Source organism: Streptomyces sp. NPDC057963 (assembly GCF_042887155.1).
Taxonomy (GTDB): domain Bacteria; phylum Actinomycetota; class Actinomycetes; order Streptomycetales; family Streptomycetaceae; genus Streptomyces.
Genome location: NZ_JBHVPX010000037.1, coordinates 1 through 44,310 on the forward strand (window position 1 = coordinate 1; position 44,310 = coordinate 44,310).

At 70.0% G+C, this 44,310-nt stretch carries 45 protein-coding genes and 3 pseudogenes; 23 read left to right on the forward strand and 25 right to left on the reverse strand.

Annotated features, from left to right (window positions below):
- Window positions 1-82: 82 nt before the first annotated feature.
- Window positions 83-643 carry a hypothetical protein gene (locus tag ACFVT1_RS38480; protein WP_389804781.1) on the reverse strand — a complete coding sequence of 187 codons (561 nt, stop codon included), beginning with the start codon at window positions 641-643 and terminating at the stop codon, window positions 83-85.
- Window positions 644-963: 320 nt separating this feature from the next.
- On the opposite strand from ACFVT1_RS38480, the gene ACFVT1_RS38485 reads away from it, so the two are divergent.
- The 6 genes from ACFVT1_RS38485 (at window position 964) to ACFVT1_RS38510 (ending at window position 4,396) form a co-directional block, all read left to right on the forward strand.
- Entirely contained in the window at window positions 964-1,713 is a 750-nt protein-coding gene (locus ACFVT1_RS38485; RefSeq protein ID WP_389804784.1) for an IS6 family transposase, read from the forward strand.
- Window positions 1,714-1,795: 82 nt separating this feature from the next.
- Window positions 1,796-1,993, forward strand: coding sequence for a hypothetical protein (locus ACFVT1_RS38490; protein ID WP_389804787.1), 198 nt, complete (start codon window positions 1,796-1,798; stop codon window positions 1,991-1,993).
- Window positions 1,986-2,597, forward strand: coding sequence for a peptidase (locus ACFVT1_RS38495; protein WP_389804790.1), 612 nt, complete (start codon window positions 1,986-1,988; stop codon window positions 2,595-2,597). Before ACFVT1_RS38490 ends, ACFVT1_RS38495 begins: the two co-directional genes overlap by 8 nt.
- Window positions 2,598-2,732: 135 nt before the next feature.
- Window positions 2,733-2,900, forward strand: coding sequence for a hypothetical protein (locus ACFVT1_RS38500; protein ID WP_389804793.1), 168 nt, complete (start codon window positions 2,733-2,735; stop codon window positions 2,898-2,900).
- On the forward strand, window positions 2,897-3,154 hold the full coding sequence (locus ACFVT1_RS38505) for a hypothetical protein (RefSeq protein ID WP_389804796.1): 258 nt from the start codon (window positions 2,897-2,899) through the stop codon (window positions 3,152-3,154). The genes ACFVT1_RS38500 and ACFVT1_RS38505 overlap by 4 nt, the downstream gene beginning before the upstream one ends.
- A 465-nt stretch (window positions 3,155-3,619) precedes the next feature.
- The gene (locus tag ACFVT1_RS38510) at window positions 3,620-4,396 is read left to right on the forward strand and encodes a transposase (protein WP_389804798.1); all 777 of its coding nucleotides are present in this window, start codon (window positions 3,620-3,622) and stop codon (window positions 4,394-4,396) included.
- Window positions 4,397-5,356: 960 nt separating this feature from the next.
- Here ACFVT1_RS38510 and ACFVT1_RS38515 read toward each other — a convergent pair.
- Window positions 5,357-6,916, reverse strand: coding sequence for an MFS transporter (locus ACFVT1_RS38515; RefSeq protein WP_389804801.1), 1,560 nt, complete (start codon window positions 6,914-6,916; stop codon window positions 5,357-5,359).
- A 115-nt stretch (window positions 6,917-7,031) separates the two neighbouring features.
- On the opposite strand from ACFVT1_RS38515, the gene ACFVT1_RS38520 reads away from it, so the two are divergent.
- Window positions 7,032-7,940: a TetR/AcrR family transcriptional regulator C-terminal domain-containing protein gene (locus ACFVT1_RS38520; RefSeq protein WP_389804803.1), complete on the forward strand. Its 909-nt coding sequence runs from the start codon at window positions 7,032-7,034 to the stop codon at window positions 7,938-7,940.
- A 73-nt stretch (window positions 7,941-8,013) separates the two neighbouring features.
- Entirely contained in the window at window positions 8,014-8,538 is a 525-nt protein-coding gene (locus ACFVT1_RS38525) for a GNAT family N-acetyltransferase (RefSeq protein WP_389804806.1), read from the forward strand.
- Window positions 8,539-8,982: 444 nt separating this feature from the next.
- Here ACFVT1_RS38525 and ACFVT1_RS38530 read toward each other — a convergent pair whose 3' ends face one another.
- The 5 genes and pseudogenes from ACFVT1_RS38530 to ACFVT1_RS38550 form a co-directional block, all read right to left on the reverse strand.
- On the reverse strand, window positions 8,983-10,512 hold the full coding sequence (locus ACFVT1_RS38530) for an MFS transporter (RefSeq protein WP_389804809.1): 1,530 nt from the start codon (window positions 10,510-10,512) through the stop codon (window positions 8,983-8,985).
- Window positions 10,505-10,873, reverse strand: a complete 369-nt coding sequence (locus tag ACFVT1_RS38535) for a VOC family protein (RefSeq protein WP_389804811.1) — start codon at window positions 10,871-10,873, stop codon at window positions 10,505-10,507. The genes ACFVT1_RS38530 and ACFVT1_RS38535 overlap by 8 nt, the downstream gene beginning before the upstream one ends.
- A 1-nt stretch (window position 10,874) precedes the next feature.
- Window positions 10,875-11,054, reverse strand: a complete 180-nt coding sequence (locus ACFVT1_RS38540; protein WP_389804814.1) for a CopG family transcriptional regulator — start codon at window positions 11,052-11,054, stop codon at window positions 10,875-10,877.
- Between the two features lie 277 nt (window positions 11,055-11,331).
- Window positions 11,332-11,598: pseudogene (locus tag ACFVT1_RS38545) on the reverse strand (RHS repeat-associated core domain-containing protein); the annotation flags it as partial.
- Between the two features lie 26 nt (window positions 11,599-11,624).
- A complete protein-coding gene (locus ACFVT1_RS38550; RefSeq protein ID WP_389804816.1) occupies window positions 11,625-11,972 on the reverse strand; it encodes a hypothetical protein in 348 nt (115 codons plus the stop codon).
- A gap of 338 nt (window positions 11,973-12,310) precedes the next feature.
- On the opposite strand from ACFVT1_RS38550, the gene ACFVT1_RS38555 reads away from it, so the two are divergent.
- The gene (locus ACFVT1_RS38555) at window positions 12,311-12,634 is read left to right on the forward strand and encodes a hypothetical protein (protein ID WP_389804819.1); all 324 of its coding nucleotides are present in this window, start codon (window positions 12,311-12,313) and stop codon (window positions 12,632-12,634) included.
- A 134-nt stretch (window positions 12,635-12,768) separates the two neighbouring features.
- Window positions 12,769-13,164, forward strand: coding sequence for a hypothetical protein (locus ACFVT1_RS38560; RefSeq protein WP_389804822.1), 396 nt, complete (start codon window positions 12,769-12,771; stop codon window positions 13,162-13,164).
- Here the strand turns inward: ACFVT1_RS38560 and ACFVT1_RS38565 are convergent.
- The 7 genes from ACFVT1_RS38565 to ACFVT1_RS38595 all read right to left on the reverse strand — a co-directional run bounded on the left by ACFVT1_RS38565 (window position 13,161) and on the right by ACFVT1_RS38595 (window position 20,432).
- A complete protein-coding gene (locus ACFVT1_RS38565; protein WP_389804825.1) occupies window positions 13,161-13,757 on the reverse strand; it encodes a GNAT family N-acetyltransferase in 597 nt (198 codons plus the stop codon). The two genes, ACFVT1_RS38560 and ACFVT1_RS38565, sit on opposite strands and share 4 nt — an antisense overlap.
- A 14-nt stretch (window positions 13,758-13,771) precedes the next feature.
- Entirely contained in the window at window positions 13,772-14,698 is a 927-nt protein-coding gene (locus tag ACFVT1_RS38570; protein WP_389804828.1) for a hypothetical protein, read from the reverse strand.
- Window positions 14,699-15,032: 334 nt separating this feature from the next.
- Entirely contained in the window at window positions 15,033-15,962 is a 930-nt protein-coding gene (locus tag ACFVT1_RS38575) for a hypothetical protein (RefSeq protein ID WP_389804829.1), read from the reverse strand.
- Between the two features lie 427 nt (window positions 15,963-16,389).
- The gene (locus ACFVT1_RS38580; protein WP_389804832.1) at window positions 16,390-16,917 is read right to left on the reverse strand and encodes a hypothetical protein; all 528 of its coding nucleotides are present in this window, start codon (window positions 16,915-16,917) and stop codon (window positions 16,390-16,392) included.
- 244 nt (window positions 16,918-17,161) lie between these two features.
- Complete coding sequence (locus ACFVT1_RS38585; RefSeq protein ID WP_389804834.1) at window positions 17,162-17,452, reverse strand: hypothetical protein; 291 nt, start codon at window positions 17,450-17,452, stop codon at window positions 17,162-17,164.
- A 1,443-nt stretch (window positions 17,453-18,895) separates the two neighbouring features.
- Entirely contained in the window at window positions 18,896-19,171 is a 276-nt protein-coding gene (locus tag ACFVT1_RS38590; protein ID WP_389804836.1) for a hypothetical protein, read from the reverse strand.
- Between the two features lie 214 nt (window positions 19,172-19,385).
- Entirely contained in the window at window positions 19,386-20,432 is a 1,047-nt protein-coding gene (locus ACFVT1_RS38595) for a DUF2690 domain-containing protein (RefSeq protein ID WP_389804839.1), read from the reverse strand.
- 121 nt (window positions 20,433-20,553) lie between these two features.
- Here ACFVT1_RS38595 and ACFVT1_RS38600 point away from each other — a divergent pair, with 121 nt between their 5' ends.
- Window positions 20,554-21,069 carry a peptidoglycan-binding protein gene (locus ACFVT1_RS38600; RefSeq protein WP_389804841.1) on the forward strand — a complete coding sequence of 172 codons (516 nt, stop codon included), beginning with the start codon at window positions 20,554-20,556 and terminating at the stop codon, window positions 21,067-21,069.
- Here ACFVT1_RS38600 and ACFVT1_RS38605 read toward each other — a convergent pair.
- Window positions 21,053-21,970, reverse strand: coding sequence for a DUF2690 domain-containing protein (locus ACFVT1_RS38605; RefSeq protein ID WP_389804844.1), 918 nt, complete (start codon window positions 21,968-21,970; stop codon window positions 21,053-21,055). The two genes, ACFVT1_RS38600 and ACFVT1_RS38605, sit on opposite strands and share 17 nt — an antisense overlap.
- 261 nt (window positions 21,971-22,231) lie before the next feature.
- On the opposite strand from ACFVT1_RS38605, the gene ACFVT1_RS38610 reads away from it, so the two are divergent.
- The gene (locus tag ACFVT1_RS38610; protein WP_389804846.1) at window positions 22,232-23,314 is read left to right on the forward strand and encodes an AraC family transcriptional regulator; all 1,083 of its coding nucleotides are present in this window, start codon (window positions 22,232-22,234) and stop codon (window positions 23,312-23,314) included.
- Between the two features lie 135 nt (window positions 23,315-23,449).
- Here the strand turns inward: ACFVT1_RS38610 and ACFVT1_RS38615 are convergent, their stop codons facing one another.
- The 6 genes from ACFVT1_RS38615 to ACFVT1_RS38640 form a co-directional block, all read right to left on the reverse strand.
- On the reverse strand, window positions 23,450-25,018 hold the full coding sequence (locus ACFVT1_RS38615) for a hypothetical protein (protein WP_389804848.1): 1,569 nt from the start codon (window positions 25,016-25,018) through the stop codon (window positions 23,450-23,452).
- Window positions 25,019-25,036: 18 nt separating this feature from the next.
- Window positions 25,037-25,315: a hypothetical protein gene (locus tag ACFVT1_RS38620; RefSeq protein WP_389804851.1), complete on the reverse strand. Its 279-nt coding sequence runs from the start codon at window positions 25,313-25,315 to the stop codon at window positions 25,037-25,039.
- 60 nt (window positions 25,316-25,375) lie between these two features.
- Window positions 25,376-27,052: a protein kinase gene (locus ACFVT1_RS38625; RefSeq protein ID WP_389804852.1), complete on the reverse strand. Its 1,677-nt coding sequence runs from the start codon at window positions 27,050-27,052 to the stop codon at window positions 25,376-25,378.
- 59 nt (window positions 27,053-27,111) lie between these two features.
- Window positions 27,112-27,390, reverse strand: coding sequence for a hypothetical protein (locus ACFVT1_RS38630; RefSeq protein ID WP_389804854.1), 279 nt, complete (start codon window positions 27,388-27,390; stop codon window positions 27,112-27,114).
- A 119-nt stretch (window positions 27,391-27,509) separates the two neighbouring features.
- Window positions 27,510-31,745 (reverse strand): FtsK/SpoIIIE domain-containing protein, encoded by a 4,236-nt coding sequence (locus ACFVT1_RS38635; RefSeq protein WP_389804856.1) that lies wholly within the window; start codon window positions 31,743-31,745, stop codon window positions 27,510-27,512.
- 144 nt (window positions 31,746-31,889) lie between these two features.
- The gene (locus tag ACFVT1_RS38640; RefSeq protein WP_389804858.1) at window positions 31,890-32,318 is read right to left on the reverse strand and encodes a hypothetical protein; all 429 of its coding nucleotides are present in this window, start codon (window positions 32,316-32,318) and stop codon (window positions 31,890-31,892) included.
- Between the two features lie 1,379 nt (window positions 32,319-33,697).
- On the opposite strand from ACFVT1_RS38640, the gene ACFVT1_RS38645 reads away from it, so the two are divergent.
- From ACFVT1_RS38645 to ACFVT1_RS38690, 10 genes and pseudogenes are all read left to right on the forward strand, one after another.
- On the forward strand, window positions 33,698-33,823 hold the full coding sequence (locus ACFVT1_RS38645) for a hypothetical protein (RefSeq protein ID WP_389804861.1): 126 nt from the start codon (window positions 33,698-33,700) through the stop codon (window positions 33,821-33,823).
- Window positions 33,820-34,860: a GNAT family N-acetyltransferase gene (locus ACFVT1_RS38650; protein ID WP_389804864.1), complete on the forward strand. Its 1,041-nt coding sequence runs from the start codon at window positions 33,820-33,822 to the stop codon at window positions 34,858-34,860. Before ACFVT1_RS38645 ends, ACFVT1_RS38650 begins: the two co-directional genes overlap by 4 nt.
- A pseudogene (locus tag ACFVT1_RS38655) lies at window positions 34,857-35,513 on the forward strand (M15 family metallopeptidase). The gene ACFVT1_RS38650 and the pseudogene ACFVT1_RS38655 overlap by 4 nt, the downstream one beginning before the upstream one ends.
- A 29-nt stretch (window positions 35,514-35,542) precedes the next feature.
- The gene (locus ACFVT1_RS38660; RefSeq protein ID WP_389804866.1) at window positions 35,543-36,289 is read left to right on the forward strand and encodes a class I SAM-dependent methyltransferase; all 747 of its coding nucleotides are present in this window, start codon (window positions 35,543-35,545) and stop codon (window positions 36,287-36,289) included.
- A 74-nt stretch (window positions 36,290-36,363) separates the two neighbouring features.
- On the forward strand, window positions 36,364-36,609 hold the full coding sequence (locus ACFVT1_RS38665; protein WP_389804869.1) for a hypothetical protein: 246 nt from the start codon (window positions 36,364-36,366) through the stop codon (window positions 36,607-36,609).
- Complete coding sequence (locus ACFVT1_RS38670) at window positions 36,606-37,682, forward strand: hypothetical protein (RefSeq protein ID WP_389804872.1); 1,077 nt, start codon at window positions 36,606-36,608, stop codon at window positions 37,680-37,682. Before ACFVT1_RS38665 ends, ACFVT1_RS38670 begins: the two co-directional genes overlap by 4 nt.
- 43 nt (window positions 37,683-37,725) lie before the next feature.
- Window positions 37,726-38,742: a phosphotransferase enzyme family protein gene (locus tag ACFVT1_RS38675; protein WP_389804875.1), complete on the forward strand. Its 1,017-nt coding sequence runs from the start codon at window positions 37,726-37,728 to the stop codon at window positions 38,740-38,742.
- Window positions 38,743-38,891: 149 nt separating this feature from the next.
- The gene (locus tag ACFVT1_RS38680) at window positions 38,892-39,677 is read left to right on the forward strand and encodes a PIG-L deacetylase family protein (protein WP_389804877.1); all 786 of its coding nucleotides are present in this window, start codon (window positions 38,892-38,894) and stop codon (window positions 39,675-39,677) included.
- A 104-nt stretch (window positions 39,678-39,781) separates the two neighbouring features.
- Window positions 39,782-40,150 (forward strand): annotated as a pseudogene (locus tag ACFVT1_RS38685) (NUDIX domain-containing protein); the annotation flags it as partial.
- A gap of 238 nt (window positions 40,151-40,388) precedes the next feature.
- The gene (locus ACFVT1_RS38690; protein ID WP_389804880.1) at window positions 40,389-40,835 is read left to right on the forward strand and encodes an NUDIX domain-containing protein; all 447 of its coding nucleotides are present in this window, start codon (window positions 40,389-40,391) and stop codon (window positions 40,833-40,835) included.
- Between the two features lie 416 nt (window positions 40,836-41,251).
- Here the strand turns inward: ACFVT1_RS38690 and ACFVT1_RS38695 are convergent, their stop codons facing one another.
- The 3 genes from ACFVT1_RS38695 to ACFVT1_RS38705 all read right to left on the reverse strand — a co-directional run bounded on the left by ACFVT1_RS38695 (window position 41,252) and on the right by ACFVT1_RS38705 (window position 42,569).
- Window positions 41,252-41,422: a hypothetical protein gene (locus ACFVT1_RS38695; protein ID WP_389804883.1), complete on the reverse strand. Its 171-nt coding sequence runs from the start codon at window positions 41,420-41,422 to the stop codon at window positions 41,252-41,254.
- Between the two features lie 233 nt (window positions 41,423-41,655).
- The gene (locus ACFVT1_RS38700; RefSeq protein WP_389804885.1) at window positions 41,656-41,799 is read right to left on the reverse strand and encodes a hypothetical protein; all 144 of its coding nucleotides are present in this window, start codon (window positions 41,797-41,799) and stop codon (window positions 41,656-41,658) included.
- A gap of 50 nt (window positions 41,800-41,849) precedes the next feature.
- Window positions 41,850-42,569: an SDR family NAD(P)-dependent oxidoreductase gene (locus ACFVT1_RS38705; protein ID WP_389804887.1), complete on the reverse strand. Its 720-nt coding sequence runs from the start codon at window positions 42,567-42,569 to the stop codon at window positions 41,850-41,852.
- Window positions 42,570-42,637: 68 nt separating this feature from the next.
- Between ACFVT1_RS38705 and ACFVT1_RS38710 the strand changes: the two genes are divergently transcribed.
- The gene (locus ACFVT1_RS38710) at window positions 42,638-43,210 is read left to right on the forward strand and encodes a MarR family winged helix-turn-helix transcriptional regulator (RefSeq protein ID WP_389804889.1); all 573 of its coding nucleotides are present in this window, start codon (window positions 42,638-42,640) and stop codon (window positions 43,208-43,210) included.
- Between the two features lie 305 nt (window positions 43,211-43,515).
- Here ACFVT1_RS38710 and ACFVT1_RS38715 read toward each other — a convergent pair.
- The coding region (locus ACFVT1_RS38715) for an NADP-dependent oxidoreductase (protein ID WP_389804891.1) at window positions 43,516-44,310 on the reverse strand (795 nt) is incomplete at its 5' end.

Here is a 44,310-nt window from a genome sequence, read left to right on the forward strand (position 1 = left end):
GGGAGACCCTGCCCGTCACCTACCGGGCCATCGCTGGCCTCGTCTCCGACCGCAACACCACCGGCTGACACAAACCCCCAGCTCAGGCCCTCACGCCTCCAATGCAATCACGCACCAGCTCGTTAGAGAGCTTTGCCGCCCTCTCCTCTTCGGAGGGTTGACGCATGCCCGACAAGTGGCGCACTGCGGGATCGAGGCGGCAGCGGTCCTCGGAGAGCTCGGTGAGGAAGCCCTTCCGCAGGAGGTCGGGCAAGGCGGCCCGGCAGGCGTCGGGAAGGTCGGGCGGAATCTCGCCGAGGAGCTTGGAGGTGCTGTGCGCGGCGAGAAACAGGCCGGCCAGCCGTCCGGCGGGAGGGAGCTTCTTGACCGGCTTGGCGGACAAGGCCCGCGTGGTCCATCCGGACACCCGCGAACGCGTGTTCTTCCCGAAAGGCAGAGGGTGGCCCGCCTCCTGGGCCAGATCCGGCACCGTGACGGGAACCGGTGCTGTCGGATCGCCGCCGAGGAGCTCATCATCCACCTGCCAGCCCAGGCAACGAAGGGCATCAACAGCCCCTTCCCGGCAGGGGCGGCGCTGACATTGCTTGAGCTGGACGCGGTCTTCGACACGGTCGGTCCAACGTCCACCGGCGTCCGGAGTCACCGCCCCTGCTCCGTCTGGAGTAGACAGCCTCCGAAAGGTCTCGCCCAACTGGCCGCAAGCACCTGTAGCAGCACCGGTGCTCCGTTCGCAGCCTTCAGCAGATCCGCCGGAACCGTCGAGCCGCGGCCCTGCCATTCCGGACCGCCAGGCGGTTCACGCAGCCGGGACCCGTTCCTCCTCCAGCGTGCTGAAGTCGATGTCGAGGCGGGTGTCGTAGTCCTCCGGGGGGATGCCGAGCTCGTGTGTGGAGTACACGCCGAACCGGTTGATGTGCTCGGTCAGGGGCGTTGTCAGGTTGAGTGGTGGCCTTCTCAGGCGGCATGATCATCCGTCTGGTCGAATCGCTGGAGGGGCTGTCCGTGGTGACGCCGTCGTACCGGGGTTTCCGCTTCCCTCCGGAGGTCATCTCCCACTGCGTGTGGCTGTATCACCGCTTCAACCTGAGCCTGCGCGACATCGAGGAGCTGATGCTCGAGCGCGGCATTGAGGTCAGCCACGAGACAGTCCACCAGTGGACGCGCCGGTTCGGCCCGGCTTATGCCGCTGCTCTACGTTGGCGCCGTCCGGGGCCTGGTGACAAGTGGCACTTGGACGAGGTGTTCGTCAAAATCAACGGCGTGCAGCGGTACCTGTGGCGGGCCGTGGACCAGTACGGGAACGTGCTCGACATCCTGCTGCAGAACCGGCGGGACGTGGCCGCGGCCAGGCGTTTCTTCCGGAAGCTGATGAAGAAGACCCGGTCGGTGCCCCGGGTGATCGTCACCGACAAGCTCCCCTCCTACCGCGCCGCCCACCGCCACGAGATGCCGTCGGTCGAACACCGCTCGCACAAGGGCCTGAACAACCAGGCCGAGAACTCCCATCAGCCGACGAGGCAACGCGAGCGCGCGATGAAAGGCTTCCGATCGGTGGGTGCCGCACAACGGTTCCTGGCCGCGTTCAGCGGCATCTCACCCCACTTCCGACCCCGCCGTCACCTCCTCACCGCCCCGAACTACCGCGCCGAGATGATCAACCGCTTCGCGATCTGGGACCAGATCACCGGCGCGTCGCCAGCCTGCCCGCCGTAGCCTGAGCCGCTGTCACCACCGAAGCCGAAACGCGTCGAACCGGCTCACACCCTCAAGCACTCGGTCAACCTGACAAAGCCCTATGGCCTTCGCGTTCCGGCACCTGAAGGTCGTCGCCGAACCGAGTGGCGCCTGTGCCCTGGCCGCCGTCCTTGGCAGCCTTATCCCCCACGAGTCGGGGATGATCGGGGTGGTGATCTCCGGCGGCGGCGTGGACCTGCCCACCTTCCACCGGCTGATCAACCAGGCCACCCGCCGGAAGGAACCCGCCCGTGTCTGACGACCACCCGTTCCCCACGATCACGCAGTACGCCAGCCCGGAGCTCATCGCCGCCTTCGCCTACGAGGGACGCGCCCACGACGACGATCCCCGGTGGGAGGAGTCCGGCGCCCCCGACATCGAGACCTACGGCCGGTGGTCCGGCCACATGTGCGGCATCGCCTGCCTGCGCATGGCGCTCCTGGCCCGTACCGGCGAGGCGCCCACCATGTTCGAGCTCCTCGACGGCGCCCGGAAGTACGGGGCGTACACCGAGGACCCGGACACCGCAGCGATCCGCGGCCTGATCTACGCCCCCTTCGTCCAGTACGTGGTGGACGTCCACCCGCTGGGCGCCGAGGTCCACCCAACCCTGACCGTGCCCGGCCTCCTTTGCCTCCTCGACGCCGGCCGGCTGGTGATGGCCTCCGTGCACAAGGAGATCCGCTGCCCGGAGAACCCCGCCCCCGGCAAGGGCGGCCACCTCGTCCTCGTCACCGGCCGCGACGGGGACACGGTGCACTTCCGCAACCCGTCCGGACACACCGGGCAGGCCCGTACCGCGAGTCTGCCCGCAGCCGAGTTCGCCGAGTTCTTCGGTGGCCGAGGCGTGTCCCTGACCTGACACTGCCGACGCCGCTGCCCCATGCCCCGGGCCGGGGACAGGATGTGACGGACCCGGACCGGTTCAACACGCCCCCGGCCGGGGATCGGTGCGGTGAACCAGCCCCGGCCTACGACTGATGACCTGGAACCGCCCGTGATTTATGACGCTGAGTACCGTGCGAAGGGCGCTACCGTGCTCGGGGTCCCCCATGGCACCTCGGGCCCGTTCGGCATTCACCGCCCCGAGGCGGAGACGGACGATCTGCCGCAGGACGCGTACGCGGCTGCTGTTCCCGCCCCACGCGACGGGCGCGGCCGGTGAGCGGGATCTGGCGGCAGGTCCTGGCCGCGTACACCACCGACCAGCATGACGAGCGCGACCGCGAGCAGCTGCTCGCCCTGGGCGCCGCCGAACTCGCGCACGCCCGCAGCGGCGAGGGCAGTCCCGCCACCGCCGAGGGCAGTCCCGCCACCGCCGAGGACGTCCAGCACATCGCTCTCCAGGAATTCGGGCTCCTGATCAGCATCACGCAGGCCCGTACCGCGTTGCGCAAACGCCGTACTCGCCACGGGTGACCGGCGCGGCGGTCGGGCGTTAGAACTGTGTGACCACGACGACGCGGCCCGCCGCTCCGGTCAGCGACCGCGTCGCGCCGGTCCCAGCCCAGCAAGGTGAGCCGATCTCCGCGGCGCTGGCCGCCCACTGGATGGCGGCGGGGCGTGTCGTGCCCGGTCAGGTGGACCGGGAGTGGGCCATGCTGGCAGGCAGTTGCCCGTGGCCCCTGCGATAGAGACCAGCGTGGTGCGGTGTTCGCCCCACGGCCCGCACCCGCTGCACCCGGCCGGCAGCCTCGAAGCCTGCCCGGCCACCGAGGCTGCCGGACCGGCCGGTCTTGTTGGGCCCCCTTCCGGCCCGGCAGCCTCGCTCCCTTGCGAACCCGACCGGAACCGCCCAGACCTAGCGGTGGTTTGTTGACGGCGGGTCAGGGCTGTAGTAGGCCGGTAGCAGAGGAACGTCGCCTCGCCGCCTAGGGGCTTGTGATGACCCGTCGTCTGCCGCGTCCGCCCGCACCGGGCCCACTGGAAGCCTACGCCGTACGCTTCGATGACCTGTTCTCCACACTGGCACAGCGCCGTGGGTTCCGCGAGTACCTGACCGGGCTGCTGCTGCCGCGGGACCGCAACAAGACGCTGACCTGCCTGGCCGGCACCGAACCCGTCGTCGGGGCCCAGCACCCCTCGGTGCAGCGGCTGCAGTTCTTCTTGTCCGAGTCGACGTGGGACCACGAGCGGGTCAACGCCCGCCGGGTCGAACTGCTGCTGGCCGACCCCGCGACCGCGCCGCACCCGGGCGGGGTACTGGTGATCGACGACTCGGGCGACCGCAAGGACGGCAAGGCGACTGCGCACATCGGACGGCAGTGGCTGGGCCGACTGGGCAAGACCGACAACGGCATCGTCACCGTGACTACCTGCTGGGCCGATGAGAACCTCTACTACCCGCTGCACTCCGTGCCCTACAGCCCCGCCCATCACTTCCCCAAGGGCAAGAGCGACCCCGGCTTCCGCACCAAGCTGCAGATCGCCGCAGAGCTGGCCCGCACCGCGAAGGCTGCCGGGGGTGGTCTTCCGGGCGGTGGCCGCCGACTGCGCCTACGGCGACCAGGACGGCTTCCGCAGACAACTCGCCTCGGCAGGACTGCCGTTCGTCATGGCCCTCAAACCGAGCCACGGCACCTGGGCCCACGGCAAGGACGCCTACACCCCCGCCGACGCCGCCCGCGCCCTGACCTGGACGGACCCCGAGCATCCGGGTGACTGGACCGCCATCGAGCGAACCTTCCGTGACGGGCACACCGAGACCTGGTGGGCCGCCGACGCCCGCCTCGGCTGGTGGGGACCCGACGGGAACGTCCGCCTGATCGTGGCCACCACCGACCCGGCCACGCTGCCCCCGCAAGCCACCTGGTACCTGGCCACCGACCTGCCCCGCCCCGGCGGTCCCCGCGAGGCCGACAGCCCCGAACCGGCCGCCGGGCTGCACGAAGTGGTCCGGATCTACGGCATCCGACACTGGATCGAGCAGAGCTACAAACAGGTCAAGGGCGAACTCGGGTGGGCCGACTTCCAAGTCCGTTCCGATACTGCCATCCGCCGCCACCAGACCCTGGTCACCTGCGCGTTCTCGTTCTGCTGGGACACCTGGTTCACTCAGCCTCCGGACCCGGAACCCATCGTCGCCCCAGCGGCCCTGCCGGCTGCCACACCGGCCGAACCGGCTGAGAGGGGGCCCAAGCAAACCCCACCAGCCCCAACCAGCAAGCTGGCCAAAGGCGATTCGCGCCGTCCGGGCCTGGCTCGACCCCTGGACCACCCTCCAACGCTGCTGGCGAGCCTGGAGCAACGCACCCCCGCAACCCGAACTCCAAGCCCTGATCAACGCCGTCGGAGCAGGCCACCCACTTGATCTCTACTCCCCGGTCTAACAAACCACCGCTAGCCCCAACGACATCGACGACCTGGAAGGGTGGACGCTCCACCGCCTCCGCAGTGCGCTGACACACGACGCGGAAGACGGCACCTCAACACCGATGCTGTTGGCCCGCTCCCGCCACGCCTCTGTACGGTCCCTGGAAAGGTACGCACGGCCCGGCGTCGACGCCGTCGCCCAGCATGTCGCCAAGCGCGCCCCTGAGGCCCGCCACCAAAGGTGACTCCGGGAGCTGAGGGCTCTGGTCACCTGCTTTCTGGTATCCGAACCGGGACTACTGGCCATCACTACACGAGTGTTGTGGGCCGTGGGCCGGCAGATGATTCCGTCGGTCGCCTCGTCTTGCCCGCACCCCTCAGCCATGTGAACGAGAAGAGACTGGCACTGGCCATGACGACGGCCGCGCCGGCGGCCGCGATGCTCATCCCGTGTGTGAAGGCGTCTCGCGCGGCCGCCAGTACGACATCTGCAGTCCCGTTCGGCAGCTGGGCCGCGGCGGCCGTGGCGCCGCCCAGCGTTTCGCGCGCGGCTCCGGCCTGCAGTACTCCAGAGGGCAGCGCGCCGGCCATGTCCCGGCTGTACGCCGCTGCCCCGATGGATCCGAGGATCGCCATGCCCAACGCCCCTCCGAACTCCTGACCTGACTCCAGCACGGCCGCGGCTGATCCTGCACGCTCCGGCGGGGCCGCGCCGAGGGCGAGTTCGTTGGCGAGAGTCATGGCGGCGACCAGGCCGCCCGCGTACAGGGAGGCGCCGGCGAGGGTGAACCAGAGTGCCGAGTCGGTTCGTACCTGGGCCAGCCAAAGAAACCCGCAAGCAGAGAGGAGGAAGCCGCCGCCCATGACGTACGCACGGTCCATGCGCTGTGCGAGCGCAGCTCCGGCCGGGGCCATGATAGCCACTCCGGCGGCAGGTACCAGGCTCCACAGCGCGGCGTTGAAGGGGCTCAGGCCGAGGACGGACTGCAGATATTGGGTGAGGAAGACAGCCATCCCGACCGTGGCGAACATCGCGAGGAGATTGGCGAACACCGGGCCGCCGAAGGCGCGCCGGCCAAGCAGGCCGAGGTCGATCATCGGATGCGCGAGGTGCTTTTGTCGGCGTACGAAGACGAAGCCGAGCACGAGCCCCGCGCTGATGGCGAGGGCGGGCAGCGGCTCGTACCCGTGCCGGGCCCATTCCTTGATTCCGTAGATGACCAGGAGCACAGCGCCGAGTGACAGCACCGCGCTCAGCAGGTCGAAGCGCTCGCGCTTCGCTGACTTGAACTCAGGCACCAGGAACGGCACCAACACGAGCAGCAGCAGCATCGCGGGCAGGTTGATCAGGAAGACCGCACCCCACCAGAAGTGCTCCAGCAGCAGGCCGCTGACCACGGGCCCCAGTGAAATGCCCGTCGTCATGACAGCGGTCCACAGGGTCACCGCCTTGCCGCGCTGTTTGTCATCGTGGAAGAGGTTGCGAATCAGGCCGAGAGTCGAGGGCATCAAGGCAGCGCCACCGAGACCCAGCAGCGCGCGTATGGCGATGAGCAGTTCAGGCGTATGTGCGTACGCGGCGGCGACCGAGGCCGCTCCGAAGAGGGCCGCTCCCCCGAGCACCAGCGTGCGTCGGCCGATCCGGTCACCGAACGCACCCATCGGGACGAGTAGCCCGGCGAGGACGAAGCCGTACATGTCGAGGATCCACAACTGCTGCGTGGCGCTGGGTTTCAGGTCCTGACTGATGTAGGGAATCGCGAAGTACAGGACCGAGACGTCCATCGAGACGAGTGCCAGGGGCAGCATCAGGACGCCGAGGGCGGTCCATTCCTTGTGCCCCGCGCGGGGGCCGGGTGTGTTCTCCATGAACGGCAGGGAACCGAGAGGATCGCGTACACCGCAAGCAGATACCTAGTGCACCTCGCATTCCTCGGCTTTGACCAGCCTGAATGTCCTATGAGGGCACTAGTACAGTTCGGTCATGGCTATGGAACCGCCCTATCTCCGTATCGCCGGTGACATCCGTCGGCGTATCGCTTCCGGGGAGCTTGCGCCCGGTGCCCGCGTCCCTTCCACCCGGCGCATCACCCAGGAGTGGGGCGTCGCTATGGCGACCGCAACGAAGGCGCTCGCCACCCTGAACCAGGAGGGTCTCGTGCGGGCCGTGCCCGGTGTCGGCACCGTGGTAGCGGAGTCAGGACGAGAACGGCCGCGGACTCCCCACCATGGACTCACCCGGGATCGCATCATCAGTGCCGCGATCGCTCTCGCCGACATCGAAGGGATCGCCGCACTCTCCATGCGCCGAGTTGCGACCGATTTCGGCGTGTCAACCATGGCGCTCTACCGCCATGTCCCGAGCAAGGGCGAACTCGTACGGCTAATGTCAGAGTCGGTGTTCAACGGCGAACCGCTGGGGCCGCGACTGCCCGGCTGGCGAGCGCAACTGGAACGGGAAGCATGGTGGTTGTGGGGCCTGTACCAACGCCACCCCTGGCTGGCGCGAGCCATGTCTGCTCTCACCCGGCCGATGGCCTCGCCCCACGCGATGCGCTACACCGAGCGGGTCCTCAGCGCCCTGAAGGGCCTGGGGCTGACACCGACCCAGATCATCCACGTCCACCTCGCTCTTCTCGGGTACGCCCAGGGTGTCGCGGCGGCCGTGGAGCTGGAGTCGCAAGCGTGGCAGGAGACCGGCATGACACCTGAAGAGTGGATGGCCTCCAACGAACCGCGGATGGAGACGATCCAGGCCGCTGGATCCTTTCCGACCCTGTCCACTCTCTTCGGCCGGGAGGAGTTCGACCTCGAACTCGACACACTCTTCGAATTCGGACTCGCACGGATGCTGGACGGAGTCGAATCGCTCATCGAGCAATCCAGAGGCTAGAGCTAACAGGACCTACATCTGGAGTTCGAGCTCGGACGCTCGGTTGCATGAACACCTGTGCGAAGATCGCGACGTGAACGCTCTACGCTTCCGTCTCGCTGACGACGCCGAACTTGCCTCTGTCGTGCGTCTACGCGACGACGCTGCTCGCTGGATGCTTGCCCAAGGCGTCACCGGTCAGTGGCGTCCTGGTGAGCTGGGCGTGGATCACTTCCGCCGGGTCATGGAGCACGGGGAGGTATGGCTCGCGGAGGCTGCCGATCGTGTGGTCGGGGCCTGGGAGCTGTGGTGGGAGGACGAGGAGGCATGGGGGCCACAGCCGTCGACAGCCGGCTATGTGCACCGGCTGATGGTGGACCGCAGCAGTGTCCTGCCCGGGACGGGGCGGCAGCTTCTGCGAGTCGCGGAGCGCCGTGTGGCTGAGGCGGGCCGACCGTTGGTACGTCTGGACTGCCTGGCCGACAGCGCACCCCTGCACGCGTACTACCTCAACGCCGGCTATCGGGTTGTCGGACGTAAAAAGGGCAAGCCGCAGCCGGGCGGTACGCCCAAGTCGTTCACGCTCTTCGAAAAGTCCATATGGGACGGAGAAGAATAGGAATCACCTGCGCTCGTCGTGGTCGGACGGGAGCGGCAGGGTGCCCTGGGTGCCTCGGTGCGTGGTCAGCGTCGTCCGGCGAGTAGCGCAGGTGCGCCGTCACATGGTCGGGCTCGCAGCCCAGGTCAGCGATGCCGGGTGTCGACGACCTGAGTGAGTTCAGCGAACGTGCTTCATCACGCGGTTGCCGACCGTGCCTCGAACGTACGCCCAGCCACGATCACAGGGAGCCGCAGTTTCACTATGGGGTGCGCGGGCCAGGCACTGCAACTGCCCGGGCGGTCGGGTCCAGGTCGAGGCGGCTGTTCATGTCCAGCTCGAATCGGCCGTAGATCTACGGCACCTTCCGGCTCGACATGGACAAGCGGCTCGACCTCGGCCTGTCAGCTTCTGTGCCGCGCCCGCGCGGGGCGACGGATGCCGCCGCCCCGGCGACGGGATGAGTTAGTGCCGGGCTGTGGTGGCCGGGGCGGCACCTGCCGGGCGTGTGTCAACCCGGCCGCGGATGGCGGACAGGAGTGCGGCGAGGGCCATGATGCCCGTCATGGCGTAGAAGGCCGCGCTCAAACCGTTGGTGAAGGCGGCGGCGTCCCGCCCGTGCAGGCTGGTGGTGCCGACGAAGATGGCGAAGGCCGTGCTGCGGGGGATGGAGTGTGCTGCGATCAGGATGGCGGTGGTGAAGGAGAACACCATGCCGATACTGGCGGACGTCCTGAGCACGCCGGAAGCGATCCCTAGGCGCTCAGGCGGGGCCGCCTTCATCACCGCGGAGCTGTTGGCCGCATAGAAGAAGCCGCCACCGATCATGATTACCGCGTTGCCGATTGCGGGCAGCCAGAGCGAGCTGGTCGTGGTCATCTGGGCGAAGATGACGAGCGCAATGACCGAGATGCCCAGCCCGGCTGTCGCCGGAATCACTGGCCCCAGCCGGTCGGCGAAGCGCCCCGCGTACGGGCCCACGGCCGCGCCGAGCACGTAGCCCGGGACCATCAGCATGGACGCGGTGATCGGGCTCAGCCCCCGTGGCCCCTGCAAATACATGATCACCAGGAAGAGCACTGCGAAGCTCCCCAGGCCCTGCAAGAGTGAGGCCAGCAGTGAGGGCGACACCTTCGGAATGCGGAACAGCGACAGGTCCAGGGTCGGTTCCTTGTGCCGCAGCTCGATGAGCACGAACGCCACCAGCAGCACCAGGCCCCCTGCCAGGTATGCCAGGTGAGTTGCGTTCAGAGGCTCGGCGGCCAGGCCGGTCATTGCCCACAGCACGCCGAACAGGCCTAGCCCCAGGGTGATCATGCCCAGGGGGTCGAACCGGCGGCGGATCTGCTTGCTGTGGTCTTGCAGCACCCGCGCGGCCAGGACCAGCGCGGTCAGCCCGATCGGCAGGTTGATCCAGAAGATCCAGCGCCAGGAGACGTAGGTCACGATGACGCCGCCGAGCAGGACGCCGAGCACGGAGCCCAGCGAGAAGCCGAGGGCGTTGAAGCCGTAGGCGCGGCCGCGTTCCTCGGGCGGGTAGAGCTCGGAGATGATCGCGCCGCTGTTGGCGGCGATCAGCGCGGCGCCGAGCCCCTGGATGACGCGGAATCCGATGATGGCAGGCGCGTTCCAGGCCAGCGCGCACAGCACCGAACCGAGCACGAAGATGACGAACCCCGCCTCGTACATGCGCACCCGGCCGAACATGTCGCCGAGCCGGCCCAGCTGAGTGGCCAGCACGGTGACGACCAGGAGGTAGCTCACGACCACCCATGTGACCGAGGCCAGCGAGACGTTCAGGTCCTCTTGGATGGCGGGCAGTGCAAGGACCACGATCGTGCTGTCGACCGCCGAGATGAGCACGCCGATCATCACCACGAGCATGCCGAGCCCGCGCCGTGGAGGGCTGGGCGCCGCTAAGACGCGGCCCGGCGCCGTCGCGTCACTCACCACCGCTGTTCGCGCGCTCATCGGTGAGGCCGGTTCGTCACTCATGCGCTTCCTCCTTCCCCGGCTGGTCCTTGGGGGCCTGAAGACTCCACAGCCGCCCGTCCGGGTCGCGCACGGTCATCAACCGAGTCCCGAAGTGCGTGTCCTCAAACGGAGTGACCACCTCGACGGCAGAGTCAAGGCGAAACGCGTCCGCGTCGGCCACCTTCAGCACCAGCTGCATCTGCGGCTGCCGATCTGCGGGCACCTCGGCGATGAACAGCGAGGGGCCATCGCCATTGCGCAACTGGCCGGAGCTGTGGTCCGTCTCGAACTCCAGCTCATAACCCAGCGCCTGGAAGAACCGCGCCGCCTTGCCCCAGTTGTGGGTCTCCATGAACACGGCCTCAATGCCTTCGGTCGTCATCTCAGACCTCCTCCTCATCCGATCGCTCTCGTTCTTCCTTGATGTCGTCGAGGTAGGCACGCAGCGCCTCGGCAACCAACGCCGACAGTGACAGCTCCTTCTCGATGGCACGGTGCTTGACCTGCTTGATCAGCCCGATCGGCAGGTACACGTTGAACTGCTTCACATCCTCGTCGCCCACGGCAAGCATGCTAGCAAACTAAATCACTAGGATGTCGAACGCAATCCCGGCCCGCACAGCGGCCGGCTCGACCCCCTTCACCGAATGACGGCAGGCGCGATGGGCGTCCAATGGACCCTGATATTTCGGGGTGTCGGAGCGGCGTCGATCCTCACTGACCGTGATGTGGGCCGACGTTCCCTGGCGGTGGACGTACCCGCACGATGACATGACGGACACCGATGCCCCGTGCGGCGTGGGCGCCACGGCATCCGCCGCTGCGGTTGTGTCCAAACATGCACCAGCGGCCGTCGAGGTCGAACTTGGCCAGTGGGTCGGCGTAGACGTAGTCGTAGGCGTTGGCGTTGCCTCCCGGGACGGGGTCGATATACAGGAAACGTCCGGTGGCGGGGTTGTAGAGGCGCACGCCCATGAGGGTGAGGTCGGTCGGGGTCTCGCTGGAACGCTGCTTGCCGCCGAGCCACCCGTAGCGGGTGGCGGGCTGGTCGGCGCGCGGGTTGCCGTACTCGTCGTAGTCGAGGACGGTCGGCGCGACGCTGATGTCGGGCGGCTGCTGACTTCCAGCACACGCTATGGGGACGACCGGACGTACGGAAGCGGTGGATCCTGCGCCAGCGCGAGACGTCCGTCCGCGAGGTGTCCGACGCGCTCGCCTGGAACGTCGCGGTCAGCCTGGACCGGATCCTGCCCACCGAGATCCTGGGCCCGGTCGTCGAGGGCGCGGTGCTCAACAACTTCGCCGAGGCCGTCGAGGTGGACGGGGACGTTGCCGAGCCGTGCGAGGAGAAGAAAGAGGGGAAGGACTGGTGGCACCGCACCTCTACCTGCCCCCCCGGTGGCGAAGATGCTCGACTGGTACATCCGCCACCACCCCAGCTCCGCCCACTGGTGCATCGTGGTCAGGCGCGAGGCGCACACCCGGTGAAACGTCCCGCTCCGCACGCTCCGGCAGGCCCTCGCCCTCCCCTCGCTGTCAGCCTTGGGTGAGACGTCCCCGTTCTGCGGGGTTAGCCTGAGAGGGCACGACAGGAGAACCGTCCCTTACGTACGCGTCGGCACGACGGCGCGACGCCGGCGCCTTCCGAGAGCAAGTTCGCAGCCTCTTCCCCAACAGTCGCTATCTGATCTACGACCGCGCCCAAGCAGATGCCTACCTCGCCAGCGAGCCCATCCCCTCCCTGCCTACAGACGAGCACCCGGACGACCTCCTCACCGACAAGGAGGCAAGCGTCATCCTCGGGATCAATCCGACCACCGTGCGCGCCTACGCCACCCAGGGCTATCTCTCGCGCGGCAAGAACATCTATGGCGCTCGCGTCTGGCCACGCCATGAAATCCAGCACCGCCGCGACAATCCGCACGGGCAAGGAAAAGGTGGCGGTCGCCGCGCCGGCGAGCCGCAAGGCCCACGCAAGGCTCACGCTTACGAGGGCGACCCACGCCTGCAAACAGCCGCCGACGCCTTGGCCACCGCGGGCGGTACTCCCATCAGTCGAATCGCCGCCGGCCTGGCCCATCAACATGGCGGCTCGGCCCGCACCTGGGAACGCCTCCTCGCTCGGACACGCCATCTGCATTGACTCGCTGCGCCCTGCTGGCACCGCCAGGTGGACTGCACCTGGATGACCAACTCCGAACTCCGGTTCGGTGCCAGCCCGTACGGGGAGCGTCTTTGGCCGGCGGTCCGCTGTATCCGGACGTGTGGAGCGTCCCGGTGACGTTGACCGGTGTCGACTATCTGTCCAACGGAGCCGTTGTGTGGCGCGGGCAGGAGGAGGGCGCGCCCGCGTGGTCCGGAATGGGTGTCCTCCTGTCCACGCCAGAGTTCGCTGAAGTTGGGATCGTGGTGCCAGCGGCGGCCCCGGCGGAAGGCTCGGCGAGGGCGGGCACCGCCGCACAGTGGGCCGGCGCCCAGGCCGGGGGAGGAAGAAGGGTGCTCTTCCCCTTCGGGGAAAGAGGTGTCGGCGTCTGCGTCGCGCTGACCCACGCTGCTGACCTGCGGGAACAGCGGTTAAGCGAATCCACCTTTGGCAACCCGTTGAGCAACCTGTTGAGCAACTTGTTGTGCAACTTGTTGTGCAACTTGTTGTGCAACCGGCAGGCCCGCTAGGCCTTTACGGTCGGAACGGTGGCGACGACGGGTCCGTGGTCTGGTGGGAGGTCCAGCAGCATGGAGTGGAAAAGTGGCGCGTTCGGGACGCGTGGGCGTAGGTCGCCCAGTGTCTGCCAGCCCCATGATTCATACAGTGCCCGGACCTTGGGATGGTCCTTCAGGACCAGGAGCGTGGCGCGTTTCTCGGGCCGGGCGGCGAGCAGCTCGTCGTGGAGCCGGCGGGCGGTGCCGGTCTTGCGCCAGGGGGTGCGGACCATCAGCTCACTGAGTGCGTAGGTGCGTGTGCCGGTCTCGGTGATGGTGCCAGCGGGTACGTCGGTGAGCAGTCCGCCCCACCAGCGGCTGGCGGGATACAGCGGAGCTCCGTAGGCGTAGCCGACGGGCTGTCCGTGGTCGTAGCCGACGGTGCAGGTCCAGTCGGGATGGGTCATCCAGCTGTTGAGTCCTTCGGCGAACCGGTCGACGGCGCAGAACGGGTCGGTCTGCGCTTCCTTCGCGTACACCTCGGCGTAGACGTCCAGCAGGAGCGTGCGCAGCTGGGCGGTGCGGTGGTGGGTGGTGTAGTGGCGGAGTTCTATGTCAGCGGTCACTGTAGGCGGTTCTCCTATGCGGTGGCGAGGGTGCGGTGGACGGTGGCGAGCCGGCTGGTGATGGCGCGGCTGCCGATGTGCGCGGCGTCGATGGTGGCTGCGGTGGTTCGGGCGCCGGCGGTGTTTCCCCGCGCGAGTTGGAGTTCTGCGAGCTGGACTGCGTAGTACGTGCGGCTGCGGCGCAGGCGGGGTTCGAGGAGGGTGAGGGCCTGGGTGGTGGCGGTCTCGGCGTCGGCGAGGCGTCCCATTGCCTGGTGGGTGATGGCTGCGAGTCCGCTGATCTCTGCGGCGGTGAGGAAGTTGAGCCACCTTGGTGCGGGTTCGGTGGGGTCGATGCGGTCGTAGGAGGCCTGGGCGGCGAGCAGGGCGCGGGCTGCTGCTGGGCGGTTTCCGGTGCGGGCGTGGCTGATGGCCAGGCGGGATTGGATCAGGGCGGCGTAGCGCGGGTCTTGGCGGGCTTCGCGGCTGGTAAGGGCGGTCTGGCTGATGCGCAGGGCTTCGCGGTCGTGTCCGCCGCGGCGGGCGTGGATGGCGAGGTCGGACCAGGCCCGTGCCTGGGCTTGGTGGCTGGTGCCGAGGATGGCCCTTTGCAGTGCGGTGGTGCGCCACAGGTGCGCGGCGTCCAGGTCCCCGGCGTCGTCTGCGGCCCATCCGGCCGAGCTGCACAGTGATGCGATCACGGTGTGGAGTGCCTGCTCGACGCGGGGCCCATAGGTGCAGCGGTCGGCCGCGGTGGTCAGGCGGTCGAGGTAGGCACTGGCGACGGTCAGGAGGGGTTCGCCCCCGATGGCGCTGAAATGGGCGTCAAGGCGGTCGATCCGCTGGCGGGCACGGTCGACGTCGCTCATCGACAGGCGGCCGTCGACGGGGGTTTCGTCGATGTTGAGGGCAAGGGCGACCGTCGCGGCGGCGGTCGCGGTGATGAAGCGGCGGCGGCGCACGGGCGCCTCCTTCGTCGGTGCGGCAGACCGAGGCGGGGCTGGCAGGTTCGCGCTGTTCCTGCCTCTCGGCACGGCCCGCAGCGCCAGAACCGCCAGGTCACCACACCGCGCTGGTTCCAACTATCGCGTCCCGGCTCAGTAGCAACGATGCCGGACGGAAGAGACGATGCGCAGGCGAGTCGTCGGTTTGGCCACCAGACTCCACACGTTGAACCGCTCTCTTGGCCAGAGGATGTCGGATCTCAACCAGGCTTGCGTGTGGGGGGGTTGTGTCGCAAACGATGGCTCCCGTACGGCAGCCAAGCGTTGGAAGTTCGGCGCATCTGGTGCCGGGTCAGACCCCCGCGGACGTCCGGGCGTCCTTGGCGGGTGTCACGGGCGCCGCCGCAGGGCCGCTGCCGTGCCCTTTCGGGGACCCGAACCAGGCTACTGCCACCGCGCCCGATACGGCGAGCACGAACCCGGTGATCGCCGCCCAGGCGAAGCCGGGACGGGAGGCATCGCCGAGCCACAGCACGCCGATGATGCCCGGCAGGACGGTCTCGCCGACGACCAGCGCGGCGGTGGCGCCGTTGACCGAGCCGATCTGCAGGGCGACCGTGTGCAGGTACATGCCGCCGATGCCTGCCACCAGGATCGCGTAGAGCGCCGGGTCGCAGAGCAGCGCTCCCGGGTCGAAAGGGTCGATGCCGTTCAGCACACGGACCCCGACACCGAGGGCGCCGAAGCCCAGTCCGGACAGCAGGCCGGCCAGGATCGCGGCGCGCGCCCCCAGTAGGCGTACGACCACGGTGCCGCCCACGATCAGGAGCAGCGAGATCCCCAGCAGCCACCAGTGTGTGGAGATCGGGGTGTCGCCGCTCCCTTCCGGGCCCGCCGCCGTCGCCAGAAGCACCAGCGCGGAGCAGACCACAGCAATCGAGGTCCGCTCGGCGCGGTTGAGCCGGATACCGAGGAGCTTGATGCTCAACACCGCCGTGATCACCAAGTTGGCGCTGATCACGGTCTGCGACAGGAACAGCGGCAGGAGGCGCGCCGCCAGTGCGCCGAGCCCGAAGCCGACGAAGTCCAGGATGGTCCCGACGATGAACTCCCAGGTCATCGCCGCCTTCGCAGTGGACGACAGGCTCGGGCCACCGTGCTGGGTCACGCTGCCCTCGGCGGCCTCCCTGCGGGCTGACTTCTGTGATCCGACGGCCTGAAGGACGGAGCCCGTGCCGTAACAGATCGATGCTGCCACGGCGGTGAGCAGTCCTATGAGCACCGAAAGCTCCGTTCATGTATGGGTCGGTGGGGTTCGATCCCGTTCCCACTGGCAGACGTGGATTTCGGCGCGAAAGTTGCTTCCGGCGAGTCAGTTATCTCCCTCCACGGGCCAACTACGGTCAGCCACATTGCCCATAGCACACTGCAACAGGTCTTAGCGCAGCGTCACGAAGTGTCCCCTTTCGCGCGTATCTCCTCCGCGCCCCAAAAAGGAGCCCGCCCCCAAAAGCCGCATCACGGAGATCACCGTCGCAGCCCCGGTCCAGCGAAGTTGGTGACAACTAGAGCGAAAAACCCCAGGTGGTGACAACTGGAATGCCCAAACAGTGACAGGTACCGCGCTCAAGTCCACGCTCGGTGCCAGCTCACCGACCCACCTTGGTGTCACCTAGCTCGCCCAGTCACAGGAGCCCGTCGCTGTGTGGCTACCGGGTCTGGAGGGCGCCGTGGTCGATGAGGCCCTGGATATAGGGAGGCCAGTCCCGCTCCAGGCTGGTGGTGATGGCGGCGTGAACGTCGGCGCGCACCTGCGGGGTGACGTGTTCGACGTCGCCGCCCGGGTAGTACAGGCGCACCCCGTCGCGGCTGGCGTCGCACAGGATGGCGTGGGCCTTCCGCACGAGCGTCATGTAGAGCTGCGGGACCGGTGCCTTGACGAGTTCGTCGATGACGGCTTCGTAGTCGACTCCGAAGTCCGCCCAGTCCTTGCCCTGCTTGTCGAGCCAGAGGGTGACGTCGGAGAAGAAGACCGCTTTGCCCGGCCCCTCGTTCGGGTCGCGGGCCAGGCCGGTCGCGAGATCGAGCGCGATGCCGGCGCCCTTGCTGACGAGGTGGCGGGGGATCATCGTCGGGGCGACGGCCACCGCGCACTCGCCCCAGCCATCTTGGGTCTGCTCCGGCCAGGGCAGTCCCAGTACGAGCCAGCCGTCCGGTGCCAGCAGCTTGTTGCTCACCGTGTTCTTCCCCCTCGGTAGTGAATGGTCCGCATCCGATCTTTCCGCCCCGGCCCGGCAGCGGACAAGACGTCCTCCGGCCGCCGGCCCGCGCACCGGCTACCGACGGCGTCCGAACAGGCCGCGGTTCTTCTTCGCCTCCGCTTCGGCCGCCTCCCGGGCTGCGGCTTCCTGTGCCTGGAGCCGTGCGGTTTTCTCCGCCCTCACCTGTTCATGGTGTTCGTCCAAGCACGGCTCGCACAGCTCATCCCCCCTCGCTGTGCCAAGAGGACTGCCGGATCGACTGCCAGCGGTCGTCGGTGAACTTCGCTCCACAGCGGGTGCAAGCTGGCCGCTGCGCCTCCCGCTGCGCGGCCTCACGCTCTTCCTTGCGGCGGTGGGCCTCCTTCCGCTGCACCGTGTACAGCCGATCGCCGTCGGGGTTGTCCAGTGCCTCGCGCAGCGTCTGCCACTCATCGCGCCCGAGCCTTCGCCACACCTTCCCCGCCGCCCCATCCGGATCGGCCGTGATCCGCTCCAGCTCGGTGACGACCACGGGCACCGCCTGGTGGTTCTCGAGTCAGGTCGCCGAATGTGACGATCGCGCCTCGGACATGAGATGGGGAGTCGAGCGAATACTGACCGATGGACCTGTGGGCCGAGGCCGGAAACGGCCTCCGCCGGATCATTCCGTTGCTTGGCCCGGACGCACCATAAGCTTGAGGACTGCCTGCTGTGCCCCGGCTGCTACCAGCCCGTCTACGAGAGCGCTTCATGCCGGTCCGCTCCCGGTGATCGGGCTGTGCAGGCTGTGCCGAAAGCACCATGTTTCGCTCGCGGCGCCAGGCAGACGTACCCGTCGGCCCACAGCAGCGCGCCGTCCTTGAGACCGTGGCCGCCGCCATGGCATAGCGGGGCCGCCCCCCTTACAAACGGTGGCTGGCCGGCACCCACATCCCCCGCGGAGACCTGCGCACCATCCTCGAGGCCTATTTCGGCAAGAAGGTCGAGGCCCTCTTCCAGCTCGTCCCCGTACGCGACATCGTCCGCCCCCGACCGCTGGACCGAAGGACGCGCGCCGCGATACGAACCCTGGACTACGCTTGGCCCACGTCCCGGCATGTCCCCGGCGAACCGGACGCTGGAATCTTCGGCAGCTGGGAGCTCGCCGGCGGACGGCACTTCGACGGCACCTCGATCGGCGTGCAGATCTATGAAGCTGAGCCCCGCGGCGACGTCATGGAGATCAGCTCCGCAGACCTCCCCCACCTGGAGACCTTCGTCCGCTCCTCGCGCAGGGGCGTGACTCTGGCCTCCCCCGGTGCCGCCGGCCGGTCCGGCCTGTACGTGATGGACGCCGCGCTCGCGCGCCAGAACCTCAACTCGCGGCTCAGCACGACGAGATCACGCGACTGCGGGAACAAACGGTCGCCCTCGGCAACATCCGCCACCTGCCGGCTGCTCGGTGACCGGGGCTTCGATCTCGTCGTCTCCTGCGGGACTCCGAGTGATATTCGAACGCGATCGCTACCGCCCCGGCTCAGGCTGGCTGATGGCTGCCCTGCGCGCCCGAACCAACGGAGCCGGTCCTGCGATACCGGAGGACGGGGACATTGCCGTGCCGAGCTTGCTCGACAAACTGCTTCCGCTCGAAAACAGCGCTAGTCCGGCTCGTTGTCCCAGCCGAATCCGTATCCCGTCTCGCGTCCCGTGCCACGCCGCGGGGCCCTGCGCCCTTCGTCGCCTTGTGAGCAGGCGACGAAGGGCGTGCACTGCCTGGGTGCCCCGGAGGTGGCGACAGCGTGGTTCCTGCACACCACCGGCCTGTACTGCGCGGCGTACGGCACCGACCACTCCATCACGCTCACCGCGGCCCGACGCACTGTCCACGCCTGGAGCGCAATCAACAACCCCGACCAGGCCCGCTCAGTGGCGAACGAGGTCCTGACCATGCTCGCCTACCTCAACACCGAGGAGAGCACCGCCCTCGCTCAGCAGGTCACGACTCACCTGCCGGGCGTGTCCAGGTCGGCGACACGAGCGATGACAGGATCAGCCGCCGGAAGAGTCCTGCCCACTGCGCCCGCAGCTCGCTCAACGTCTGATGGTCGTCGGCCACTCCAGCCGCGAGGACATCCTGGTGAGAGACGTCGAGTTGGGCCGCTGCCGCGTCCGCCCGTCCGGGTTGGACGCGCCGCCACAGCTCAAGGACGCCGTCGCGGGCGGCCTGCCAGGCTTCGGTCGCCATCGTCCCGTCGGGCCGCGGCTCTGGCATCGACGTACGACTGGCCGACGGCACCCGCCTCTCCCTCAAGAGCGCAGCCCCCGGTCGGCTCAACCGTGGTGGTGACCCGCGACCCCCGCGGCCAGGCCCCGCCCCGCCTCGACCCACCCCCGGGAGCACCCCACCAGACCCCGACCCCCTTCCTGTTCGCCTTCGCCGCCTGCGGCACCCTCCTGGCCTTCCTCTGCGTCGGCTGGGGTGAGACTCATGCGCTTCCGCTCCGGCCTTGTGACGGGGTGCTCGGCGGCGCGGTGGCGGTGGGCGAGGGCGGGTTCGGGGCCTGGTTGAGGTGCAGGGTGCCGCCCGGGTCGGTACAGGCGTGGACTCCGGCGGTGAGTTGAACGCAGGCCCTGGCCGTCGAGGGGCTGGGCGCGGACACCATGGCGCTGAACACGTCGGTGTCGTAGTGGACCTTGTTCTGGTACGTCCGGCCCCCCGCACCGACGACCCGGGCTATGTCGCCGGGGCGCCCCCAACTGATACGGGCCCAGGCGGCCTTGCAGGCGTCGCTGTAGCGGAGCTCCACATAAACCCCTGCGACCCTGGAGAGGGCGGCCGTCCACGCGTCGCCGCCGCAGCCGGCCCCCCCTGGGAACTTGCCAGTGCAACTGTCCGCGAAGCAGTTGACGTCGAGCTGCCTGGTCTCTGTGTCCGTTGCCGTCGCGCCGGCACGGTCGGCGTGCGAATGCCCAGCGTCTCCGTACGCGCCGAACAGGCCGGCGCAAGCGGCCCCGACAGCGGCCAGGCCGGCGGCGGACCAGATCAGCCGCTGCCTGCCGGGGCGACGGCCGACCGGCGGCTTCTGCGCGGGCTCGCCTTCGGCCCCTTTCCCCGGGGCCGTCTCCCCCGTGGGTGGCCCTCCGCCAGGTCGCTCTCCGGCCGCCGCCGCTGGAGGGCGCTCCGTCTCGGGATCGGGTCCCGTGGGCCGCCCATCGCGGGCGTCGTCGACGTCGTCGGCATCACCGACATCACGGGCGCCGGGTTCGTGCCAGGCGGCGTTTGCCAGTTCCCACAGCGCCGAGAGGCGGGCGGGGTCGGCGTCGACGAGTTTGCCGAGGGCGGCCACAGCGTGCTGCGGCGGCAGCGCCTTGCCGTTGAAATAACGCTCCCAACTGGACTTGCTGTACGGGGTGCGGCCGGCGAGCGCGGCCAGGCTCAAGCCGGTGCGGTCCTTCAACGCCCGCAGTTCGACGACCAGATGCCGGACGTCCGAGGCGAGAGCGGCGCCCGGTATCGGCTTCCAGTCGGTCACCGACGCCCTCCGTAGTTCCAGTACATTCCCGTTCGTCCCTCCCCTCCCACCGTACCCACCGCGTAGCTTCCGGAGATGGTGAATTTGCTCAACCTGGCTTGTTTTTAAGGTAGTTGACGCTATGAAAAGTGACATGGGCGGAGTGACGGCGGCGCGCGCAGCACTGTGGGTACTGGTTCTGGGCATGATGTGCGCCGGGGCCGGGGCCCCTCGCCAGCATCGGACAGGCGACGATCGCCGTGCCGGAGCGCTGGTCGTCGGCAGCCTGCCCGCCGCCGAACAGTTGGCAGTCGGCCGTACACCGCGCAGCGACCTCATCGGTCTGTGGCAGGGGATGCTGTGGGCAGACGGGTACTCCGCACCATCCGGGGTCACCTGCACGTACGACGAGGCGACGGCGGGCGCCACCCGCGTCTGGCAGAGCAACCACCATCTGTCGCCGGACGGGATCGTCGGCCCGGCCACCTGGTCAGCGGCGGAGGAACGCGTCGCGTCCTACGGCCGCTGGACGGCCTACCAGGGAGAGATCTTCGACCTTCCGCTCCGCATGGACCAGGACCGCTGTTACGAGGTCTACGACTCCGGGCGGTTCCACCGGCTGCGTACCGACGCCGTCACGCTCACCCTCTGCCGCTGACCGGATCGATCCAGCTGTCGTGGAGCCCTACGCCGAGTTGGTGGGCGGCGACGACGACCGTGGCACGCGCCGTACCCGGTCCGCTCCCCACCATCAGCGTGTACGCCCCGCCCACGGCGGCCAGTTGCTGGTCGCCGCCGGTCGTGGCGATCCGTAGTCCCGACGTGGCCGCGGGAGCCTCGACCTCCGCCCAGCTCGCCCGGCAGGCCGGGCTGTACTGCAGCGTCAGCACGCGATCGTACGCCCGCAGCCGGTGGACGACGGTGCTGTCGCGGTCGCAGCCCTCACGGTACGGGTCCAAGCCCCGGCAGCCGTTTGACCGGCACGCGGCGGCCGTCTGGCGCGCCGCACTGTGCAACGGCCACGGCCAGGCCGGTGCTCCGGGAGGAGCGCCGTCCGGCGGGCGGCCCCGGTCAGTTCCGGTGTCCCAGGGCTGGGCGAGCAGGACCGCTGCCAGCAGCGCGCAGGCCGCGGCGGCAGCGGTGAGCACACCCGAGCGCGCCACCGGGAGTCCGCGCCGTGGCGTACCGTCCGCGGCCGGTGCCGGGACGGTCTCCGGGGTGACCGGGGCATCCGCGCGCTCGGCCGGGCCCCTCGTGGCGGGTGCCGGATCAGTCTCGTCGGCCGGGCTCTGGCGTGCCCATGCGTGAGCGGCCGATTCCCACAGGACGCGCAGATGCCCGACGTCGACCTGCGCCAGCCGGCCCAGCGCCGCGACGGCCGGCCAGGGGGGCAGCCTGCGGCCGTTGAGGTAGCGCAGCCAGGAACTGCGGCTGTAGCCGGTCTTCGCGGCGACGGTCGCGGCGTTCATCTCGCCCCGGTCCACGTACTGGCGCAGTTCACGCACCAGCCGGACCACCTCGTCCGGCAGGTCGCCCCGCAGCGGCCGCCAGCGTCCCACTACGGCATCCCCCTTCTCCCGCCCGGCCACTATCTCACGGGCGTCCCGCCCCGCGGCCTGTCCACGAGGCGTCCCCGCAGGTCAGGCGCCGGGCCGTCCCAGGCTTGCGGCACCTGGCGGGCAGCACTGGCCGCACGTCGTGCGGCCGAACCAGACTCAGGGACAGCACACCAGCGGGAACGGCCCCCGGATCGGCCGCCGGTCGATGCGCAACACGCGGGTGCGCACGGCGCTTCATGCACGCTGCGGGGGAAAAGGAACATGACACCACAGGGCAGCTCGCCCGGCCAGGACGAGCTGGAGAACGCGAACGCTTCGGCGCCCGCCACCACTGGTCGGCGCCGCAGGGCGCCCGCCGGCAGAGTTCCGCGCGGGCGGGCGAGGCGGCGGTACCGGGCCGTCGACCGCCCGGCGGTCCCGGAGACCACACCGGCCGGCGATGTTCCAGCCCTGCCGAGGACCGGCGGACGCGGACTGAAAGGCCGTCATCGCGTCGAACTGGGGCCGGTGAGCCTGTCACTGCTCAGGCCGCCCATGCCGCCGGCCGCGGTGGAGATGGAGGGGCGGCACGCCGACGGCCTCCCCCGGATCTGGCACCTCGTCTTCGCGACCTCCGGACCACTGAATGTGGCCCGCGACCAGCGGCTGGTCCGGCTGGAGTCCGGCAGCGTGGTGCTGTGGGAGCCCTCCGAGCGCTTCCGGCTGTCCGCCGGCGCGGCCGGTCTCCCGGTCCGGGCACTGGTCCTGCACATACCCGAAGCCGCCTTGCCGCTGCCCGGCGAGGTGCTGCGCGACGTGTCCGGGCGCCCCGCGCCGACCGGGTCGGGTCCGGGGGCGCTGCTCGCGTCCTTCCTGTACGGGCTCGCCGCACACGCGCCGTCCGCCCAAGCCCGGCACACCGAGTGGCTGGGCGCCGCCGCGGTCAGCCTCGCGACGGCCTTCCTCGACAGTGAGACCGTCTCCCCTCAGGGCGAGCCACTGCCTGCCCACCCCCGACCCGCCCTCTCCGCCACCGATCTGCTGTTACGCGACATCAAGGCGTACATCGAACACCACCTGTGCGACACCGACCTGTCGCCAACCTCCATCGCCGCCGCCAACCACATCTCACTGCGCTACGTGCACCACCTCTTCCAGCGCGATGGCCGCACGGTCAGCGCCTTCCTGCGCGAACGCCGCCTGGAACACTGCCGCGCGGACCTGTCCGATCCGGCCCAGTCCCAACGGAGTGTGTGCGAGATCGCCCGGCGCTGGGGCTTCCGCGACCCCGCGGTCTTCAACCGCACCTTCAAGTCGGCCTTCGGGGTCACGCCGGGCGCGTACCGCGACCAGCGAGTGCGGTAGGGAAGGCAGTCACGGCAGCGCCCTGTGATCGCGGCGGCCGCACCCACTCAGCGGACGGTGAGGGGTTCGCCGCCCGTCCGGGACAGTCTCATGGCCAGTTGCTGGTGGGTCGGCGGGTCGGCTCCCGAAGGGCCCTCACTCGTACGGCGGCTTGTAGTCCGGACTGGTGATGCCTCTGAACGCCGTTTCCAGTTCCTGGGACTTGTAGGCGTCCAGGAGCTCCTGGACGCTGGCGCCGTTCCTGCCGCCAACCGTGTACTTGGTGAGATCGCCGGTGAGCAAGTCGCGGATGGTCTTCTGGTCCGTCGTCGCATCACCGGTGAGGTGGACCAGGTGGTGGGAGGGGTCGCGGATCTGGTTCCGTGTGGCCAGCAGCGCCAGGGTCTGTACGAAGCCCCCGACGAAGAGCTTCTCGTTCATCTGGTCGGCATCGGGAAACTTGCCGGTCGGGATGCCGAGGTTGTCGATGATCGGGTCGTGTGCCGAGGCCACGCTCTGCATGGCGCCCACTGCCGCCGAGAACGCGATCTTGGCAAGCCACCCTTCGGGCTCCAGGGGACTGAGGAACAGGAAGGCCGCGTTCATGTAGCCGCCCTGGAGCATGCTCTTGAGCATGGCGTTGTCGGGCTGCGAATCGTGCAGTGCTTTGAGGAACAGTGCCACGTCCTCGCCGTTCTGCCTGCCCGTGACGTGTTCCCACTCCTCCATGCCGTCGCCCGAGAAGTCGGTCGGCGCCGAGATGCTGTTCAGCAGGCCGGTTCCGTAGAAGTCGCGGACCGGGTCGATCAGCGTTTTCCAGTCGCTGTTCGACAGCTTCGGCGCCCCGCTCCCGAACAGCCCGAGCGACACCTTGTGCATGAGTTCGCGGGCGGCCTCCGGGTCGTGTTCCGAGTTCATCGCCGTCTGGAGAATGGCGATCATCTTGAGGCGGTACTGCCGGTCCCCGTAGAACATCTCGCGGACCTCGGCCGGGGTGAGGGCCTTGGCGAACTGGTAGGCGGCCGACGGGTTGGCCGAGAAGGCGTCGAGCAACTGGGCCTTCTGCTCGGTGGTCATCCGGTACAAGGGACTGGTCGGGCTTTCGGGGCCGCCGACCACGGCCGGGATGCCGATCCGCGCCGTGACCATCGCGGTGGTGCGCGCGCTGACGGCACCGCTGGAGTACGCACTGATCAGGGCCGGGATGCCGCCGAGGGCCAGGACGGTCGTGAGATGCGGCTGAAGGGTCAGCGCGTTGAAGAACCCGGCGCAGAAATAAGGGTCGTTGGCGTGCTTGGCGAGTTCCTCGACGATCGGCCGGGCGGTGTCGGGATGCTCGCGGTCACCGACATCCTGCAGCGGCGTGAGCTTGGCGGCCAGCGCGGCGCCCGCCTTCATCCTCGCCTGGTTCTGCTGCATCAGTCGGGCGTACGCCGAGTCGAGGTCCGACTCCTGAGCCCTGACCAGCCCGCCGTGCCCCAGCGCGCCGCCGTGCTGCGTTGCCTGGAACGCCCGCGCCACATCATGAACGTCCCGGTCGGTGTAGTAGGCCCGGGAGATCGCCACCGCGACATCGGCGTCCAGTTCGACGCAGGGATGACCGGTGTTCTGGTAATCCAGCAGGGCGGGAGTCAGCACGCTCTTGACCCAGTTCTGGAACTCCTGGGCAGCCGCGGTGCAGGTCGCGGAGTATTTGATGAGGTTCTCGGGAATCGCCGACACCATGGACAGGGCACTTTCTCGTCAGTGGCGGGGTTTCTGGGCTTCGGTCAGGACCTGGGCGACCGCGGCCTGGAGCGAGGCCGCGGCCTCCTTGAGTCCGATCAGCGCCTTGTTCTGGTCCGTGAAATCGGTGTCGAAATTCCGTCGCTTCGCCCCCTGCCAGTTGTCGCTCTGCGGATGGCCCAGCAGCGCCTTGCTCTGATCGGTACGCAGCCGGACAAGCTTGTCGAGCCTCGCGATGAGCTGGGTCAACTGCTGATCGAGCCAGTGGGCCGCTCGGGCTTCCGTGGTGTCGGGCATGTCGCCTCATCCCTCTGTGAAGGTCGGTGATCGGTCATCGGTCGCGTCCCGCGCGATGGTTCACGACCGCAGCGCGGCCCACGTCCTGACGCCGACCTTGCCGTCCACCGTGAGGTGGTGCCTGGTCTGGAACCTTTTGACCTCGGTCAGCGTGTCGGAGCCGAAGTCGCCGTCGACGCCAGCGGGGCCGATGTTGTAGCCGCGGGCCTTGAGGATGCACTGGACCTCCTTCACGCGGGAGTTCTTCTGGCCGTAGACCGTGAGGGTGGTGCCGGAGTAGTACGTGCAGGACTTCCACGGCGCGGCGGGGGTGGTCGCCGGCGGCGGGGCCGGCTTGGTGGTCGGGGCGGACGTGGTGTGCGGCGGGGCCGTCCGGGAAACCGGCGGCTGCTGCGGCTGGACCGGCACACCCCCGTCTCCGCCGGAGGAGTTCCCCTGCGCGGCGGGGACGGTCACCGTGACGACGGCCGTCGGTACGCCCTTGTGACCCGACCGCGGCTGCGTGGCCGCCGGGGAGACGTGCGGGGACGCCGTGCCCGTGGAGTGCGACACGGCTCTCGGGCTCGTCGTGGCTGCCTCCTGGTGGGAACCGCCGCCGCCCGACGCCCCGAGGGCGACGGCCGCTCCCGCGACGGCGATCACCACCGCCGCGACCACGGCCAGTGGCCACCGGCGGCGCCCGGTCTTCTCCTCCCGTGGGTCCTCCGGCTTGGTGCGGCGCAGAATCGTCAACTGGTCCATCGGCTGGACCGCCAGCGCCGTCCCCGCCCAGTCCGCGCGTACCGCGATGGTGTCGCCGACCGCGGCCGGCCAGCCCCCGTCGGCGGCGTGCGCGCGTGCGGTCTCGACGACGTCCTGCGGGCTCGGGCGCTGCCCGGGGTCCTTGTCCAGACAGCGGCCGATCAGTGCGGCGAGTTCCTGGTCGCGGCGGGCTACCTCGGTGAGCACCTGCTCGCTGGGCGGGGAATAGATGATCCGGTGGATGACATCGCTGGTGGTGCCCTCGCCGAACGGTGCCGAACCGGTCACGGCCACGGCGAGGACCGAGCCGAGTGAGAACACGTCCGAGGCCGTGCCCACGTCGCGGCCGTCGGCCTGTTCGGGCGACATGAAGGCCGGGGTTCCCAGGTGCTGGCCGGTCATGGTGAGTGAACTGGCGTCCGTGGTGTGCGCGACCCCGAAGTCGATGATGCGCGCACCATCCGGCCCCAGCAGGACGTTGGACGGCTTGAGGTCGCGGTGCACGATGCCCGCGGCGGCAATCGCGGTGAGCGCCTGCCCGATCTGGTGCGCCAGCCGCCACACGACCGGCGCGGGCAGTGACCCGCACCCCAGGACGGCGTCGGCCAGGCTCAGCCCGGGCACGTAGGCCGTCGCCATCCACAGCAGCTCGTCGCGGTCGTAGCCGGAGCCCAGCAGTTCGGCGGTGTAAGTGCCGTGGACCCGGCGCACGGCTTCGACCTCGCGCTCGAAGCGGCGGCGGAACCGCTCGTCCTCGGCGTACTCCGAGCGGATCACCTTGACCGCGACGAGCGACCCGGCCCCGTACGCCCCTTCGGTGTCGGCGTCCCGACCGAGGTACAGCCGTCCCATGCCCCCGCCGCCGAGCCGGGCGAGCACCCGGTAGGGGCCGATGGCCTCCGGGTCGGACCGGCGTGGCGGTTCGGCACCCAACAGTGCCAGGTCGTCCGCGGACAGCTCGCCGGCACCGGTGGCGGCGGGATTCGTCTCGGGCATGCGGCGTCCTCGGTCCTCGTCGGGTCCTCTTCGACCTCTTCGGGTGCCGTCGGCGGCTCTTACGCACCGCCCGCGTGCGAGATGTTGGTGAGGATCTTCTGGACCTGCTGCTGCAGGTGCTCCAGCGACGCCTTCATCTTGTCCAGGTCACCCTTGGCCTGCGGCCACACCTCGCCCCTGAACCGCTGTGCCAGAGGCCCGTCCCAGTGGCCGGGGTCGCTCAGCGTCTGCCCGTGCCCGTTCAACTGGCTGATGAGCCCGGGAAGCTGGTTGGTGATGAGGCTCAGCATCTTCGCTGCTTCCTGGTGAGCCAGGTCGGTCGACTTGACGGTCGCCATTCCTCTTCCTTTCACGGACCATTGCTGTCATCGACATCCTCCGACGCCGCATTCGACTTGTCGTTGACGTCCAGCGCAGACCCGTTGACGCAGCGCGCAGCGTCAACGCGCAGGGAACGTCAGCGCGCCACCTGGACTCCGGTCGCGATGCCGTCGGTGACCAGGTAGCCGCGGCCCGGAATCGGTGCGAGGCGGTCGTGGCGGGGGAGGGTGGCGCCGAGGAGGTCGCCGTCGAGGTCGTGGTCCGGGGCGAGGAGGATGCCGCAGCGGCTGTCGCGCGCCCGCTGCGTCCAGTGGCCGTAGGTGCGGCGCAACGCGTCGGCGCGGCCTGCGGCCACGAGGTGGTGTCCGGGGCCGGCCACGGACAGCCAGCGCTCCAACGCCCCGAGATCGTCCTCGACCGTGTCGGCGTCGTCGATGAGGAGGAGGGTGGGGCCGGAATGCGCAGTGAGGGCCGCTTCAAGGCGGTCGTACTCGGTGACGAGGGCGGTCAGCCCGGGCAGTTCGCGCAGCGGCGAGCGGCGGGGGGCGAACGCGACGACGGCCGGCGGGTCCGCCGCGCCGGTCACCTGGCGGGCGATCACGCACAGGGCGGTGGAACGGCCGGACCGCTGCGGCCCGGCGATCAGCGCGTGCTCCTGCTCGTACAACCGCAGGGCCGAGCCTCCGAGGGTGTCCGCGTCCAGGCCGACCGGGATGTGCCAGGGCTCGGCGGTCACCGCTGCCGGTGCGGCCAGGGCGACCAGGCCGATCTCGGAGGGCAGCAGGCCGATGGCGGGTGCTGTCCGCACAGCGCCGGGCCGACGGGCGGCGCAGGCGGCGACCGCGGCGGCGAGGTCCTCGCCGGGCAGGCCGATCTGGATCACCTGGCGGGTAGCCGCCACGAGCGCGCGCCCGGGAACATAGGTGGGGACGGCGGCGCGCGGCACGTCGAAGTAGCCGTACTCCCCTGGGTCGGCCATGCGCATCAGTAACTTCTGCTGCGTCAGTGCCGCCCACGCGGACGGCACCGCGCCGGAGCGGTCAGCGGTGACGGCGAAGCGGATGCCGACGGCCGGGCCGTCGGCGTAGACGCGGGCGAGTTCGTCGATGAGGTTCATCCCGGCGACGTCCTTGTCGAAGTCCGGCAGCAGCGCCCCGAGGTTGTCCAGGAGCACCAGCCAGTCCGGTGCCGACGGCATCCCGGGCGCGGCGCCGCCGCGTGCCTTGCGCTCGTCCAGTTCCCGGCGCAGCAGCCGGATCAGGCGGATCTGCCGCTCGCGTTCGGCCGGCCCGATGTGGGCGCCGGTGTGGGGCAGTCCGGTCAGCGGCGCCAGATCGCCCGCGCCCATGTCGAGGGCGAAAAGGTGGCATCGCTCGGGCGGCCGGGCGTCGGCGACAGCCAGGGCGAGGGCGGCCAGGGCGGTCGATGTGCCCGATCGGCCGCCGCCGTAGATCAGGACGTTGCCCGCTGCGGGATCCCAGCCGACCGCATACTGCCGCTGCTGCTCGGGGTCGTCGGCCAGAGCGTACGCAGGCAGACCACCCCCTTCGGTCTGCAGCCCGCGTTCCGCGACGGGCGGCAGGTCGGCGGCGGGTACGACGGCGGGCAGGGGGTCCGGCCAGGGCCGGCGCGGCTCGGCGAAGTCAGCCAGTCCCGCTGCGTCCCTGGCGGCCATGACCAGGCGCCGCAGGTCGGTCTCGCCGTCCGGGTCGGCCCCGCCGGGACCGGTGGCGGGCAGGCCCAGCAGGAAGGGGTACGCGCTCACCGGGGCGGTGACGGCCGTCTCCGGGGTGATTCCGGTGGACAGCGCGGTCTGCACGGGTACGACCTCGCGGGCGCTGAGCCGGTAGAAGGCGCGGCCCCACTGCCGACTGCCGATCGCCGCGGCGGCCGGATTGTCGATGACGTCCTGCGAGTCGCCAGCGGACTCCAGCCGCAGGGCGATGCGGAGTTTGACGTTGTTCTTGATCGCGTCGTTGACGGAGCCGGCGGGCCGCTGGGTCGCCATGATCAGGTGTACGCCCAGACTGCGGCCGCGCTGCGCGATGCCCACGAGGGCGTCCACGAAGTCCGGCAGGGCCTTGACCAAGGTGGCGAACTCGTCGATCACCACGGCAAGTCGGGGCATGGGCTCCAGTTCGGCCCGCCCGGTGTCCCGCAGTCGCTGGTAGTCACGTACGTGGCTCAGGCCCGTCTCGCGCAGCAGCCGTTCGCGATGGTGCAGTTCGGCCTCCAGGCAGCGCAGGGCGCGTTCGCTGAGCTGCTCGTCGAGGTCGGTGACCAGGCCGACGGTGTGCGGCAGGGCGGCGCACTCGTCCAGCGCGCCGCCGCCCTTGTAGTCCACCAGCGCGAAGGTGAGGTGCTCCGGGTCGGCGTCGACCGCCATGCTCGCGATGAGCGTGCGCAGCAGCTCGCTCTTGCCGGACCCGGTCGTGCCGGCGATGAGCGCGTGCGGGCCGTCGTCGTCGAGGTCCACGGTGAACAGGTCCCGTTCGGTGACGCCCAGCACCGCTCGGACCCGCAACTCGGGCACCCGCCTCTTCCAGTGGCCGGCCACCGCGGTGCCGTCCACCCGCTCAAGGTCCAGCAGGGGAATCAGCGAGATCCGGTCCGGCAGTCCGGCGCCCTCGATGCGCAGCTCGGGGTCCTCGAACCGGGCCAGCGCCCGCGCGGTCTCCCGCGCTTCGGTCACGGGCACCCCGTCGAGCAGCACCCGCCCCACAGTGGTGCCCAGGGCCACGTCGCGGACCTGCCCGATGCCCTCGGGCGAGGCGATGACCACGGAGGTGCACAGTGCGGGCAGACGCTTGGTCAGCACCAGCGCCCCACAGCGTACGGAGGTGCCCGCGATCAGGTCCCGCAGCAGGTTGGGCCGGCCCTCCAGCAATGTGGCGCCGTCCACCACAACGAGCAGGATCGGACCGGCAGCCGGGCCCGCGGCGGAGGACTCGCGGGGCGGCGCTGCGGCGAGCAGATGTCGGGCAAGCGTCTCGGCCTGCTCCTGGCCGACCGCCACCAGCCGCGTCGTCCCGGACCGTATGTCGGCCCCGTGCGGCAGCCACTTCGTCCAGTCCCATTCGGCGAGCCGGTCGGCGTCGGTGAACACCGCCACCGTGACGTCCGCGGGCCCGCTGCCCACCACGGCCTGGCACAGCAGGGAGCGGGCGACAGCCACGCACGCCTTTCGGTTGCCCTCGAAGCCGACCGCCTCACCCGCCGAGACGCCCACCACCACGGGCACCTGCGGCAGTGCGGACCTGCGCACGAGTACGGCCGCCGATTCCGGCGCCGGCTCGATGGAATCCCGTTCCAGCGGCGGGTCCCAGGGAAGATCGCCCGTGCCGACGACGACTTGGAGGAAGTCCTCCGCGCCCGGACGACGCTCCCAGAGCGCGGTCCCGGGGGCCGCCGCCCGGTACGCCATCTCGGCCGGGTCGGGATGCGCAGCGCGGCGCGCACGCACCTCTTCACCGTGCCTGCGCTCCACCACCGTCTCGAACTCCCCTAGCTGGGAAGCGTATTCACGGCTCCCCCGGCGCAGCGCGGACCTGCCGCGCAGGCGTTCCTCGGCAAAGTTCGCCAGAAACATCAGCGGCGTGAGCGCCGCGATGGCCGCGTAGCGCGGGTCGCCGGTGAACGCGACGATCGCAGCGGCCATGGCCAGCGGGCCGAGTAGAGCCGCGACGCTGAAGGGCGCCTTGTGGGCACGGGTCGGCGGCGCCGGGACCGCGATCGGCAGCGTGTCAGCCGGACGCCCGCCCCGCGGCGGGCGGTTGAACGGCAGCGTCCCACCGGGCCCGGCCTCACGGACGGCGTTGACCCGCTGCACCGGACCGAGCAGGGCCGCGGGCAGCACGCGGAGCTGCAGTTCACCGCCGAGCGAGACCAGGTCGTCGGCGTGGACGGAGACGGCCTCGCGAATCCTGACGCCGTTGACGTCCGTGCCGTTCGCCGAGCCGAGGTCGGTGACGGTGACCCGGCCGTCGGGCAGGACGTCAAATGCGGCATGGCGCCGTGACGCGCCTGAGGCGACGACACGGACGTCCGCTTCCGCTCCGCGACCGACGACAGTGCGCCCCGCCGCCAGCGGGACGCCCCGGCCCGCCTCCAGCCCTCCCGCCAACCGCAGCACGACCGCCGGTTTCCGTAACCCGCCGGCGACCGGCCCGCCGGCACCGGCCACCCGCGAACCGTTCACCAGACCGGACTCGCTCAGCACGGTCTCAGGTGGCAGCACCCGACCGTCCACAGTCAGCACGTGGCCTTGCATACCCACGGCCGCGGCCAGATCGGCGAGGGTGGCGTCCGGCCGACCGAGGCGCACCTCCGCGTCCCGCTCACGCCCACCGTCGACACAGATGATCCGCACCATGCCGCCTCTCCATCAGTCCAGATGACGGGGCGCCAGTCTTCCGCGGCCCGTTCCGGGAGGTCATCGGCACCGCGCGCACAATGATTGACCGAGAGCGCAAGGCGGATCGAGCAGCGGGACGACGTCGACCGTGCGTCGTCGTGGTCAGCCGTCGACGCTCGTCACGGTCCGGGAGCCGCAGGCGAACGGAGTGCCGCCGGAACCGTTCTGTGCGCACACCTTGATGCCCACGCGATCGCCCGGCTTCACGTTGGGGATGTCGAAGTACACCTCTGTGTTGTAACCGCTGCCGTTGCGCTGGGCTCCGACCAGCGTGCCGTTGATCCACACCCACGCCTTGACGCCGACGCCGTCCGAGCACGCGTCGTAGACCCCGACGTAGTCGTCACCGTATTCGCCGTAGTCGATGTACGCCGCCGACCCGTAGCGATAGCACGACGGCGAGGAACCGGCGTCGACGCTGAAGCTGTCGTCCGTCGACGCCGACGCGGGCACTGCCGCCGCCAGCGCGGCTGTGGCGCTGGTGAGGAGTACGGCGCTCACGACCGCGGTGTTCCTGAACAAGTTACGCATACCAACCTCCCACTGTTGACAATCGGACGCGGGGCGGTGCCCCGTCCGTGGCAATGGTGGGAGAGCGGTGACCGAACCACCACGTTGTTCTGGCAAAGCAGACGGATACGGGATACCCCGGCCCTTGACCTGCGGGGACGCAGCGCTCGCGGAGTCCGCTCCGGGACACCGAGGCCAGCGCCCCCGTCGCCCCCACCCCCTGCGGGCGGACCCCGGCCGCAATCTACGCACCTCATTGCGCGAGCCACAAGTGGCGATCCGGCCCCTCGGACCGAGCCGGCCACGGCACCCGGCCCGGGCGTTGTTCCGCCTGGCCGCAGCGGGCTGAACCGTTCACCGTCCGGCGTCGCGGTTCCGGGCGTGATCTCCACCGAGCCGATGTGACCCTCAGACGCGTAGCTGGCGATGGCCGCGGTCGCGGCCTGGACTCGCGGGGCCGGTGGCTCGCCCCCACACGGAAAGGGTCCCGTCAAGGGCACGGCTGGCCAGCACGGGACTAAGACGGCACAGTCGTCCTGGCGGACGCCACCACCGGTGCGGCCACGTCTCCGCGGCAGCGATCGTCCACGACGCCGGCCATGGCAGCACCTCCACCGGCCCCATCGTCGCCGCCGTCCTGAGTGCCTCCTGAACCAGGAGGCACCGAAACAGAGAGCCGGCACTTCACAAGGCCCGTGCTCGGGTTCCGCAGCCGATCCTCTGCGCGGTCCCAGGCCGTGAGTGCCCGGGACCGCCCCCCATCCCAGCACACCTCCTCAAGAGCCGACGTGGTTTTGACACCGGATGGACATCGTTCGTGGCCCGCGAGAGCACGCACCGGGACCCGACTTTCATGTCGTCCCGCCCTCGAAACCCCGCCTTCCACCGCGCCAGTCTGCCGAGCGGAACAACACGCACGCCACGACCAGTCGGTGATCACACGAGTAGGAACTCAGTCATGCCGGCAAGCGCCGGGTAGCAGCCCTTGGTCTGCACGGCGAACGGGGACTGCCCACCGATACCGGCCCGGTTGGGGCTGAAAGCCGCCGCCGAGACCAACCGCCTGGGCGCCACCGCCCGTAGAGTCCTCCTCGGCCGCCGAGTTCGGCGAGACCTGATGTCCGCCACAGGCAGAAGTGTGGAAAGGGACGCGATGCTCCGCCGTAGCGCGACACACACCAGAAGATCGGCCCTGATGGAAAGCGACACGACCTGCGGGGGACACGATCTCTGCTGACACAAAGCGCAGTGAGCCCGGACCGGCCGTACGGGATCTGGTCCGTCTGTCCGACGCCTGGGCCGGCCGCCCGGATCTGTTCGAGGCGTTTCTGGGCGGGTACGGCAGGTCCCTGACCGTCGCCGAGGAGGCCCGCCTCGTCATCGACGCAGCGCTCGATTCCGTGAGCGGGATCTCGTACGGCGCCGCCCACGGCGACCCCGAGCTGGTCGAACGCGGCCGGCGGACCCTGGCCCGCCTACGCGCCGAGCACCGTGCCGCCCTCGCACCGACAGGAGATGCCCCGTGAACGCCGGCACGGCCCCCACCACCGCGGCCGAGCCGCGCGAAGCCGCCGGGCTGCCGCCGGTCCGCGCGGCAACCCCCGCTGACGCCGAAGCCATCACCCGGATGCGCTCCGAACATGTCCTGTCCGCACCGTTCACCGAGGACTGGGTCCAGCAGTGCGCGGACGAGCTGGCACCACGGCTCACGCCGGAGGGAGACGCCCGGGCCTTCGTCGCCGACGCCCCGGACAGCACCATGGCCGCCTGCGCCCTCGGCCTGATCCACCCCGTGCTCCCGGCCCCGGCCTACCCCCGGGGCCGGGCCGCCCGCGTGCAGCTGGTCGCCACGCACCCGGACCACCGGCGAAGCGGTTACGCCCGGGCCGTCGTGTCCGCACTCCTGGACCACCTCGCCGCCGTTGAGGACGTCACGCTGTTCGAGCTGCACACCAGCCCGGAGGCCGCGCCCCTGTACCGGGAACTCGGCTTCAGCGGCAGCCCGGCGCTGATGCGGATGACCCGCCACCGCCAACTAGATGGTGCCGCGCCCGGTGCGCAGCCGGAATCGACGTGGGTGCCGCCGCAGCAGTACGCCGACTCACTGCCCCGGGCGGCCGCGTACGCGTGCCTCTACGTAACGGACGAGGACGACCGGCCCCTGCAATTGCATTCCGTCTACTCCCCCGGCCACCCCTGGCACATGATCGGCGGCGCGATGGATCTGGGCGAGCGGCCCTGGGACGCGGTGGTGCGCGAGTGCCGGGAAGAGACCGGCATGACCGCCGCGGGCCCGCCCCGGCTGCTGGCCACCGTGTACGGGCAGCCCCGGGAGAGACGTCCGTACAGCACTCTGCAGCTGATCTCCGACGGCGGTCGCCTGACCGCTGAACAGATCCGGGGCATCACCCTCAACCCGCGCGAGCACGACGAGGCCCGCGTCCTGCCCCTGACCGAGTGGGAGGCCTTGATGCCGGCCCGCGATTTCGTGCGGCTGCGCGCCGTGGAGGAGGCCCGCCGCACCGGCGTGGCCGCATACGTCGACACCTGGGGGAACGCATGACCGCCGGCAGCATCGTCTTGATGTCCGACCGGCGGGTCGCCGCGATCCCTGTCCAGGAGCGCGGCGAGGTCCTCCTCGACGCCCGCGTGCACGGCCTGATGGTCGACGACCGCAAGGAGGACGCTGCGGGCGCCTGGGCCCACGTCCGCCAGGGCGTGCTCCAGCGGCTCCAGCAGGCGCAATCGCTGCTCCCCGGCGGTGTGCGGTTGCTGTTCATCGAGGGCTACTGACCCCCGTCCCTGCAGCGCCGGTACTTCGAGGAGTACTCCGACGAGCTCGCGCGCGCCCATCCGGACTGGCAGGCCGCCGCGATCCGGGAGGCCGCCAGCCGCTTCGTATCGCCTCCGGAGATCGCGCCGCACTCCGCCGGCGCAGCCGTCGACGTGACACTCGTCGACCATCGGGGCCGCGAACTGGACATGGGTACCCGGGTCAATGCGTCGCCGGAGGAGTCTTCCGGCGCCTGCTACACCGACGCCCCCAACCTGAGCGCCCGGGCCCGCACGAACCGGGCCACCCTGGGCGGCGCGCTGTCCACCGCCGGGTTGATCAACTACGGCACGGAGTGGTGGCACTGGTCGTTCGGCGACCGGTACTGGGCGCTGCAGACCCAGCAGTCGGCCGCCCTCTACGGCCCCGTCGAACTGCCCTGACACCGCCTTTCACGAACGAGGAGCGACCTGTGGGATACACCCGGACTAACTGGTCCGAGCACTACAACACCGGGCAGGGCTTCCGGCGTCTCGGGGACGAGGAGAAGGGCCTGCTCGTCGAGCACGCCCCGGCACCCGAGGGCGGCCGCGCGCTCGACATCGGCTGCGGAACCGGCGAGCTGTCCGTCTACCTCACCTCCCTCGGTTACACCGTCGACGGCGTCGACTTCGCCGAAGGCGCCCTGGAGCGGGCCCGCGCCGAGCACGCGGAAACGCCCGGGGTGCGGTGGCTGTGCCTGGACGTAGGGAACGACGACTTGGAGCCGCTGGCTGGGGAGGGCTACGACCTGATCACCCTGCGCCTGGCCGTCGCCTTCTTCCCCAACCCCACCGCCACCCTGCTGCGCCTTGCAGAGTTGCTGACCGAGGACGGCCGGCTCGTCGTCATCACGCCGACCACCGAGCACACGCCCGCCGAGCGGCGCTACATCGCGCTCGATGAGGACCAGATCGCGGTCCTCACAGACCCGTTCAGCGACACTGCGCGGTACACCGCAGACCAGTTCGCCGTCCTGGTGCTGGGCAAGAAGGCCCGTCCCGGACAGGCTGTCGAGCGCACCCACCCTCCCGAGCCGCACGCGGTCTTCGGCGCGGCTGCGGTCGTGGTCGACGACCAGGGTCGCGTGCTGCTCGGCCGCCGCCTGGGTCGCACACCCGCATGGGAGCTGCGCTGCCCGCGATCGGCGACCTGTTCGCCCCAACAGCGCAGGCTCTGAACGCTGTATGGCCCGGCATCCTCCCCGAGGCGCCGCCAGCCATCGCCTATCGCGTTGCCGCCGATGAGCCGGCCGTGCCCGGAGAGCCCGCAGAGGCCGGCCGGCTGCGCGATGCGATGGCCCAGACCGTCATCGACGGCGGCTGGGCCACGTCCCCCGCAGTGCAGCAGGCGCTGCGGTCCGTGCCCCGCCACCGGTTCGCGCCGGAGGCACCGCTGTCCACGGCGTACGACGGCAGCGACCGGGCCGTGGTCACCCCCGCGACGGGACGGGAACGGCGATCGGCTCGATCTCGGCGGCGTGGCTCCAGGCCGACATGATCGAGCACCTCGGCCTGCCCCCGGGAGCGGCCGTGTTCGAGGCGGGATCGGGCGGCTACAACGCCGCGCTCCTCGCGCACGTCGCCGGGCCCGACGGGCGGGTCGTGACGGTCGACATCGACCGGTGGGTCATCGACCGCACGCGCCGATTCCTCGCCGAGACCGGCACCGGCCGCGTCGATGTCGTGGAGACGGACGGATCCCTCGGCGCGCCGGCGCGGCTCGTGCCCCGTGGCGGCTTCGACGCGAGCGTCATCACCTACAACTGCTGGGACATCGCACCAGCCTGGCGCGAGCAGCTGGCGGAGGGCGGCCGACTGGTCCTGCCACCGGAGCTCGGGGGCTATACCCGGGCCATCACCTTCGAGCGGCGCGGCCAGGTCCTGTACGCCCGTCACTTCACTTACTGCGGCTTCGTCCGCAACCAGAGCCAGCAGGCCCGCACCATTCCCGTCGCCCCCTTTCTCGACGGCGAGCTGACGCTGCGCTTCGAGCACGGCACGGACACCGACACGGACGGCCTGGAGGAGGCGCTGCGCGGCCCGCGGCGCGAGGTCGCCACCGGCGTGCTGATGGGCCCGAACGTCTTCTTCGGCTCGCTGCAGCTGTACGCCGCCACCACCGTCCCGCAAGGTGTCACGTTCGGCAGTCTGGTCGCCCACACGGATGCGGGCGTCACCAACATCGCCAAGGACCGAGACGCACCTGCGATCGTCGACGGTCCCTCCCTGGCCTACCTCAAAGCCGTGCAGATCCGGGACGGTAAGCAGCCCGAGGACAAGCAGTGGGAATGGTTCGCGTACAGCTTCGGCAGCGGAGGAACGCAGCTGGCCGAGCACCTGGTAGCCACGCTCCGGGCCTGGGACCGCCACGTGCGCACCGAGGACAACGACCAGCACGTCGACCCGGTCCTGACGGTGCACCCCGCGGGCACGCCCGACGATCAGCTGCCCACTGGCAACGTCCTGGACAAGGAGCATTGCCGCCTGGTTGTCCGGTGGCCCGGACGTGACGCACCGCCGGAACGCCCTGTTGAGCAGCGCGCGACCGACGCAGCGCCGGAAGCGGTGTGACGTGGAGCCATCACTGCGTGAACCGGTTGCGCAGGAGCAGATCATGGCGGTCACCGGCACGCTGGCGCTCGCGTACGGACTGCACCCGACAGAAGTAACGCGAATCCCGCAGAGCACCTCGACGGACAACTACGCCATCGTGGACCAGACGGGCCGTCGGTACTTCGCCAAGGTCTATCGCGCTCGGGATCGCTTGGATCTGGAGCGGGCGTCGGTGGAGCTGTCCGAGTACGCCGCCGACGCAGGAGTCGCGACCGCACGGGCAACCCGCACTCGCGAGCACAAACTCCTCGAGACTCGCGGTCGCCTTCCGATGTCCCTGTGGTCGTACGTGCCGCACACGGAGACTGCCGAGGGCAACCTGATTGGTGCACGGTGGGCAGCGGTCGACACAGCGATGGGCCGCCTCCACAACCGACTCGCCGCTCACCCCGCCGCCGCACCCACCCTGCAACCTGGTACCGCGGTGTGCGACGTGGCCGCCGCGCGTGACCGCTTTGAGAGTCTGATTCCCGCGTTCCAGCACACGCCCAGGCTTGGGGAGTTCGAGACGTGGGCGCTGCAGGCGGCGCGTGAGCGACAAGCCCTCCGGGGGGACATCGAGCGCACCCTCGCTTCGCTTCCACAGCTGACGGTCCAGGTCCTGCACGGCGACCTGGCCGGTCCCAACGTCCTGCTGAAGAACGACGAGGTAGCCGCGTTCGTGGACTTCCGACCTCGCACACCCCGGTACCTCAGCTGGGAAATCGCGCGTCTTGGCTGTGACCCCAAGAGCGTGCTGGCCAACAGTGTGGAGAGCTGGCTCACCGGATACACCGATCTCGCCCTGGCCTACCGAGACGCCAACCCCAAGGTGTCCGCAGACGACCTCTTGTCCACGCTTCGTGTCGGCTGCGCCGCCATGCTCTGCTCGACCTCTCCGTTGGCGGCACCAGTGGAACGGCCGCACATCGTCGACGCCGCACTTGAGTCCTACGGGCACGCGCGGCACGAGGCAGCTCTGCTGCTGCTGGGCCGGCTACCTGTCCTGGAGGAGGCCCTGCGTGACGCTCTTCTCTGACTTCATGACCCCCATGGCCGGCGCAGCTCTGAACATGCGCACATCGGATCTCCGTGCCAGGCAAGCAGGTGGGCGATCTGTAGAGCGCGTACCGCACACACGGATCCTGTCGACCGCCGGGAGACAAAGTGTCTGACTCTGACGAATTGATGCCAGAGAACGCCGTGTCGTCCACGAAGCCGTCCCTGCTCGGCGTGTTCGCTCATCCCGATGACGAGAGCCTCCTGGCCGGTGGTGTCCTCGCCCAGCACACCGCCGCGCACGCGCGCACCGCCGTCGTCACCATGACGTGGGCGCCCGACAGCCCGCGGGCTCCCGAACTCGCCGACGCCTTGCGGGCGCTCGGCGCGGGCGCCCCTCGCATGCTCGGATACGGCGATGCCCGCAACCCGCAGGGGGCCCCCGGCCGTCCCCGGCTCGTCGACGCACCGCTCGACGAGGTGGTCGCCGTCCTGGTCCAACAGATCCGCTCGTTCCGCCCCGACATCGTCGTCACGCACGACGCCCTGGGCCAGCTGACCGGTCACCCTGACCACCGGCGCACCCACCAAGCCGCTCTCCTCGCCGCTCAGGACGCGGGGCTCCCGCACCTTCACCCCGAGGCCGGTGCGCCCTGGCAACCGCGCGCCGTGTACTGCGCCACGCATCCCGAGTCCGGTGTCGGCGAGCTCAGGCCGCTTCTGGAGGCCGTCGGCAAAGCCGTGCTCGCGGTGCCGGACGCGTACGCCACCACCAGCGTTGACGTCACCCCGTGGCTGGAACAGAAGTGGGCAGCGGTCCTCGCGCACCGAGGGGAAGTCGCCCGCGAACGGCCACTGCCCGGCATCCTCGCCCGCCTGCCCGAGGAGACCCGGCGCGACATCATCGCGACCGAGTACTTCACCCGGCTCTCGACCGGACCCGCCCCCGACAGCCCGCACCGGCTCACCACCTGACGGCGGCCAACCACCTCTCCCCTTCCCCGGGCCCGACCGGACCCTTTCCTGATCGGAGAGTCATGACCACCACATCAGTTCCCAGCGAGCTGCCAGGCACCCGCATGAGCGACGAGGCGTACGGCGCCCTGCGGGCCTCGGCCGCATTGTGGGCCGGGACGTCCGTGCTGATCACCAACCAGCTCGGGCAGGTCCTGGTCCAGCACGTCGACTACCGCGACACATGCCTCCGGCCGGGCGGTGCCATCGACAAGGGCGAGTCCCCCGCAAACTCGGCGGCCCGTGAGCTCATGGAGGAGCTCGGGGTCACCGCCCCCGTCGACCGGTGCCTGGCCATCGACTGGATCTCCCCCGAAAGCGTCAGCGTGCCTGCCGTCATGCGGTTTCCCGGCGAGATCCTGCACGTCTTCGACGGCGGCACCTGGGACAACACCCAGATCGGCGAAATCCGGCTGCCCCCGAGCGAGATCACCGCGATCGACTTCGTAGAACCCGCGCAACTCCCCGACCTGCTCTCCCCGCCCGACGCCCGGCGCGCCCTGTCCGCGCTGCGGGCCCGGATCAACTCCGCCGGCACGGTACTCCTGGAGAACGGCCAACCCATCGCCCCCCACGGTCCTGGACCGCCTCGGCGTTCTGAAGACCGCCCGCCCGACCTACCACTACCCCTGGCACCCTGGACCGGCCCCACACGACCTCCCCGTCGCACAGGTGTGGGCCTGTCTGTTCACGCCGGACGGACGCGTCCTGGTTCTCCTCGCCCCCCACACAGGAGTCGCCATCCTGCCTGGCGGCACGCCCGAGAAGCAGGACCAGGACGACCCCGTAGGTACCCTGCGCCGCGAAGCCGAAGAGGAGGCAGCAGCCCGCTTCGGGATCCCGCTGCACCTTGGACACGTCAGCGACCCCGCCGAGCGGCGCGGGTATCTGCGTTACGCCGCAGCGCTCACAAGCGTCGACCCTGCCAGGCCCGACCCGGCCACCGGCCACACCTACACCCGCATTTTGGCCACGCCTGAACAAGCCAAGGACCTCTTCGACTGGGGCCCGGCGGCCGCCGACCAGCTTGCCGCAGTCCATCAGGCTCGCCGGCAGCTCGGACTCCCGCAGGCCGCCCCCCAACCCGTTACCCAGTTCTCCGGCCCCGCTGCCTGGTAGCTGCCCGCCCCCGTCCTCGGCGCCTCGGCATCCGGTGGTGGCACGGAATCACGTCGGCCCCGATCCGGCTCCACGCCTGGGTGCAGCCCATGGACGGCGCCGACTTCGCCGAGCCGTCCTCGACCCACGTCTACACTCCCGTGCTCACCGCCGGAGACCGCCATCGCCCGGCCGAACACGAGGAACTGACCCGCCAGCCTGGCTTCATGGTTGTCCGGCTCCGCAAACGGCACCCTGGAATTGAAGGGACTCGCTGAGGCAACTGCCGCAGACGCGCATCCGGTGCGTGGAGGCGCGGTTCGGCGGCCGTGAAGTCTGCTACTGGTCGTAGGCCCACCTGTGGCCGGTCTGGCGGTATTGCTCGACGGGGATGGGAGCGACGCCGGTTCGCATCCGTGCGGTGTAGAGCATGCCGTTCAGGTGGTCGATCTCGTGGTCTTCAGGGTGCGGTCCAGGCGCGGGGCCGGCGCGGCGAGCAGGGCGATCATCTCGTCGCGCCAGCGGCGGACGGTGGACTCGGGCACGTTGTTGCCGCCGGCCATGTCGGCCAGACGCTGGTCGTGGCGCAGCACGGCCAGGACGATCACCGCGATCTTCCCCGGCGGCAGGACCCGCCACCTGGACCGAATCGCCTTCAGATGGCGTCGAGCAGCTCGGCGAGATGGCTGACGGTGCGCGTAGACAGCGTCAGACGGCACTGGTAGACAAGCGAGCAGGTGTCCTCGGCGCGATCATCTGCATTCGTCACACAATTCCAACGGACGCCGGGGGCACCCCGGTTACGCCCGTGCCGAGCCGTTCCGAGTGATGGCGTTCCAGGTCACAGGCGGGTAGTGAACCGGCCGTCGGGTAGTTTCCGCAGCCAGCCGCGATCGACAAGTCTGACCAGCTTGCTGCGCAGCGGTTCCAGCTTGGCCCGCACGCTGACATCCACTCCCAGCATCTCGCCGACCTGCCGGGCCATGACCGGTCCGGCGGCCGCGCCGGGCCGGACGGTCCCTTATCCCGCCCCGATCAGCGGGTCCTGTGTGCGCCCCCGTTTACGTGCAGCACCTGGCCCGTGATGTGACGGGCCCCGGGGGAGGCAAGGAAGGCAACCGTGGTGGCGACGTCCGCGGGGGTACCGGCGCGGCCCGTCGCCGTGGCGGCGACGAGGGTGGTGCGGCGGGCTTCCGGGAGGCAGTCGCGGAAGAACTCCGTGTCGGCGATGTAGCCGGGCGAGACAACGTTCGCGGTGATGCCGCGTGGGCCGAGCTCGCGGGCCAGGTCCAGGTTCCAGGTGGCGAGCCCCGCCTTGGCGGCCCCGTAGGAGCCGGCACCCTGGTCGGCGGCGATCGAGCCGATGTGGACGACCGCGCCGCCGGGGGCGAGCCGGTCGTCCAGCGCCCGCGTGGTCAGTGCGGCACTCACCAGGTTCGCGTCGAGGTTGGCGCGGAAGTCCCGGGCGTATGCGGCCAGGTCCGTGGCTCCATCGCTGTCGAAGTCGGTGTTACCGCCCGCGTTGTTCACGAGGACGTCGATCCGGTCCGGCAGCTCCGACAGGAGGGTGGTGAGCGCCCGGGGGTCGGTGTGGTCGCACACCAGCGCGCGTACGCCGGACTCCGCCGCCAGTTCATGGAGCGGACCGGGGCGGCGACCGGTGACGATCACCGTCTCACCCTGCTCCGCGAAGAGCCGGGCAGTCGCCCGGCCGATGCCTGTTCCGCCACCGGTGACCACGATGGTGCGTGTCATATGCTGACTCCGATTCTTCTTCATTGAGGTCTAAATTTAGATCTAAAAATACAGGACGGAGTGGGACTGTGGCAAAGGAACCCCAGACGGCGAACGGCGAGGACGGTGCGGGGCGCGCTTCCGCAGGGGATATCGCCGCCGCATGGGAACGCGAACGCCCTGGCACTCCGGCCGACTCAATCGGGATCGTCACGCCCATCTGGCAGCTCGCCAAGCTCTTCGGCGACGACCGGCGCCGGGTGCTGGCACGCGCCGGGGTGGACTCCGCGACTCTCGACCTGCTCAGCGTGCTGCGCCGCAGCGGACCTCCGTACACCCTGAGTACCCGCGAACTTGGGCGGCGCGCCCTGGTCACGGCAGGAGCCATTTCTCAACGAGTGGCCCGTGCCGAGCGGGAGGGCCTGGTGACCCGGCAGCCCGGCACCGGGCGCCCCCGTACCGTCCAGGTCGCCCTGACCGCGGCCGGGCACGATCTTGTCGAGGCCACTGTGGACCAAGTGCTCCTGCGCGAGGTTGAATTGATCAGAGGGCTGACTCCCGACCAGCGGCACAGATTGACGGAACTGCTCCATCTCCTGCTGACGGATGTGCAGCAGCGCATCGGCGACGACCGCATCACCCAGGTGGGCGGCGAGGAGTGACGAGCGCCCGAGCCATCGGGAAAAGGTACCCGCGCAGTTCCTCCATGTGGCCGCACCTGTTGGAGCCTGCCTCCGAGGCGCGGAAGGGGACGTTGGGCCTTGCCCCCTGATGTTGGACACACGAGACACTGGATCCTGAGGATCTGAGAACAGACATCTCGTGGTCATGAAGAACTATCCGTCGGAGTTCAAGGCGAACGCGGTCGCGCTGTACGAGTGGCGGGCGGGTGCGGGGCGGCGGGGCTCTTGAAGGTGGCGGCTTCCAGGGCCCGAGGGGCCAGGCGTCCGCGCGCTCTGCCCGCCGGTTATCCGCCGTCCGTGATCCGGATGACGGTCTTGCCACGGGCGTGGCGGCCGGGGGCGAACGCGGCGGGTGCCTCGGCCAGCGCCCTGACCTCGCCGACGATCGGCTCGAGCCGTCCGTCCCTGAGCCGCTGGACCAGGTCTGCAAGCCGGGCGCGGTCGGGCTCGACAACGAAGAAGACGGCCCGGCCGTCCCGCGGACGGACCTCGGGCGGCGAGACGATGGTGACCAGCGTGCCCCCAGCCCGCACCAGCACGGCCGAGCGCTCCTGGACCTCGCCGCCGATCACGTCGAGGACCAGATCGACCTCCCCGACGCCCTCCAGCCGATCGGCCTGCAGATCCACGAAGGCATCCACGCCCAGCCCGACAGCGGTGTCCCGGTCGCCGGCCCGGCCCGTGCCGATCACCCGCGCCCCCGCCTCACACGCGAGCTGCACCGCGATCGACCCCACACCGCCCGCGACCCCGTGGACCAGGACGGTCTGCCCTGCGGTAAGCCGGCCGTGGTCGAACAGGGCCTGCCAGGCGGTCAGCCCCGAGATCGGCAGTGCGGCGGCCGCCGTGTGGTCGACGTCCGCCGGAAGCGGGGCCAGATTGCGAGCCTCCACCGCGGTGTACTCGGCCAGCGAGCCGTCCCGGGTCCAGTCGGCCAGCCCGAACACCCGCTGGCCCACCGAGAGACCGGTGGTGCCGTACCCGAGTTCGGCAACGACGCCCGACAGCTCGTGTCCAGGCACGCTCGGCGTCCGGTCGCGCCCGGCGCGATCCGTCCACGTTCCCGGCCAGGCGAGTTC

Coding starts and splice junctions, on each gene's coding strand:
- ACFVT1_RS38530 (WP_389804809.1), bottom strand. CDS start 10,512: ATGAGTGACGAACCGGCCTCACCGATGAGCGCGCGAACAGCGGTGGTG.
- ACFVT1_RS38620 (WP_389804851.1), bottom strand. CDS start 25,315: ATGCCCGACACCACGGAAGCCCGAGCGGCCCACTGGCTCGATCAGCAG.
- ACFVT1_RS38600 (WP_389804841.1), top strand. CDS start 20,554: ATGAAAAGTGACATGGGCGGAGTGACGGCGGCGCGCGCAGCACTGTGG.
- ACFVT1_RS38630 (WP_389804854.1), bottom strand. CDS start 27,390: ATGGCGACCGTCAAGTCGACCGACCTGGCTCACCAGGAAGCAGCGAAG.
- ACFVT1_RS38700 (WP_389804885.1), bottom strand. CDS start 41,799: ATGGCCCGGCAGGTCGGCGAGATGCTGGGAGTGGATGTCAGCGTGCGG.
- ACFVT1_RS38485 (WP_389804784.1), top strand. CDS start 964: ATGATCATCCGTCTGGTCGAATCGCTGGAGGGGCTGTCCGTGGTGACG.
- ACFVT1_RS38705 (WP_389804887.1), bottom strand. CDS start 42,569: ATGACACGCACCATCGTGGTCACCGGTGGCGGAACAGGCATCGGCCGG.
- ACFVT1_RS38675 (WP_389804875.1), top strand. CDS start 37,726: ATGGCGGTCACCGGCACGCTGGCGCTCGCGTACGGACTGCACCCGACA.
- ACFVT1_RS38625 (WP_389804852.1), bottom strand. CDS start 27,052: ATGCCCGAGACGAATCCCGCCGCCACCGGTGCCGGCGAGCTGTCCGCG.
- ACFVT1_RS38615 (WP_389804848.1), bottom strand. CDS start 25,018: ATGGTGTCGGCGATTCCCGAGAACCTCATCAAATACTCCGCGACCTGC.
- ACFVT1_RS38670 (WP_389804872.1), top strand. CDS start 36,606: ATGATCGAGCACCTCGGCCTGCCCCCGGGAGCGGCCGTGTTCGAGGCG.
- ACFVT1_RS38640 (WP_389804858.1), bottom strand. CDS start 32,318: ATGCGTAACTTGTTCAGGAACACCGCGGTCGTGAGCGCCGTACTCCTC.
- ACFVT1_RS38610 (WP_389804846.1), top strand. CDS start 22,232: ATGACACCACAGGGCAGCTCGCCCGGCCAGGACGAGCTGGAGAACGCG.
- ACFVT1_RS38590 (WP_389804836.1), bottom strand. CDS start 19,171: ATGCCAGAGCCGCGGCCCGACGGGACGATGGCGACCGAAGCCTGGCAG.
- ACFVT1_RS38490 (WP_389804787.1), top strand. CDS start 1,796: ATGGCCTTCGCGTTCCGGCACCTGAAGGTCGTCGCCGAACCGAGTGGC.
- ACFVT1_RS38635 (WP_389804856.1), bottom strand. CDS start 31,745: ATGGTGCGGATCATCTGTGTCGACGGTGGGCGTGAGCGGGACGCGGAG.
- ACFVT1_RS38535 (WP_389804811.1), bottom strand. CDS start 10,873: ATGACGACCGAAGGCATTGAGGCCGTGTTCATGGAGACCCACAACTGG.
- ACFVT1_RS38680 (WP_389804877.1), top strand. CDS start 38,892: ATGCCAGAGAACGCCGTGTCGTCCACGAAGCCGTCCCTGCTCGGCGTG.
- ACFVT1_RS38510 (WP_389804798.1), top strand. CDS start 3,620: ATGACCCGTCGTCTGCCGCGTCCGCCCGCACCGGGCCCACTGGAAGCC.
- ACFVT1_RS38520 (WP_389804803.1), top strand. CDS start 7,032: ATGGCTATGGAACCGCCCTATCTCCGTATCGCCGGTGACATCCGTCGG.
- ACFVT1_RS38515 (WP_389804801.1), bottom strand. CDS start 6,916: ATGGAGAACACACCCGGCCCCCGCGCGGGGCACAAGGAATGGACCGCC.